Here is a 57,312-nt window from a genome sequence, read left to right on the forward strand (position 1 = left end):
TTTGCTCTTTAGGCAAAAAACAAATGCAAAATTATTTTGCGGAGGCTTCTCAAATTAGACCCATCCGCGGAATCGCGATGCTTCTGCCGATTTTCTGATGCCCGTCATGTAAGCCGCCAAACGCATATCCACTTTATGTGTTGCCGCTGTCTGATAAATTGTTTCGAACGAGCTGACCATGACGCTTCTCAATTTTTCTGCAACCTCTTCTTCCGACCAATAATATCCTTGGTTGTTTTGCACCCATTCAAAATAAGAAACCGTGACGCCGCCGGCACTCGCCAGGATATCCGGCACAAGCAGCACGCCTCTTTCATTCAGGATCTTAGTGGCATCAATGGTTGTCGGTCCGTTCGCCGCTTCAACGACGATTGACGCCTGAATGTTATGTGCGTTTTTGGCTGTGATTTGATTGGAGATCGCGGCAGGCACTAAAATATCGCAATCCTTTTCAAGCAGCTCCTCATTTGTGATGACGTCAGTAAATAAATTGGTGACCATACCGAAGCTGTCCCGTTTATCGAGCAAATAAGGGATATCAAGGCCGTCTGGGTTGTAGAGCCCGCCATTGGCATCAGAAATCCCGATCACCTTCGCGCCCGCATCGTGCATGAATTTGGCCAGGAAGCTACCCGCGTTTCCAAAGCCCTGTATGATGATGCGCGCGTTTTGCAGCTTGATCCCTTTTTTCTTCACCGCCTCTTCAATACAAATCGTGACGCCCTGTGCCGTCGCCGTTTCCCGTCCTTGCGATCCTCCCAAAACAAGCGGTTTACCTGTAATAAAGCCCGGAGAATCGAATTCCCGCAGCCGGCTATACTCATCCATCATCCACGCCATAATCTGCGAATTGGTGTATACATCTGGAGCTGGAATATCCTTTGTCGGACCGACGATCTGGCTGATGGCACGGACATACCCCCTGCTCAGCCTTTCCAGTTCTCCAAATGACATTGTCCGCGGATCACAAATAATACCGCCCTTCCCGCCGCCGTAAGGAAGATTGGCAATCCCGCATTTGAGCGTCATCCAAATGGATAATGCCTTTACTTCCTCTTCATTAACTTCTGGATGGAAGCGAACGCCCCCCTTTGTCGGACCGACAGCATCATTGTGCTGTGACCGGTAGCCTGTGAACACTTTGACGCTCCCATTGTCCATTTTGACCGGAATGCGGACAGTGAGCATTCTCTGCGGCTCTTTCATGAGTTCATACATATCTCCCGGATAACCCAGCTTCCGAAGGGCTTCCTTAATGATTGTTTGGGTAGACAGGAATAAGTTAAGAGCTTCTTTTTCTTCATCTTTCGAGACTTGCTTTGCTGACATCTTTTTCACCTCATTGTTTTTTTGGCCGGCTTTAATGTAAGCGCTTTAAAAAATCAGCCCGCCAATTCCTTTCTGCATCGGATTCACCCTTATCATCATGCAAGATCCGTACCAGCTTTTGAATCCACAAAAAAAAGAGACTGAAAACATCTCAGTCTCTGACTACAAATCTATCGATTAACGGGGATCAATCACCAGCTGCGTTTCAGCATAAAAACTGCCGATTCCCAAACCGTTTACTACATCGCCTTTAATCGTGTAAGTGCCTGCGCGAGGAAGCGTTTTGCGCACCATGACGAGGTCAAATTCGGATGCGCCTAACAAATCAAGCGTAAGCGGGAGTCTGACTGTTTTTCCATCGTTTAAAATCTGTGTTTCTTTCAGTGTTCTTCCATTCACTGAATCTCTTGTCGTAGCATGAAACCCGTCAGGAAATTGAAATTCTACCGCTCCGAGAGAAAGCACCGCATTTGGTTTATATGTCACTTCAATATCAGAAGTGGTCCACTCTTTCGTGCTGTTAATTGTTTTTGCCTCGATTGATGCAGACTGTGCATGAGCTTGGCCCGAAGGAAGTAAGATTGATAGTAAAACAGCTGAACTGATGAATAATGAAGATACGAATGAAGTTCTTTTTAGCATGACATTTCCCCCTAATTGATTGTTGAAATTTGGCCAGAGCGTCCTCTGCAGAAAAAGCGCTTTTTCATAATTCGCGAATTACCAGTTCTTTTTCTTAAAAATTAATCTATCATCATTTTCCATGGAAGTAAATGTTTTTTAAGGAATATTAACACTTGGAATTCAATGAGAATTCCTTCCTGTTTATACAAGGTTCAAATGGACGATTTCTCTCTCTTTTTCTAGTAACATCCGCCTGACATTTTCTATCTTTTATCCTATTTTAAAAAAGGGCAAAAAAAGTCGAAGATGCCTCTGCTCTTCGATTGATCACGTTCCTATTTTTATCTGAATTCAGTGTTCCAGTTAAAACCGATCGTCTCATCATTCCACGGAATTCTTTTTTCATCAGGCTGATCCGGGTTATACGACATGGTGGTAAAATAGATAATTGTCAGCGGCGTCTCTCCCAGCACTCTATATCCGTGAGCCACCCCTTTTGGGATTAATAACAGCATCGGGTTGTCTTCGCCCATATAATAGACGTCCGTTTCTCCTTTTGTCTTTGAATCCTCTCGAAGATCGTATAGGACAACCTGAGCGTGGCCGGTTGGGAAGAACCAGAGATCATCCTGCTTCTCATGATAATGAAATGCCTTAATCACACCCGGATAGCTTTTCGACCAAGAGGCCTGCCCAAAATGCTCAAGGAGATTCTCATCGTCCCGGACCAGCTCAGCAAAAAAGCCTCTGTCATCGCTATGCTTCATCAATTTTTTCACCTTGACTCCATCAATCACACGCACTGCTCCTTTCCTGCAAATACTCTCGTAACGCTTCCCGCCAGTGGCGGGGGCGGATGCCGGCTTCTTCAATAGCCCGATGGCTCAGCACAGAGTATGCCGGGCGGGGCGTTTTGTTCTCGTATTCCTCTGTCGTTACAGGCAAAATGGCTGTTTCCAGCCCGCTTTCTTCCATAATTGCCGTCGCAAACTCATACCAGCTGCATATGCCTGAATTGCTGACATGATAGATGCCCGGCGGATGGCTGAACAGCTTGATGACCGCTTCTGCTAAATCCTTCGTATAAGTCGGCGAACCAATTTGATCGCTGACAACCCGAAGCTCTTGTTTCGTTTCAGCAAGCTTCAGCATGGTTTCAACGAAATTACTGCCGCCATGTCCGTACACCCACGATGTTCTGATGATTGTGCTGTCTTTTGTCGTTAATCGTATCAGTTCTTCTCCGAGCCTTTTGCTTTTGCCATAAATGGTTTTCGGATCGAGGGGATCGTCTTCCCTATATGGCTGGGTTCCTTTCCCATTGAATACATAGTCCGTGCTGATATGAACATATTGAGCTCCGATGCGGGTTGACTCAAGCGCTGTATAATAAGCGCCGATTCCGTTAATCAAGTACGCTTTATCAAGCTCTTTCTCGCATTGATCAACCGACGTAAACGCGGCGCTATTGACCACGATATCCGGCTGATAATGGCCAAACGAATGCCGTACTGAGCGCTGGTCAGCAATGTTCATCATCTTCTTTGTTAACGCAATGACCTCATATCCGGCTTGCTTCAGCTGGCGGCATAGTTCCAAGCCAAGCTGTCCTCCCGCCCCAGTCACCAATACCTTTGTCAATCAGATCACCTTCTCATCGGTCATTGTCTGTATACCACTGAATCGTACGCGCAATGCCTTCTTCAAACGTCACTTCCTGCCGCCAGCCCAGTTCGTTTTTCAGCTTTGATGCATTGATCGCATAGCGCCGGTCATGCCCTTTTCGGTCTTCCACGTGGGCGAACAATTCCTCACAGCCCAGATGTTTCAAAATGACACTCGCCAGCTCTTTATTCGTGCGTTCATTTCCGCCGCCGATGTTATACACCTCGCCGTCGTTTCCTTTTTCTAAAATCAGTTTGATTGCGCGGCAATGATCCTCCGCAAACAGCCAGTCTCGGATCTGGAGTCCATCGCCATACAGCGGAACAGGCAGGCCCTGCTTCGCATGACGGATAATCGTCGGAATCATTTTTTCGCTGTGCTGATAAGGTCCGTAATTGTTGCTGCATCGTGTAATGATGGCCGGAAGCTTGTGGGTTTTCACATAAGACAACACGAGCAAATCTGAGCTTGCTTTACTGGCTGAGTATGGGTTATTAGGAGAAAGCGGCGTCGTTTCTGTAAACGCGGGATCATCCGCTTTTAAATCCCCGTATACCTCATCTGTTGAAATATGAATCAGCTTCTTGGCTTTTCCTTTCAAGACCGCTTCCGCCAATCGGTATGTCCCCATGACATTTGTGGTGATAAACGGCTCTGCTTGGGAAATGCTTCTGTCCACATGCGATTCTGCTGCGAAGTGAATGACGCCATCGTAGGTCTCATCAAACGCGCGGTCGATATCCTCCTGAACGCTGATGTCCCCTTTTACAAAGCGAAAACGGCTGTTTTGTTTTAATTTTTCCATTTCCTCCGGGTGGCTGGCGTACGTCAGTTTATCTAAAACGGTAATGCGCGCATCCGTTTCCCTCAGCATGAGCTTTGTAAACGTGAGCCCGATGAAGCCGGCACCGCCTGTAATTAAATATGATTTTGCCATCACTTTTCGTCCTGTCCTTTCCGTAAAGCCTGGTGTACAAGCTGGGAAGCGAGATAAAGCGATTCGTGAGTTCCGGCATCTACCCACCAGCCTGATAACACATCATACGTAAGCTGGCTGTTTTCGATGTATAGATTATTCACATCGGTGATTTCCAGCTCGCCGCGCTTTGATGGTGATATTTGTTCAATATACGAAAACACCTCTGCATCATACATATAAATGCCGGTAACACAAAGGTTGGTCGGTGGCTGTTCGGGCTTTTCGATGATGGAACGAATCCGCTTGTTTTTCTCATCAATCTCAGCAATCCCGAAACGTTCCGGGTCATCAACTTCTTTCAGAAGCACTTTTGCTCCTTTCCCCTGCTGTTCAAAGCGTTCTGTATAAGGCTTTAATGAATCTTCAAATATATTATCACCTAATAATAAAATGAAAGACTCTTTTTTCGTAAAGCGCTTTGCATAAGACAGCCCATCCGAAATGCCCGTTGCTGCCGGCTGTACTTGATAAGTGATAGTAACGCCAAGCTCTTCCCCGTTCCCAAGCAGTTTGTAAAATTGCGGCATATGCTCCTTTTGGCTGATGAGTAAAATGTCTTTTATTCCGGCTTCCTCCAGCTTCATAATCGACCAGTATATCATCGGATACGGACCTACAGGAAGCAAATGCTTGTTGACGGCTTTCGTTAAGGGCATAAGGCGTGAGCCGTTTCCTCCGGCTAAAATAACACCTTTCACATTAACACTTCCTTACATGCATTTTTATATCTCTTGTTCATATAAATCTTGAAGAATAGCTGTTACCCGCATAATGCCTTTGCCATCCACGAGCGGCCTTCCTCCCTTGTGCAAAGAAAGGCGAAGAGGATAGCTGCTCATAATGCGTGACATCTGATAGATGAGTGTTTCATCCGGTACAAGCTCACCCAAACCAAGATCAAGAGCGGCGCCTTGGCCAGCAAATGTTTTTGCTGTTGCCGTTTGATGCTCAACCTGAGAAAGAACAAGGCACGGCACGCCGATGCAAATGGCTTCATATAGAGAGATGCCGCCGGCGACAATGGCTGCGTCCGCTTGTTTCATCAAACCTGCCATATCATTTGTCTGTTCGATCATCTTGTACTGCGGCTTCTTTTCGATCCGCCTTCGGACTGCCTCTTGATGCGGTGAAGCGCTCCCCATTACAAACATCATGTTTTTGTCTTTTATGTCGGGGACTTGATCAGCGGCAGCCAGCACTTTAAAAATAAGCTGCTTCGGATCACTTCCTCCTAATGCAACAAGGATATTGCGGCAGTCTTTCTTAAGTGTGTAATCCTCTCTTGCGGCCTGAAAGGCGGGGTGAAGAATAAGATAGTCCGGACCTTCATAAATGCGTGTGTTTCCCTGAACGTACACCCTGCTTCTGATGTCACCGTAAATTCCGTTAATGACTGCGTCACTATATTGAATTGATTTACCGTTTTTCTCTTCAAAAAGAACAATTTTCGCATCTGTCTCCGTCTTTATTTTCTTTAACAGCTCTGCAGGCGCGCCTAGAATATCAAACAAAAGCAAATCAAGCTTCTTGCTTTTTATTTCCCGGAGAATAAATTCGTGCTGCTGCAGCTCCGGCTTTACGATGACACGCCAATGCTCTTCATGAAGAAACGCTTCAGACTCCTGATTCGTATAAAACGTAATCAAGCATCGCTGTTTGAGCCCCTCCGCAAGTCTCTTCATCCGGACAACATGGCCCATTCCCTTTTCATAGCCGCCGTCTGCGAAGATCCCAACACGCATGGCTAGTCAGCCTCTCGTTCGGTTGCCGCATCGGGGTTCCGGTTCAGAAGGGTGATAAGCTCTGAGGCGGATACATCGGGGCGCTCGCCTGCTTTTTGATAGAGGGCCTTTATCGATTCATAGTCTTCCTTTGTATCAATGGTCAGCCGATATTGAGGGGCGCGAAATCGTTCCGGCGCCTCTAAAAACTGAACACGATAAAGAGCTGGATGATTCCTTATATATAACGTGACATGCTCCTGATATTGATCCTCCATATTCTGAATACGGCTGATGTCAATTAACAGGTTGGCGTTGACCACTTCGCCGCAAATCCCTAATGGGGCATTCAGGATATACGTATAATCCGATCCTTGATCAAAATGCGCCTTAATCATTACATCGAGCAGCTCCGGATCGACAAACGGATTATCACCCGTTAACCGGATGATGACTGACGGTTTAACAGCTTCTATGACCTTCACAAACCTATCGAGGACACGTTCTTCGCTCCCGCGGAAAACACGAAAGCCTTGTTTGATACAGTGCGCCTCTAATATGTCGTCAGTTTCTTTGTCAGACGTGGCGATGACAAGATTATCCCGATCCTTTTGGTAAAACGCGCTTTGCCGGACACGGTGAACGAGAATATCAAGTAAACGATTCGATCCGAGCGGCCGAAGCACTTTTCCCGGAAGCCTTGTTGAACCCATTCTTGCTTGAATGATAAAGAGAATATCATTCATGAAACGGGCTGTCCTTCAGTAAAATGTCATCCCAGACAATGCCTGTGTCGGCTGGAATGTCTCTTACAGCCCGAACACCGCTGGTCAGCAGTTCAAAAAATCTCGGGTGCAGCCCCTGCGGCTTTTGTCCGGGCCGAAGCACTGCGATATTGTCTTCACTAAAGGCTTCACCTTTTTGAATCGGAGCTGTTGTAAAAATGCCTCTGTATGCAAAATTTCTGATTTCTCCTTCGATGGAGGTTGTTGTTTTGTATGAACTGCCAAGCAGTTTTTCAGAGACCGGCTTTGTGATCCCCTGTTTCAGCTCAGCTTCCGTTTTCCTGATGCCATCGACCATTTCTTTCAATTCATCCGGATTTAATGCAAACGAGTGGTCGGCACCCGGCAGATCTTTATCGATCGTAAAATGCTTTTCTATCAGTTTTGCTCCGAGCCGAACCGCGGCACATGGCGCTTCTGTCGGATGCTCGCTATGATCGGAGAAGCCGATTACTGCCTCAGGAAAAGCGGCGGCAAGCATCGGAATGACGCTGAGGTTGCTGTACTCCGGCGGTGCTGGGTATTTCGCCACACAATGCATTATGGCAATTTGATTGTTTCCCTCTGCCCTGATGGTGCGCCAAGCTTCGTGAACATCAGAGATTTCAGCTCCGGCTGTCGAGAAAATCATCGGCCTGTTCAGCCGGGCGACATATTTGAGCAGCGGGAGATGGTTAATTTCATAGGATGCGATTTTAAAAGCGCTCGGCGAGGTAGACTGAAGCAGATCAGCTGACCCCTCGTCACATACCGTACTTAAAAAGATCACCTGCTTTTCGCGGCAGTAATCCAATAGCGGTAAAATCCACTCAGCAGGCATTTCCATAGATTGAACCAAAGAAAAAATAGAGACGTCCTTGCCCGCTGCCGTCTTGTACAAACCAGGATCTTTCTGGTACATCCTATCAGCTTGGAACATTTGAAATTTCACGGCATCCGCTCCCGCTTCCGCCGCGGCGTCTATCAGCGCAAAAGCCTGATCAAGCTTCCCGTCATGATTAATCCCCGCCTCAGCAATAATAAAAACAGGAGCGTCTTTGCCTACAGTTTTATTCGCGATCTGAAACGCTGCCATTATTTCGCCTCCTTGCCCGGCCAAATATGATAATAGTAATACGATTGTTCAGCGGTGAAGCCCATTCGTTCATAAAGGCGGATCGCCCTTACATTGTGAAGCTGCGTCCCCGCTGTTACCGTTCTATGCTTCTGGGTCTCCGGTTGTTCTATGAGATTCGCCAATAAATGAAATGCAATACGTTTTCCTTCAAATCCCGGCTTTACAGCCATCAAATCGAGAATGCATTCATCATCTCTTGATAAGCCCTGAAGATAGCCGATGACCTCGCCATCGTATTTAGCGACAATATTGACCGCCGCCCTTCCATTCAGATTGTTTCGTGTCCACTCCTGAAATATTTTGTTTGCTGCATCGCGGCTGAGATGAGGATCCTGAAAATATCTGCTTTTTGTAAACGAGTCTCGGGCCAGCTCACATATCGCTTCTGTGTCTCCGGGCTCAGGCGGGCCCAGTTCAAAAAATGGCGGTGTTTTGTCATAAAAAGACGGAGGCATCGCCAGCTTCAGCAAACTCCCGACAAAGTAAGAGGATGGCTGCTGTTGTATCACATGCGCGGCTCCGATATCTTCAGCCGGAACACGGACAAAGATAAAATCCGTTTCATCCATTTGGCGTACAGTATAAAAAGCTTCAAACAGCCTCTTTAGCTGCCCGGTACTATTTGCCGCAAGAAGTTTGACGTTCATGACTTTCTTCTGAAGCACCTTGCTTTCCCACAAAGAATCTTCGTAAAGCAATACGCCTTGGAGCCTGCTGTTTTCAAAAAGGCCGAGGGAAAATTGATACGGAACATCCAGTGTAAGCTTTCTGCTTTGGAGAAATTCCTCAATCGCCTCTTTGGAGACATTTTCTTTTACCGTATACACTTAATCAGCCCCTTTTACGATATCCCGCACAGCTTCAATGACATCATCTACATCGTCGTCAGACATTGATGGATAGAGCGGGAGAGAAAGGGTTCGTTTATAGTAATTCATGGCATTCGGAAAGTCCGCTTCCTTATATCCAAATTGCTTTTGATAATACGGATGAATGTGTACTGGAATAAAATGAACGCTAGTGCCGATATTGTATTCATCCTTTAAAGCCGTAATCATTTCGCTGCGCGTAACTCCGGCCTTTTTTTCATCAACTTGCAGAACATATAGATGCCAGGCGTGCCTGCCGTCATCATGGACAAACGGCGTGATCAGCCCAGGAATCTGCTGAAAAGCGGTTTGATAGCGGCCGGCAATCTCTTCTCTCCGTTTCTGCATATCATCCAGCCGTTTCAGCTGATGAAGTCCGAGGGCCGCCTGCAAATCAAACATATTCATCTTATAGCCGGGCGATTCGACTTCATAGTACCAGCTGCCATTTGAAGAATAACGGTTCCATGCGGCTTTACTCATGCCGTGAAGGCTTAGCACCCGGATCTTATCGGCAAGCTCCTCATCATCAGTCGTCAGCATGCCGCCTTCCCCTGTCGCGAGGTTTTTGGTGGCGTAAAAGCTGAATGCCGTTGCATCCCCGATAGAACCGATCATTCTTTGCTTATAAGTCGTATATACCGCATGTGCCGCATCCTCCAGCACGAATAAACCATGATTTTGGGCAATAGCCAATATTGCATCCATATCGCAGGACTGCCCGCCAAAGTGGACGGGCACAACTGCTTTCGTTCGCGGTGTGACGGCCGCCTCAAGCTTTACCGGGTCAATATTGAGCGTGTTTTCGTCAATATCCGCAAACACAGGCGTCGCTCCCGTATGAATAATCGTATTGGCAGTCGAGCTGAACGTAAGCGGAGAGGTAATGACCTCGTCCCCGGGCCCGATCCCTTTTGCTTTCAAAGCCAAAAATAAAGCTGCGGTACATGAATTTACCGCCACGGCGTGCTTCGCCCCGACAAATGCGGCAAACTCTTTTTCAAACTGCTGAACCTTCGGGCCTTTAGAGAGCCATCCCGATTCAAGCGTTTCTGTAACCTCCTGAATTTCTTCCTTACCGATTAACGGCAATGAGTAAGGGAGAAAATGATTTCTCTTTTGCACCATTTCTTTGCGCTCCTATCATTTTATTCAGTATCTTCCCGCCTGTAATCAACCCCTGTTTTGGCTTTCAGTTCCGCAAATAAAGCATTTGTTGATTCTGCCACCGGATAATTAGCCGCTATGAATGCCAGGCGCGCCTCTTCTGCTTTTTGCTGCACGTCGGGACTTCGAAGAACCTCAACCAAGGTGTGCGCCAGTTCATCCGGCTGGTCAAACATAAAATCGCCAAGAGACTCATAATACGGATACGAGCGATTTCCGGACGATTTTCCGATCAGCACAGGCTTTTGAAACAGCATGGCTTCAAGACCGACTGTCGAGGTCTGCGTCACTGCGGCATCAGCATACGGCAGCAAATCATAAAGCTCCAGCTCCTTTTTGATGACTCTGCATGCTTTATGTTTTTTCGCCGCCTCGTGATACAGATCAAGCTTGTTTTTTCCGATTTCCCACGGGTGGGGTTTGATAATGATTTGCAGCTGCTTCTGATCAGAAAGCCCCTGCAGCACACCGGAATAAAAGTCTTCTGAAAAGGGCTGAGTGGCAATGAGCACAATTTTTTTAGTCGGCTGAAAAGCAAGTTTTCGATAGAATATGGACATATCCATAGGCGTTCTGTTAAAAATCTGATCGAAGCGGGGATGTCCCGTTACGAGAATCTGCTCGGGTTTACAGCCTTTTCGTATGAACCACTCTGCTTCATACGCACCAAAAACAGCTTGATGGCTGGTAAAAACAGGAATGAAGGCTTCATCTCCCATCAATGCGCCATGCTGAAGACAAATGCTGACGGCCCCTTTTCTTTGACACATGAGAGCGAGCACCCTGCTGTAAATGTCTTCTGCCGTTCCGACAATAACAGCTGAAATCTTTTCCTGTTCAAACAGCGCATCAACTGTATCAATGGCCTCTATAAATAAAGGAATATCTTTGAAAAGCCGGTCGCGAAACGCTTGATCACCAAATGCCGGGTGATCATCATAAGGGGCGAGAAGCGAACAGGCTGTTTCGAGATACTGCTTCGAATCGCCTTTTTGGCATGAATCCGCAATCTCCCGCTTGCTAATTACAGGCAGATCACAATAATGCGGCAAACTCCATCTGGCCAAAACAGCCGTTTTTTCAGGATCAAATTGAAAGTAATTTTCGTTTGAAAAACGCAGGTAATCAAAGTGCAAAATGACTTTCCCTTTAACAGGTTTGTCATTTGTTTTAACGATGTTTTGGATTCTTTCTTCAAAAAACGGCTGAATCTGTCCCTCATCGATATGCTGATCCACCGATCCGAATAATTCCGGTTCTTCTTCCATCATCACCCTCAGCTCAGGGCTGATGTATTGATAAAAATTACTGATAAGCCCAAGCGGAATCCCTTTGTAGCGAAGTTTGTCAAAAAGCTCCACGTACTTCCGGTACAGCACCCAATAATTGCTTAAATAGGCCGACAAGCTCTCACCCCATTCCAAGCTTTTTTAATGATTCACGCAGCTCTCGGCAATTTCGCTGCGGAGGAAGGTTCCTGACAAATTCATTTTTTTCTGATTCAAACAGCTGAAAGTGAATCGATTGGTCGGTAATATAATTCAGGTCCAGCTCCTCATCCAGTGGGTAAAACGGATAAAAATGATTGACTCTCCAAAAGAACCGGGCATCTCCAATACGGTAAAACGCCGGGCTTTCATCCCAATAGGAGCCAAACTTCTCCTTTACCTTCTCAAGCACCGAATACCTGTGCATCACCGAGCAATGATCAATTGCGCACGGTGCGTTCCATGTCACTTGAGCGGCAGGCCTGACAGTTTCTTTTACAATGTCGCGATTCTCGTTTAAATGATAGGTTTTGGAGGCTGAGTAAATCACAGCCTTTTCAGAATGGGTATCGAGCTCCTGCACCATTTTCAGGAGGCGGTCCGGCATATAGATGTTGTCATCCGTCGCATAGGTGATATATTCACCCTCCGCCATCTCAATCGCCTGATTGATCAGTGCCGCGTATCTCGTTTTTTCTGTTCTTTCCTTCACTCCAGATACATCGCTTTGATAAAAACGCACTCGGTTATCATTCAAAAAAGGACGGATTACATTCAGCGTCTCTTCATTGGAGTTGTCATCCATAATAAACAATTCAAAATCTGAAAACGTTTGTGAGAGTATGCTAGAAATGGACTTTGCCACATAATCGCTTTTGTTATAGCTCGTCATAATGACTGATACTTTAGGCAAATCCTACACCTCCTTCTTGGAACTTCACACCTGAAACTATCGTTATCTTATGTTGCTTATGCTCAAGTTGCGCTAGGGATACAAACCAATATGCGAAAAGTTTGTGTATGTCTCTGAAAAACAGCGGCTGCCCAGAGCGAAATCTGATCGGTCCGCTGTTCTTTTTCAGCATAATCCAAGCATCAGCCTCATAAGGTGAAAGAGATAAAAATCGCACCAGCGACTAAGATCGTTTTCCATCGGAGGTGAGTCATCGCGGAGCGTTCACCTATACATCCAGAACATGTTTTGAATGGTTTTCATAAAAAGGAGGAACGATATGAAACCGAAAAAAAATCAATATCAGCAAATGCAGGCATTTGATAATATGCAGGGGTATCAGCCTCAGTTTGGCGCCAACCCGTACCCGCAGCAAGGCCAAGGCTCACAAATGCAGCCAATGGGGATGCAGCCAATGATGCCAATGCAGCAGGGACAGCAAGGACAACAAGGACAGCAGGGATTTGGATTCCCGGGCCAGCAGCAGGGCGGCGGTTTTCAAATTCCATCGGGGCCTACACCGTCAGGACCGGGCCAAAGCGTTCCCGGCATGCTGCCTGTTGAGGAATCTTACATCGAGAATATTTTGCGCCTGAATCGGGGAAAAACGGCCACCATTTATATGACATTTGAAAACAGCAAGGAATGGGGCTCGAAGATTTTTCGCGGCGTCATCGAAGCTGCAGGCCGGGATCACATTATTATCAGCGACCCGAAATCAGGAACACGCTACCTGCTCCTGACAATCTACCTCGATTACATTACATTTGATGAAGAAATTGCTTATACGTATCCATATTCCATGGCGTCCTATTCGCCAAGATAAGAAAAAAGCCAATCACTCATATGATGAGGATTGGCTTTTTTGATTATAGATATTTGACGGCTGCGACAACGATCATAATCCAAGAAATAATAAACGCCACACCGCCGAGCGGGGTGATCGCTCCAAGAATGGAGATTTGCGTCACACTTAGAATATATAAGCTTCCGGAAAACAGCACAATTCCCGCAAACATCAGCCAGCCGGCTGTCGTGACACTGCCTATGCCGGATAATTTATCAGCCAGAAACGCGACAACGAATAACCCAAGGGCGTGATACATATGATACTGCACGCCTGTGTGCCAAACCTGAAGATATTTATCAGGTATTTTCCCTTCTAATCCGTGAGCGCCGAATGCTCCGAGTCCCACGGCAAGCAGGGCGTTAATAGCCCCTAATATGATAAAAACTTTCATCTATCTCTCCCGCCTTTTCGTTAAACTCATATCATTTATCTTATCGCACCTGCACCAAAATTCAATGTTTGTTCTCCGTTGACACGAGATTGTCGGATTTTCTCCTGCGCCAAAGCTGGAACTGGTCAGCAGCTATTGCAGCAAGCGTCCCTAATACGAGCCCGTTGCTTAATAGAGAAATAAATACCGGATGCAATCCCTTTAACGCAGTTTCAGGAACAAACATGATACCGACCCCTGTCAGCAGTGAGATGCCGATGATAGACCGCACCCTTTTTGATTCTTCTTTCTCATACGAATCAAATTCGGCAAAGGCCAGACCGCCCATTGCGGAGAACACAACAAAATTCACCGCAAATCCAACGGGTGACGGCAGGCTCGCAAACGTATTCATAAAAAACGGGATTACGCTGATCACGATAACCAAAATACTGCCGAGCATAAACGGTTTTTTAGAAGGCATTTTGGTCGTTTCAATAAAACCCGCGGCTCCCGAAATCGGAACAGGCGCAATAGCTCCCGTCAAACCGCTAAGCAGATGGCTGAATGAAGCGGCAAAACCGGCATGGCGTTCATGATGCTTTCCATCAGGCTGTTTGCTGAATTTTTTCACGGCGATGTCCACAACCTTCATGCTCGCCAGCATATTCACAATCAGCAAGATGGTAATAAAAATAGAAGTGATGATCAGGCCGCTGTTAAATAACGGTGTCCCAAAAGGAAACAGGGAAGGCAGCTGAAACAGCCGGTCCGGCATTTCAATCGGCTTTGCCGCTCCGGCAGCCGCAAACAGCACCCACCCGCCGAACAAGGCGAATAAAATAGAATATTGCTTAAAAAACATGATGTTCGAATTTGTCATTATAAAAGCGGCAGCGATCACAACAAGCGCCAGGCCAAATACAAGACCGTCCACCCCGTCCTGTCGATAACCGATTCCGAGAATTCCTTTTATAATGGGCTGACTCAGCTGCATGACAAGAAGCAATAAATAGACGCCCGTTACAACCGGAGTAAACAATTTTGCAAGTCTGTCAATGACCTTGAAAACACTTAACAAAAAGAAACATACAGCGCTTACAAGAAGAGCTCCCTGCAAACCCCGCAGTGTGTCTCCATATGTCGCAAACACAGTTCCCGTCAGCCCTGCGTAAATCGTATACACTCCCCACCACAAGCCGGCTGGGCTTTCATTAATCGGCAGTCTGTGGCCTTTCAAACACTGAATGACGGCGGCAATTCCCAGTACAAAAAAAGTGCTTTGAATCAATCTTGCAGAATCTGAGTGATCCAGATGAAACGACTGGGCAACCGCCACCGGAACAACAATCGCCGCAGCAATGATAAACGCTGTCCATTGCAGCGCGCCAAGAACCAATTTCACGTAAGCTCAACCTCTCTCTTTAAAAATCAAATAAAGACTCTCCGTTTCCATCCTCTTCCTGCTTCTCTTTTTCTTGCTTTCGATATTTGTTTAATCCCGCGCTCCCCATCATTTTTTCCATCATCAGCTGGTCTGTCGATGGCGGCGCGGCAGGACTTGGCGTAACGCTCGGCTGTATGCGGGGCGCGCTCACGTTCTCCGGCTGATCAAGCACGACATCACACAGAGAACGGACAACCGCTACATAACGCTTCAGCTCCTCATCCCGTTCAGCCGTTTTTGCTTTTTTTAGCTCTTCTTCCATCTTTTGAATCAAAGCAGATATATGAATGTTCATGAAGTACCCTCCAAAAAAATAAATGTTGTCTTCCTGCATTTTATCAAATTCCTGCTGTAAACGCAGATATGAGTTTGTTATTTTTTCTGACAAACCTTTCACGATTGACAAGCAGAAGAGATTTTTCACATAATAAATCACCATACCTTACAAAAAGGAGAAACGGAATGAACAGCATCCCCTCTATCATCAGCAAGCATAAAGCCTATTTTGCGGCGGGACATACGAGACCGCTTGAATCGAGACTGAACATTTTGCGGAAGCTGAAACAAGCCGTCAGAACTCATGAAGCCGATCTCATAGCCGCTCTCTACCAGGATCTCCATAAATCCGAGCAAGAAGCATACTCAACAGAAATCGGAATCGTCTTGGAGGAAATCAGCTTTGTCATGAAACGGCTGAGAAAATGGTCCAAGCCGAAACGAGTCAAAACGCCGCTGACTCATCTAGGCTCCAAAAGCATCATCATTCCTGAGCCGTATGGAACCGTTTTGGTGATTGCGCCTTGGAACTATCCCTTGCAGCTGGCGCTTTCTCCGTTGATTGGAGCCATTGCGGCGGGGAACACGGTCGTTCTCAAGCCATCAGAATATACGCCGGCTGTTTCTGCTATTCTTTCCAAACTCATCAGCAGCGTTTTTCCAACCGATTATGTCGCTATGGCAGAAGGCGGGCCCGACGTCAGCACGGCATTATTACAGCAGCCCTTTGACTACATTTTCTTTACAGGCAGTGTAGCTGTAGGAAAAATCGTCATGGAGGCCGCCGCCAAACAATTAATTCCCGTAACCTTGGAGCTCGGCGGCAAAAGTCCCTGCATCGTCCATAAAGATGCTGACATTCAGCTTGCCGCCAAACGCATCGTCTTCGGGAAATTTACAAATGCGGGACAAACCTGCATCGCACCGGATTATTTATTTGTCCACGAGGACATCAAAACGAAGCTCACAGAAGAAATGAAGCGTGCGATCAGAGAATTTTACGGCCCTCAGCCGGAACGGAATCCGCAGTACGGCAAAATCGTCAGTGAACGGCACTATCAGCGGCTGCTCAGCTTTCTGAATGACGGCATCCCACTCACAGGCGGACAATCTGATCCCAATCATCACAAAATTGCGCCGACCATTCTCGAACAAGTGAGAGATGACTCTCCAGTGATGCAGGAGGAGATTTTCGGGCCGATTCTTCCGCTCTTTACATACCGCGATATCGGGGAAGTCATTGAAAAAGTCCAATCGCGCCCTAAGCCGCTCGCCCTATATCTCTTCACCACAAACAAAGAAATTGAGCGCGCTGTTTTAGGAAATCTGTCGTTTGGCGGGGGCTGTGTCAATGATACGTTAATGCATGTTGCGACGCCGTATTTGCCATTCGGCGGCGTCGGGGAAAGCGGCATCGGCAGCTATCACGGGTTTGACAGTTTTAACACATTCACGCACAAAAAAAGCGTCGTCAAACAAACGAACCGCTTCGACTTCGCATTTCGTTATCCTTCCTCCAAAAACGGGCTGCGAATGATTCGAAAAATACTCAAATAAAAAAGCGCAGATCACCTGCGCTTTTTACAAATCCTTAATACACCAATCAATCGGCGCCTCTCCCATTTTCTCCAAATAGGCATTCGCCCGGGAAAACGGTCTGCTCCCGAAAAATCCGTTTCTCGCAGAAAACGGGCTGGGATGCGTCGATTCAATGATAAAATGCTTGGACGTGTCGATCCGTTCTTTTTTCATTTGGGCATGCCGTCCCCACAAAATAAAAATAACCGGCCGCTCCCTTTCATTCAGCACGTCGATAATCCGGTCTGTCAGTCGCTCCCAGCCTTTCCCCTTATGGGAATTCGCCTGTCCGCGCCTTACTGTCAGCACAGTATTCAGCAAAAGAACGCCTTGCTTTGCCCAGCTGACAAGCGACCCGTGATTCGGGATGCTGCACCCGATGTCCTGCTGCAGTTCAAGAAAAATATTTTTTAACGAAGGCGGCTGCTTTACACCGGGCTTGACAGAGAAGCTTAAACCTTGAGCCTGTCCCGGCCCGTGATACGGATCTTGTCCCAGAATGACGACCTTGACATCATCATATGATGTATAATGCAGCGCATTGAAAATATCCCGGCTGTCCGGATAAATCGTTTGCTCCGCGTATTCCCGCTTCAGCATTTCTCTGAGCTCTTGATAATACGGTTTCTCAAACTCTTCCTTTAGCTGATTCCACCAGCTGTCTTGTAAAAGCTGTTTCAAGATTCAGGCCCCCTTACGAACGATGAAGTCTGGAATAGACAGGCTCGCCATCCCAAACCATTTCACTTTTTGCTTCCCGCCTCTTCATCTCAGGCTCTTCAAGCAGGACGGCAAAGTTTTTCGTCGGCAGCTCCCCGAGTCCGTGCTTTTCACTTAAACGATCCAAATATTGCTTCCGCTTGGCGCCAAGGTCCGCAGACTGATTGTCTCCCGCGTCACTGAAGGCATAAATCACACTGGCGCAAGGGACACGCTTCACCCGGTAATCCTTGGCTGCGCGCAGATAAAAATCCCAATCCCAGTAATTGTGCACATCAGCATCGAAATACCCGATTTCATCATGCAGAAAACGTCTGTACATGCTGCCCGACGGCACGTATGTAGAGAACACTCTCATATCCTCATAGTCAGCGGTATAAGCAAACAATTTCCGTGACACTGGATACCTTGTTCCGTTTTTCTCTTCAAACGAAACTATTTCCGCATCAGAATGAACGAAGTCTGCCGTTTCTATTTCCTTTGCCATTTTCTCGATATGCCCTGGCGTAAAGAAATCATCGTCATCACACAGCATAATGCAATCGCCAGACGCCTCTTTTACACCGGCATTTCTCGCAGCCACATGCCCCGAGTTCTTTTCTAAATTGATGACAGCAATCGGCAGCTCCGGATACAGTGCTTTGACTGGCACGACCGATTCCCCGGCATCATTCACAATAATAATTTCATACGGCTTCAAGGTCTGGCGGGAAATCGACTCCAGAAGCTCACACAAAGCCGGAATCCGATTATAGGTCACAATTACGATAGAAATCTTCATGATGCTCTCCTTCTCATTTTCATAGTCATGTACTATTAAAACATATATTGGACGGGAGATCAGTGGGAATATCCTACTGAAACGGCATACTACAATGATAGAAACAGCAAAGTGGCTCCGATCAGAAGCACCATGATCAGCATCAGATTTCCAAAGACATGAAAGAGATCTTTCAGGCGGACGCCATTCGGAAGGATAAGACGCCACAGCTTAGATTGATAGACCGGCAGCAGCACCAGTGCATAAGAAAGACACAAAAATGTAAAAGCCGGCGGAACAAAAGCACAGCCTGTATCGTCCCAATTCATCATGATGTCTTTCATACTAGATCCATCCAATAAAATCAAAGATATCATGAGGGCCAGCACCACAAAGGACCCCAATTGAACCTCAAACAGGCGCATTTTCTGGTTATATGCAAATCGGACCGCCCAAAACCAGACATAAGCATATGAACATAACAGCGTAAGAATGGCACCTGCTGTAAAGACGACATCAGGCAGCCAATCAAGCAGAAAAACAAAAGGCAAGCTGGCTGCCATAGCCAAGAGCATGCAGCCACCAGTAAACAAAAATACTGCCCCATGAGCTACAAAACCATATAAACAAGAGCTAATCCTCACGACATACACATCCTTTACATAGAAATTCTATGTATATACCTAAAAAATCAGGCAAGCTGACGCCTGCCAATATAACAGCCCATTCGGCCAAATAACGGAAATAACAGCGTTGCAATAGCACAAGTTCCAACAAACCAAGGTGTCAACAAGGATTGAAACAGCGCAGCAGGAATTACATTGAATAGAAAAACAAGCATAAAAATGACGTTTGGCACCATTGAGATCAGAATCGTATGTAGAACAAGCTTTTCTCCGCGTTTTCCAAACTCCTTCACGCCTTGATACCCAATCAGCACCCAGTAGATCATATATGCAGCTAAGATCAGCCAAACAGAAACAGAAATGCCTTTCCATACTGCTTGAACAAACGGTGATTCAAGCCATACATGCATTATTGTAATCGCAATGCCGACAGCGAATAGGGCACTGTTACAGAAAAGATGGAACATCAAAAACGCACGGAACGTTACTGGCTGTATTTTCTTAAACGAAGAAACAATGTCAGTTGGTGTTCCAAACGCCTGCAATAAAGTCTGCATAGCTTCCTCCTCACTCTTTCCTTCCTGAAAAGAGCAAAACAGATGATGTTCAATATGGCTCTCAATCTCTTCTATCATTGCCTCGCCTTCAGGAAGCCCTTTAAGCCCGCTTTTGATTTCGGATACATATGTTTCTTTATCCATTTTGTCCGCTCCACTTCAGTATTCGGTCCATCATGGCTGAAAATACGCTCCATTCCTTCGTGCGTTCCGCCAGCACTTCTTTGCCTTCGTCTGTAATCCGGTAATATTTGCGGTCCGGTCCTTTCTCCTGCTTCTCCCAGTAGGAAGAAATATATCCTTGGCGTTCAAGCTTGTGAAGAGAAGGATACAAGGTCCCTTCTTTCATCTGCAGCTCGTTTCCGCTGCGGCTTCCCATTTCTTTTACAAGCTCATAGCCGTACATCGGCCGCTCGTTCAGAAGCGTCAATACCAATATAACCGTGCTTCCCTTAACCAGCTCACGATTTAACATCTCAAAACCCCTACCTAGTTTTCTTATGTAGCATTTTACGAAAGCCCGTTGAGATTGTCAAATGATTCCTATAGATCTTCTATATTGTGATACAGAGAAAATCTAACTATAATGAAAGACAAAACATGATGGAGGTTCAAGACATGTCTATGCACAAAGCACTCACCATTGCCGGCTCAGATTCCAGCGGCGGTGCTGGGATTCAAGCTGATTTAAAAACATTTCAAGAAAAAAACGTATACGGGATGACCGCCTTAACGGTGATCGTTGCGATGGACCCAAACAACAGCTGGGACCATCAGGTATTCCCGATCGATACTGATACAATCCGCGCCCAGCTTGCAACAATTACGGACGGCATCGGTGTGGACGCCATGAAAACAGGAATGCTGCCAACCGTTGATATTATCGAGCTTGCAGCAAAAACGATCAAAGAAAAACAATTAAAAAATGTGGTAATTGACCCGGTTATGGTTTGCAAAGGTGCTAATGAAGTCCTTTATCCGGAGCACGCCCAAGCCCTGCGTGAGCAATTGGCTCCGCTAGCCACTGTCATTACGCCAAACTTGTTTGAAGCCAGCCAGCTCAGCGGCATGGATGAACTAAAAACAGTTGACGATATGATCGAAGCCGCGAAAAAAATTCACGCACTCGGCGCTCAATATGTCGTCATTACAGGCGGAGGCAAACTCAAACATGAGAAAGCCGTTGATGTTCTCTATGACGGAGAAACAGCGGAAGTCCTTGAAAGCGAAATGATCGATACGCCTTATACACATGGCGCAGGCTGTACGTTCTCAGCAGCCGTGACAGCGGAGCTCGCCAAAGGTGCGGAAGTCAAAGAAGCCATTTACGCAGCGAAAGAATTCATCACAGCGGCCATTAAAGAATCCTTCCCGCTAAACCAGTATGTTGGTCCTACGAAGCATTCTGCACTGCGCCTGAATCAACAATCATAAACAAAAGGGGCTGCCTTACAAAGAGGCAGCCCTTTTTAAATCACCGAAGACTTTTCACAGAAAAAACTGCCGATCCCATCGGCAGCCTGTTTATTTGATTTTTAAATTGTTTGCAGATTTCCTCAAAAATGTTTCTATCGACTGAACAAAAAGTGCATATTCCTTCATTTGTTCATATGCCCGCGTGAGAATTTCCGCCGTTTCACTGTGCGGCGTTGTTCCGCCAAGCATTTTTTTCAGCTGAAGCAGCACATCCTTATATTCTTCCCGCTTATCTTCAACTTGGTTAGCAGCCTTTTCCAAACATTCCGGTGTTATCTTCTGTTCATGTATATTCAAGAAAACAACTCCTTTTACAGAAAAAAATAGTAGGTTATCGTTGAAGAATAGCACAGATGGCTCAGATTTCACATAAGAAAATAGAAGGATTTTCTACATAAGTGTCCAAATTCCGACATTCATTTCAGATTTCCCGGTCGAACTGGCTGTTACTTCATGATTTCCCGGGAAAGGAAAATATCTCGCACTAAAGACCTCTTCTCCGTTATTGATAAAGATTTCCACAGATGACGCGTCGAAAAACATGTGTACGGTATGCAAGTCCTTGATGCGGCAATGTCTCGCTTCTGTTCTTTTTCCGTCAAAGCTCGTTCGTTCCAGCGTAACAATCCCCTCGTCTTTATGGAAGGAAAACGTAGCCGTTCCGCGGATACTGATTGAAAAGCCAGACTCCGTATGAATGTCTTCCAGCAGAATCTCAGCTCTTTCAGGTTTTTCCACTGGAAGTGTACCAGATGATCCATGCATGTTGATGTGTATTTTTTTCTCATTTCTGCGCATGGCTTTTAGCTCAGGCAGCGGCTGCTGAATCAGCTTCTGGCCTGAAAGCGTCAGCTGTCTCGGCAGCGTCATGCAGTGAATCCAGTGATAGTCAATCGTCGGATGAGATCCTTCATCCTGGTCAGGCACAGCCATCCATGCAAACAAAATCCGTCTGCCCTGATCATCTTCAAGTGTTTGCGGCGCGTAAAAATCAAAACCTTGATCAAGTTCCCTAAAATCACCATGCTTCAGTTCAGGCTTGTTATAATCGAGACGCCCGACAAAATAACCTGACTGGTATACGTTCTGATAAAGGAAACCGTCAGCCTCAAGCCCTTGAGGCGAAACAATCAGCACGTCCGATCCTTGAAGGGAAAACAAATCAGGGCATTCCCACATGTATCCAAAATCGTCCAGCCCGTTGAAGCCTGCGCCGGTTATCGGGCCAAGAAATCTCCACTCTATCAGGTTATCAGAAGCAAACAATACAGCCTGCCCTTTCAAATTCTCTGTTTGCGCACCAATCACCATATACCATGTGCCTTCATGCTCCCATACCTTCGGATCGCGAAAATGCGCCGTATATCCTTCCGGAAGGCGGGCGACGACACCCTTTTTCTCAAAGGACAGCCCGTCGTCAGAAACAGCAAGGCATTGATACGTTTCCCGATTTCCATCCTGATCCCTGACATTTCCTGTGTAAAACAGATAGAGCCGATCGTCTTTCGTGACAGCGCTGCCCGAGTAGCAGCCGTTTTTATCAAACCAATCACTCGGAGCCAGCGCAATCTCTTCCCGCTTCCAATTCACAACATCCTGTGTCGTATAATGCCCCCAAAATTTTGCGCCGTGCCCCGTCTGAAACGGCTGCCACTGAAAGAATACATGATAGCTGCCCTTCCAATAAATCACGCCATTCGGGTCATTCAGCAGCCCAACCGGCGGCATGATGTGAAAATGCTGGCGGTGCGGATCGCTGTTAGCGATGGGCTCTTTTTTCTCCACTTCTTCATAAGCCCGGCGACGAAGCTCCTGGTCATGTGCTGTCATTTTTTCCTCTCCTCATCCTCATTAATCTTCATGACAAATGCTGCAATGAACGCTGACACTGCCGCAATCGCCATGCCAATCAGATAGTTGATCAAGTTGCCCATGCCAAACGGCGCAGCAATGGCGATCATCGGAATTCCCGTTAACCCGTAAGCGTTTGCAGCTACATGTGTAAAGACGACATATGCCCCACCCAATGCGCCTCCGATCATCGCGGCGATAAACGGTTTTCGGTAGCGAAGATTGACTCCGAATATGACGGGCTCAGTAATGCCGAGAAAAGCGGAAAATGCTGCCGGAAGCGCGATTTCTTTTGTCTTTGCCTTTTTCGCCATAAAGAAGACGGCAAGACCTGCCCCGCCCTGTGCGACATTCGCCATTGACCAGATCGGCAGCAAGTAGTTTTTGCCTATATCTGCAATAAGCCCCGCCTCAATCGCATGGAAGCTGTGATGAACACCTGTCAGCACGATGAGTGAATACGTGCCCCCGAAAATCAAACCTGCCACAAAACCGGCATGGTCATATACATAAGTTAAAGCAACCGTAATGCCGGAGCCAAGCGCTCTGCCCAGAGGGCCAATCGCGATAAAAGCAACAAACCCGGTGACAATTACAGTAACAAAAGGTGTAACAAGCAAGTCTACCGCATGCGGAACCACTTTTCTTGTCCATTTCTCTACCTTGCTCATTACATAAACTGCCAGCAGAACAGGGATGACAGTTCCCTGATAGCCGAGAAGCGCGATATCAAATCCGAAAAGATGCATATAATCAGGTGTCGCTTCAGCCAAACCCCATGGATTCAAAAGGTTTGGATGAATCATGATTCCCCCAATGACCGCTCCCAAGTACGGGTTGCTGCCAAATTCTTTTGAAGCGCTTACTCCGATTAGAATCGGCAAGAAAATAAATGCTGCACTTGAAAACATATCAAGCAGCTGCAACAGCGCAGAATCCTTGCTCATCCAATGAAACGCATTGATCATACCCAGCAATCCCATTAACAGGCCGCTGGCCACAATAGCCGGGATAATTGGGACAAAAATATTAGAAAGCGTTTTCGCAAATCTCGCAGCGGGATTCAGCTTTTCTTTTGCCGCATCCTGATGATTGACGTGTTCCTCACGCTCAATATCAGCTTCTTTAGAAAAAGCATCGAATACTTTATTCACAAGGCCTGTTCCGAAAATGATCTGGTACTGGCCAGAGCTGCTGAAAGCCCCTTTAACGCCATCAAGCTCTTCTACTTGTGCTTGATCTATCTTTGATTCATCTTTCATCACTAAACGCAGTCTTGTTGCACAATGAGCCGCGCTGATGATATTTTCTTTCCCTCCGAGAAGCTCAATGAGGCGTTTTGCAGTCTCTTTGTAATCCATCTATTTCTCCCCCTTTTATTTAAACAAAAAAGACCTAAAATTCGCCAACGAATAAAGGACACAGCGATCCTTTTTCATTTACGCAAATTTTAGGTCTTGCCTGCTTTACCAGTCACAATCCCGCTTATTCAGATTAAGAATACGCTTTCATCATAAATCATGACAGCGTTTTCGTCAACTATTTTTTTAGTTAAATAGTTTGATAAAACATGTAGACAAAAATTCGTAAAAATTAATTGTGAAATACTTCACAATATCGTGCTATACTATGCTCAATCATGAAAGAAAGCAGGAAAAGACAATGGAAACTCAAGCATTACAAAAGGTTGAACAGTATGCTTTGAAAAAACAAAACATATTCGCTTCAAGCAAAATCCGTTATGTGCTTCGGTCCATTTTGGCCAGTATGTTTATTGGTTTTGGCATTACAGCCGCAAGCAAAACAGGCAGCTATTTCTTTATGGCTGATTCTCCGTTTGCCTTTCCGGCAGCCGCTGTCACTTTCGGGGCCGCTATTCTGATGATTGCTTACGGAGGCGGAGATTTATTTACCGGCAACACCTTTTATTTCACCTATACCGCGCTCCGGAAAAAACTCAGCTGGCGCAACACCCTGTACTTGTGGATGTCAAGCTATGCCGGCAATTTAATCGGCGCCATTCTGTTTGCCATCCTGATCAGCGCGACGGGACTTTTTGAGGAGCCTTCTGTTCATTCCTTTTTGATTCATTTGGCAGAGCACAAAATGGAGCCGCCGGCTTCCGAATTGTTTTTCAGAGGAATGCTGTGCAATTGGCTTGTGTGCCTCGCCTTTTTCATTCCAATGTCTCTCAAAGGGGAAGGAGCAAAGCTTTTTACCATGATGCTATTCGTTTTCTGCTTCTTTATTTCCGGCTTTGAACACAGCATTGCCAATATGTGCACATTCGCCATCTCGCTTTTGATCGAGCACCCTGATACAGTGACACTGATGGGAGCAGTCAGAAACTTAATTCCCGTTACGCTCGGCAATCTGACCGCGGGAATAGTCATGATGGGCTGGATGTACTACACACTGAATCCTGATCAATAAAAAAACTTCCAGAGATCACTCCCTGCAAGTCAAATCGGTTATTCCGAGAGATCTTGAAGACGCTGGACATGCAGCGTGATATAGCCGGCCTCGGATTCCGGCAAATGTAATTGATATTCATTTTTCAAAAACTCCGCCAGCTCCAGCGCACATTGATAGGCGAATGAATACTTTTTTTGGATGAAATAAAGCATCTCCTCGTCCATACGATGGAGCGCTTCATTTGATTCCAACCGGCTGACCGCGTATCGCAAATGCGTGACAAGGCGTTGATAGGAAATGCTGTTTTCATCCACCTTTCGATTAAAGTATTGTTCTATTTTCTCTATCATTTCTTTGATCATGGTCGTATGCTTCAGCGCTGAATACATGCTCTCCGCATCCATCTTCGCCGTATGGATGTGAAGGGCAATATAACCCGCTTCATCTTCAGGCAGAGACACGCCCAATGTCTCTTTTACATGTCCGATCGCCCACAGGCCGATCTCGTATTCTTTTTTATAGAGCGCCTTTATCTCATGCAGCAATTTATTCTGCACAAGCAGCCCATTTTGAATCCTTTCGATCGCAAAGGACAAATGGTCGGAAAGCGCGATATGAATGTGATCGCTCAGCGGCGCCGCGAGCTCTCCTTCCGCATAGCTGATGATATCCTCAGCTATTTCTATATGCTCCTCCGGCAGTGTTTGCAGGATTTGTTTGAACTTTTCATTCTCGTCGCGCACGACAAAGATCTTTTCCACTTTATTCATAGGGATGAGATCATTTTTCTTTTTTTGAAAAGCGATTCCCGGCCCCATCACGATTTTTTCCTGATCATCCTCTTTTATTAAAGCCGCATTATTGTTTAATACTTTATAGATTTTCAAGAGGTTATCTCTCCCGCCAATTTGCTTTTGACTGGGATTTTACCTCCTTTTGACCGCCATGTAAAGATACGGGCCCGCTCTCTCCTGCTTTGGCGATTCCTTGAAGGCTTGCAAACATCTTCTTTTATAAAGCGCGGCGGCTTTCGCTTTCTGCTTTTCTTCCTCATTCACAGCCATCCGCCACTCATAAAACGAAACGAGTCCTGCGGCCTGCACAGCCGCCTTTCTTTGGTATGTACGCTGAGCCGAATAGACCGCGGCAGCCGCAGTTTTTCTGTCCGGCGTCACCCAGTTCATCAAAAAGACCATCCACACCCGTAAAGATACAAGCAAACGTTTCATAGAAAAACATCCCTCCGCTTCTTTTTGGCAGGCAGCCTTTTTAGCAGCCCGTTTTCTCAGCCGCAGCCCGCAAGAAAAGACGGCCGATTTCTTTTCTCGCAAACTAGCAGCTCTAGCAAAACTCATGACTCTATGATAGACCGTGGAAAGAGAATTCTTTGTCACAATATGAGTGAAAAAACCAACTAGTTTTTAGAAGTTTTGTTGAAAGCTGAAAGAATTGAAATGAAAATTGGAGAACCGCTTTGAAAACTTTATACACAAGTTATCCCAAAGATAAGAACAACTTAATCACAAGAGATATCCACATGTCCACAAACTCTATCTATATTTTGTATACGAACGTATATTCCTAACTATATATATACACAGGTTTATTCACTTATACACAGGGTTCTGTGTATAACTCCTTCGTTATACACAAACAAAATCCAATAAATGGTCCAAATGACACAAGGATTTTTTTTGAATTTTCAAGAAATATATACTAGATCTTTCACATTTTTTCTAAACACAAAGGGGGAAACACATTGAAAAAGGGGATCATTCGCTTTCTGCTTGTAAGTTTTGTCTTATTTTTTGCGTTATCCACAGGTATTACGGGCGTCCAGGCAGCTCCGGCTTCTTCAAAAACGTCGGCTGATCTGGAAAAAGCCGAGGTATTCGGTGATATCGACATGACGACAAGCAAAAAAACAACCGTTATAGTGGAATTAAAAGAAAAATCCTTGGCAGAAGCGAAGGAAGCGGGAGAAAGCCAATCGAAAAGCAAGCTGAAAACCGCTCGCACCAAAGCAAAAAATAAAGCAATCAAAGCGGTGAAAAACGGAAAAGTAAACCGGGAATATGAGCAGGTATTCTCAGGCTTCTCTATGAAGCTTCCAGCTAATGAGATTCCAAAACTTCTCGCGGTAAAAGACGTTAAGGCGGTGTACCCGAACGTCACATATAAAACAGACAATATGAAGGATAAAGACGTCACAATCTCCGAAGACGCCGTATCTCCGCAAATGGATGACAGTGCGCCTTATATCGGAGCAAACGATGCATGGGATTTAGGCTACACAGGAAAAGGCATTAAGGTGGCGATTATTGACACTGGGGTTGAATACAATCACCCAGATCTGAAGAAAAACTTTGGACAATATAAAGGATACGATTTTGTGGACAATGATTACGATCCAAAAGAAACACCAACAGGCGATCCGAGGGGCGGAGCGACTGACCACGGCACACACGTAGCCGGAACTGTGGCTGCAAACGGAACAATTAAAGGCGTAGCGCCTGATGCCACACTTCTTGCTTATCGTGTGTTAGGGCCTGGCGGAAGCGGCACATCGGAAAACGTCATCGCCGGTGTGGAACGTGCAGTGCAGGACGGGGCAGATGTGATGAACCTGTCTCTCGGAAACTCTTTAAACAACCCGGACTGGGCGACAAGCACAGCGCTTGACTGGGCCATGTCAGAAGGCGTTGTCGCTGTTACCTCAAACGGCAACAGCGGACCGAACGGCTGGACAGTCGGATCGCCGGGCACATCCAGAGAAGCGATTTCTGTCGGTGCGACTCAGCTGCCGCTCAATGAATACGCCGTCACTTTCGGCTCCTATTCTTCAGCAAAAGTGATGGGCTATAACAAAGAGGACGACGTCAAAGCGCTCAATAACAAAGAAGTTGAGCTTGTCGAAGCGGGAATCGGCGAAGCAAAGGATTTTGAAGGGAAAGACCTGACAGGCAAAGTCGCCGTTGTCAAACGAGGCAGCATTGCATTTGTGGATAAAGCGGATAACGCTAAAAAAGCCGGTGCCATCGGCATGGTTGTGTATAACAATCTCTCTGGAGAAATTGAAGCCAATGTGCCAGGCATGTCTGTCCCAACGATTAAGCTTTCATTAGAAGACGGCGAAAAACTCGTCAGCGCCCTGAAAGCTGGTGAGACAAAAACAACATTCAAGTTGACGGTCTCAAAAGCGCTCGGTGAACAAGTCGCTGATTTCTCATCACGCGGTCCTGTTATGGATACGTGGATGATTAAGCCTGATATTTCCGCGCCAGGGGTCAATATCGTGAGCACGATCCCAACACACGATCCTGACCATCCATACGGCTACGGATCAAAACAAGGAACAAGCATGGCATCGCCTCATATTGCCGGAGCGGTTGCCGTTATTAAACAAGCCAAACCAAAGTGGAGCGTTGAACAGATTAAAACCGCCATCATGAATACCGCTGTCACTTTAAAGGATAGCGATGGGGAAGTATATCCGCATAACGCTCAAGGCGCAGGCAGCGCAAGAATCATGAACGCAATCAAAGCCGATTCGCTCGTCTCACCTGGAAGCTATTCATACGGCACGTTCTTGAAGGAAAACGGAAACGAAACAAAAAATGAAACGTTTACGATTGAAAATCAATCTTCCATTAGAAAGTCATACACACTTGAATACTCATTTAATGGCAGCGGCATTTCCACATCCGGCACAAGCCGTGTTGTGATTCCGGCACATCAAACCGGGAAAGCCACTGCAAAAGTAAAGGTCAATACGAAGAAAACAAAAGCTGGCACCTATGAAGGAACGGTTATCGTCAGAGAAGGCGGAAAAACAGTCGCTAAGGTACCTACATTGCTGATTGTGAAAGAGCCCGATTATCCGAGAGTCACATCTGTCTCTGTCAGCGAAGGGACTGTACAAGGTACCTATCAAATTGAAACCTACCTTCCTGCGGGAGCGGAAGAGCTGGCGTTCCTCGTCTATGACAGCAACCTTGATTTCGCAGGCCAAGCCGGCATTTATAAAAACCAAGATAAAGGTTACCAGTACTTTGACTGGGATGGCACGATTAATGGCGGAACCAAACTTCCGGCCGGAGAGTATTACTTGCTCGCATATGCCGCGAACAAAGGCAAGTCAAGCCAGGTTTTGACCGAAGAACCTTTCACTGTTGAATAAGAAAAAGCCCTGCCGAATCGGCAGGGCTTTTTAAAGATCAGTCAGCAAACGCCTCCTGCAATAATCGATACGATCGGAGCTTATCTTCAAAATGATGTGTGATGGTCACCACCATGATTTCCTCTGTTTCATACGCTTTACTCAAAGCTAGCAGCCGCTCCTTAACCTGTTCTTTCGTACCGACAATCATTCGATTTCGATTATCAGCAATTCGTCTCTGTTCATAAGGAGAATACGTATTTTTCCGAACAGCTTCATACGAAGGAACTCCCTCTAAAGGAATACCCTGCTCTCCCGCCAAAAGTGTAAAATCAAGCACAGCCCCAAGCTCCTCTGCCTTCTCCTCCGTGTCAGCACAAAGAACAAAAACAGCAACTGCCGCTCGAGGCGTATCTCCTAACACAGATGGTTTGAATCGCCTCTTATACTGTCTGACAGTACCCTCTCCGCCCTCTCCATTGATAAAATGGGCAAACATATAGCCAGCGCCAGATTCAGCTGCGAGCAGCGCGCTTTCTCCAGATGAGCCGAGCAGCCACACATCCGGAGCCGTTGAAATATGCGGCGCAGCCGTCAGATTCGGAAAACGGTGTTTATCATCCGCCAAATCATGCAAATACATGGTCAGCTCCTTGATTTGCTGCGGATACTGATCAGCATTGCGCTTTCCGCCGTCATTCAGCGCCCATGATGCAATCGGCATTCCCCCCGGTGCTCTGCCAAGCCCCAGATCAATTCTTCCTGGTGTCAGCCCCTCCAGAACACGAAAGTTTTCAGCTACTTTATAAGCACTGTAATGCGGCAGCATGACTCCTCCTGATCCAACACGAATTCGCTTTGTTTTCGCTGCTATATGACTGATTAGCACCTCAGGACTGGACCCTGCCAGCCGTTTTGAAAAGTGATGCTCAGAAACCCAAAATCTCTTATATCCAAGGTCCTCAGCAGCTTGAGCAAGCGCAACGGTTTGCTGTAAGGCCGTTTCAGCATTGCTGCCCTCTGATACTGGAGATTGATCTAATATACTTAATGAAACCATCCCTACCACCTCATCCTCATCGTATCACTGATCTTCTATTTTTTCTCCAAAGCCGCTCACACTGCTTATCAGTGTCCCCTATCATTCGCCATTTATTTGTGAAAGCCTGTCCCTATTTGTCGGAATATGTTACACGTGAAACATAAAAACCCCTCCAGACGGAGAGGTTTGCTTTAGTTTTTATTAAAGCCCTTTTCTTTCACGTAGTCATTTAAATACGTACGCGGCTTTTGCTTCATAAAGTTCAGTATTTGATCGGACCACGTTTCTTCCCGCTGCCCGTTTGTTCTTTCTCTATAGTAATCAGAAATGGTTTTGTCATACGTATTCATAGTATGACGGAAATCGTCTGTGTTCACATTATACGTATTCTCATGATAAACGGCCTGCTTTGGCAATCTCGGTTTTTTGCCGGAAAGGTTCGCAGGATGGCCTACTGCCAGTCCGAAAAGCGGGAGCACATGGTCAGGCGTTTGCAGCACCTCTGTCACCTTGTCCAGTTCATTCCGAATGCCGCCGATATAGCAAATGCCAAGCCCCATGGATTCAGCGGCAATGCTCATATTTTGCGCTGCCAGCGCCGCATCAATCAAGCTAACCATAAACATTTCTGTATTCTCGAGCAGCTCAGAAATATGTTCACCTTTTTCCTCAGCCAGTTTTTGATGGCGGTACAAATCCGCACAAAATACAAAAAAGTGTCCGTTCTTCTCAACGTAAGGCTGATTCCCAGCAAGCACGGACAGCTCACGTTTTTTCTCAGGATCAGAAACCCCGATAATCGAATATGCCTGCACATAGCTGGATGTAGACGCAGCCTGCGCACTTTTCACTAATGTATCAATTTCTTCAGCTGTCAAAAGCTGATCAGTAAAAGACCGGATTGACCGATGATTCAAAATGGTTTCGATTGTGTTATTCATCACAAAAACCTCCTTATCACTTTTTATCATATCCGAAAAAAAGTGATCTCAAAAGCGAAATGCTCTGCACAAAAAAAGACAGCCTCTGTAAAGGCTGTCTGCATATTAAGAATTAAAAAGATAACTTCTGTATTTCGTCAGCTGCACACTTGCATTATATACAATCCCAAATCCGATTAACGTGGAAAGTGTCGAGCTTCCCCCATAGCTGACAAACAGTAGCGGAATCCCGGTAACAGGCATAATGCCGATGTTCATTCCGATATTCTGGAATGTGTGGATCACAATTAACGCCGTATAGCCAACGCAAAAGAAAGAAGCGAAACGGTTAAACGGATGTATTTTGTCTATCAGAACAACAAGCCTGTAGATTAAAAAGAAGAACATGATGACAACAATTGCACAGCCTATAAAGCCAAATGACTCACCTATTATAGAAAAGATAAAGTCAGTCGTACTCTCTGGAACATAAACCTTCAAATTAGAAATACCATTACCTAAAATACCACCAGATCCTATTGCCATGATGGCCTGGTCAACTTGCCAGCTGTCATTTGAATCTTCCTGTGTCTCATTTGAAGCAGACACCCAAGAAGTGACCCGCTTAATTTGATAATCCTGTATTCCAACTGATTTAGCAACGTCAGGAAAGTTTATCATTACTAATAAAATTAATGAAATGAGTAAGATACCTGAACCAGCTATGATCGCAATCAATTTCCAATTTATACCTGACATAAAAACCATTACAAGAACGATAAACATACATATTCCCGCAGTCCCAGCATCCTGCATCAGGATAAGACCTACAGGAATAACTGCGACACCCGCAATCTTTAATAACAAGTGGATATCATCCCTAAGCGTCCGAACTCCTTTAGGATTAGCTTTTCCAATAACTGAAGCAAGCATCATAATCAAACCAACCTTCATAAACTCTGACGGCTGTATTGTTATTCTACCGATCCTAAACCAACTTTTTGCCCCTTTAATAACAGGTGCAATAGACTCGGGACTGATTTTAAGAATAATCAAAGATAAAATACCAATGATAAAAATATATAAACTTAACTTTTCAAGCTGTTCTAAATCAAAGTACAAAAGAACTGTAATGGCAACAGCCCCCAAAAAATAAAACACAATTTGCTGAATCCAATCCGTGTTCCCATACTGCCCAAACTGACCGGCAGCATAAATTGATACTACGCTTATAATAAAAAACACACCAAATATAAAAATCAAATCCCCCTGGTAAAAGGGGCTTTGCTGTTTCTTATATCGACTCATTCTATCCCGCCTTACATTTTCATCGGAAAATCACTAATGTTTATTATACATGAACCACGTTCAAGATGACACGTGAAGCTCGCTTCCTTTTATGTTTTTTCAGCATTTGCGGTGCTTTTTCAGCTACACGAAATATGACGTATCATAAACCGAAATGTTTCGATTGACACAAAACTTTTCAAATGAAAAAAACGCCATACCAAAAGAATTTGTTAAAAAACGAATGCGATAATGTGTTATGTTCCCAAATAATGTGATACCTCATAAGAAACAGCTAAAAATTCAGAGCCCCATGCCCATACATTCTCCTAGCACATTAAACGAAAAAATAAGACGATAGATCCAGTCCATTTCTGCAAAAACACGTATCAATTTCTGGAAAACATGGTATAATAATTGTAACAGAATGTTCAAAAAACAATCACAAAACAGACACAACTCAGTTCCTCTATTTCATTTTTGTAAACGTTATCACAAAATGAAAGGAGACGGGTATGATGGACATGTTTTTTGCTTACTTATTGGTTGCCAGCGCAACGCCTCTCTTTATTTGGCTTGATAACAAAAAAGTCGCACTCTCAGCTATTCCGCCAATCATCTTAATGTGGGTATTCTTCTTCTTTTACGCAACAGAAAGCCTTTCTCCACTTGGACACACTCTCATGATTATCTTGTTTGCCGTCAACGTCATTGTCGCTCATATCGCCGCATTTATCATTTACGGCCTTCCGTATCTTCGCAGAAAGCGAAGCAGCTGAAGACAGCAAAAAACCCTCTTCCAATGAAGAGGGTTTTTGTATTATTCGTTATGGCCTGAATGCTCTGAGTGTTCAGCGCCTCCAGGAGGATTTCCGTCCATATGGTCACCATGGTGATAGTGAGCCGCGAAAATCCAGATGGATCCAAGCACGATAACGATCGCGCCAAAGAATCCGAACAGCGTGTTTCCGACTTGGATCGTGCCGTTTTCGCTCTCTGTCATATGCATGAACATGAGAAGCTGCAGCGCCGCCTGAATGAAGGCGAAGCCGAAGATAATCCAAAGTTTTGCTGATGAGCTCAGGTCAGTATACACTGCAACCCATAGAGCCAGCAGGGTCAAGACGATAGACAGGATAAAACCTACAATGTGTTTCCATGGAAAGTGACTGTGTTCAGCAGATTTGTTTGCCATTTTACAGACCCCCCAATCCCATGAGATAGACACCTGTAAAGATGAAAATCCATACAACATCTAAGAAGTGCCAATACAAGCTTGAGATAAAGATTTTAGATGAAGTTTGCGGAGTTAAGCCGCGTTTCTTCAACTGAATCAGAATTCCTGTGATCCAGAAAATCCCGATTGTTACGTGAGTTCCGTGAGTTCCAAGTAAAACAAAGAATCCAGACCAGAACGCACTTGTACTGAGAGCCGCTCCTTCATGTACATAGTGAACAAACTCGTTGATCTCGCATCCGACGAAGCCGGCACCGAGAAGAAGAGTGATAATTGTCCAAATGACTACGCCTTTTAAACTTCCACGGCGCATTTCATGAACAGCGATCCCGCAGGTAAAGCTGCTGATCAGCAGCAAGAACGTCATAATCATTACCAGATTGACTTCAAATAGTTCGTCTGGCAAGACACCTCCAGCTGTTCTGTTTTTAAGAACGAAGAAGGTTGCAAATAGTGTTGAGAACAACACAATTTCTGCCCCTAAAAAGATCCAAAACCCGAGAATATTAAGTCTGCCGGTTTCAGATTGATATTCCATAGGCGCGTTAGAATTGCCGTGTTCTGCATGTTCCATAACTCACGCCTCCTTATTCGGAAATCTTTCTTTCCGTCTCTTTTATTTCATCAACACTAATGTAGTAGCCGTTGTCGTATTCGAATGAACGCAGAACCATGCAGAGCAGGACTCCGATCAATCCGACTACGCCCATCCAGTACCATTCAAAGACAAGTCCAAAGCCTGCAAGACCGAAGGCAACAGACATAAAGAACGGTCTGCCTGAGTTGCTTGGCATATGGATTTTCTTGAATTTACTTTCAGGGTATAATTCAGTTTTTTCTTCTTTCATATGCAGGAATGCATCTTGAGATTTGACTTCAGGAAGCACCGCAAAGTTGTAATGCGGCGGAATCGCAGAAGAAGTCGCCCAATCAAGCGTACGTCCCACACCCCATGAATCTCCGCTGATTTCACGAGTAGAGTAACGGAAGCTGTAGTAGATGTTATAGCAAAGGATTAAGAATCCTACACCCATCATGAAAGCTCCGACTGTTGAGATAAAGTTCAATGTTGTCCAGCCGTCATTCGGTCCGTATGTGTAAATACGGCGAGGCATGCCTTGAAGCCCCAAGAAATATTGCGGGAAGAAACAAATATTGAACCCGATCATAAAGATCCAGAAGAACCATTTTCCGATTCTTTCGTTCAGCTTGTGGCCGAACATTTTTGGATACCAGAAAATAAATCCGGCGAAACAAGCAAATACAGTACCCGCGATCAGCACATAGTGGAAGTGAGATACAAGGAAGTACGTATTATGGTATTGATAATCCGCTGCTGCCATCGCAAGCATAACCCCTGTAACCCCGCCGATAACGAAGTTAGGAATGAACGCAAGCGCCCACAGCATAGGTGTTGTAAAGCTGATTCGGCCTTTATACATTGTAAAGAGCCAGTTAAAGATTTTAACCCCGGTTGGGATTGAGATTGCCATTGTCGTAATTGAGAAGAATGAGTTAACGGACGCACTGTTCCCCATTGTGAAGAAGTGGTGAGTCCAAACTAAGAAACTCAATACAGAGATGGCGATAATAGAACCAACCATCGCTTTGTAACCAAACAATTGTTTTCTTGCAAAGCTTGAGATGATTTCTGAGAAAATACCAAACGCCGGAAGAATAACGATATATACTTCAGGATGTCCCCAAATCCAGAACAAGTTAGCCCAAAGCATCGGCATACCGCCTGCTTCCAATGTGAAAAAGTGAGCGCCGAACAAACGATCAAATGATAAAAGTGCTAATGCTACTGTAAGTACAGGGAACGCAAACACGATAATAACCATTGTGATCAGTGTTGTCCATGTGAACATTGGCATACGCATTAATGTCATGCCTTTTGTTCTCATTTTTAAGATTGTTACCATAAAGTTGATCCCTGTCATCAGGGTACCGATACCGGCAATCTGAAGTCCGAGGAGGTAGTAGTTCTCACCCGGCCCAGGGCTCATGTCGTTACTTGCAAGCGGCATATAACTCGTCCAGCCTGCGTTCGGAGAACCTCCGATAACGAAAGAAATATTGAAAAGCATCGCCCCTACAAAGAACGTCCAGAAGCTCAGGTTGTTCAAGTAAGGGAACGCAACGTCGCGGGCACCGATTTGAAGAGGCACAACAACGTTAATAAGACCGATTAAGAACGGCATCGCCATGAAGATGATCATGATTGTACCGTGAGTTGTAAAAATTTCATTATAGTGGTTTGAGTCTAAAAAACTGTTATTCGGAAGCGCTAGCTGGGCACGCATCATCAGACCGTCGACACCGCCGCGGAATAACATAATTACAGCAGATATAATGTACATGATTCCGAGTTTTTTATGGTCAACAGTAGTTATCCATTCAGACCACAGCCATTTCCACTTTTTGAAGTAAGTCAGTACAAAAATAATGGCAATGGTTGAAAGCGCAATGGAAACTTGTGCGCCCAGAATTAATGGGTCACCAGTTACGAAAAATTCGTCCCATTTGAATTTCATGCAGGCTTCCTCCTTTCCTGATCAATATCATTCTTCTGTATCATCAGACTTCTTAAATTCGTTTTTCTTTACGTTTTCAAACGGATCTGTTTTAGAGTGCGGTGAAACGGCTTGATAGCCAAGGCGTTTGCGCGCCTCCATCGCGTACTCAGCGTCTTGTCCGTGATCAACGTATTTCAAGTGAGTAGAAGAGAACGTTAATTCGTCCACATTTTCAGGAAGCATCAATTCATCATACTTCTCTTTTGTCAGCTTAGGAGCCTCGTTCTGAGTCTTTTTCACCCAGCTGTTAAAGTCTTTTTCTGTAACTGCATTCACATCAAACTCTTGGTCTGCAAAATGTTCACCTGTGAAGTTCGCGTTGCGGCCTTCGTAAGTACCCACTTTGTCAGCCTGTAAGTATTGATCCATCAGCATTCCTGCCATCGCATATTTTTGCCCTCCAAGCTGAGGAATCCATAGCGAAGCCATTGAATCTGCAGATGAGATTTTGAACAAGATCGGGCGGTCGACAGGAATGTTTAAGTAGTTGACCGTTTCAATATCCTGTTCAGGGTAGCTGAATACCCATTTCCAGTCTACCGAAGTAGCATAAACAACAAGAGGCTCTTTATCTTTTGTTGCTTCAGGAGCTTTTTCTAACGAATATATCGTCTGTACTGTTGGCACAGAAAGTGCAATGACGATTAAAATTGGGATCACTGTCCAGACTACTTCTAAAAACGTGTTACCGTGAATTTCTGGGTTATAAGATCCATTATCTTTGCCTTTACGGTCGCGGTATTTTACTAAAATAATGGTAAATAGAACAAAGACGACCCCGACGATAAACAGCATAAATCCGATAGATAACAGGATTAAATCACTTTGCTGTTCAGCTACAGGTCCTTTCGGATCTAGTACTGAAGCATTGCTGCATCCCCCAAGGACGAAAACCACAGTTAACAGCGCTAATACAAGCAACGGTTTTAATGCTCTGAACAAGAAGATCACCATCCTTCCTATTGATGTAATAAATCTGAAGTGCATACTTCCTCAAAATCTTTTCTCTACTTTGTTATGCTATCAAAAACTTCACTTATTAGCTTTATTTTTTTATAAACTTCATCCCATTTTCGCTTAAATGTCATAAAATCGACAAAAATTGCTCCAACTTTATTCACATCTATCGCTTAAGATGAAAAGTTTCTAGTTATTTCCGCATATAAGTAAAGAAAAGATGATGAAGAACTAATTCTGACAAATAAAGGTTTACCACAATAAAAAACTTAGGTCAATCAAAAATTTCATTTTGTTAAACTTTCTAGATAGGAATTATTTTTTCCTTGTCTAGCATCTTTTAACACGGTTACCATTTTAACGCATCAAATATTGAAAGAAAAGGCGCAATGAAGAGCCAATATGCTCTGAATCGTCCGTATTTTTTAATGAGAGCATCCAGTTGTTTATCTTATACAAAAAAGAGGAATGATATAAGCAAATAAATAAAAAATAGGATGTGTTGCATGATGAGTTTTCTTATTTCACTTATCGTCGCTATTATTATCGGATGGCTTGGAAGCCTGTTTGTAAAAGGAGATATGCCCGGAGGAATTATCGGGTCTATGATCGCAGGTCTTATTGGCGCCTGGATCGGACACGGGCTGCTTGGAACATGGGGGCCGCACCTAGCCGGATTTGCCATTATTCCAGCGGTAATCGGCGCAGCCATTGTTGTCTTTCTAGTAAGCCTGTTAACCAGAAAAAGAGGATAAAAGCAGCAGCACCCAAAGCGTCAGCGCTTTGGGTGTTTGTTTTGCCATAAAAATCGAAAAAGCCTCAACCCTAGCGGTTGAGGCTTTTGACTGGTTTGGCGCCCAACTGGTCGATAAACCTTCTGAAGGCCTGTTTTCCTTCCGTTGTCTGTTTAAACACACCGGCATGTTCAAGAATGCGAGCGAATACATGTCCCAGCTCTTCTTTTATGACTAGATCTGCATTCTCTTTTGTTATGGTTCTTTTTTCCATCATCCGAATAGCCCACTCACTATGTTTTGCCGTGAGCGGATTTTGTTCTAAGGCTGTTTTTGGATCAGCAGAGCATAGCGCCGCTGCCGTTTCTTTCATTTCCTCCTGTAAGCGGCCCGGCAATATCGCCAATCCCATGACCTCAATCAGGCCGATATTTTCTTTTTTAATATGGTGAACTTCCTTATGGGGATGAAATATTCCTAATGTATGCTCCTCATCCGTCCGGTTGTTCCTCAGTACGATATCGAGTTCGTACAAGTCTCCCCTGCGCCGCGCAATCGGTGTGACCGTATTATGGGGCGTATCGCCTGTATAGGCGGCAATGCCGGCTTTTTCATCGGAATACGTCTGCCACGTGCGGAAAATATGGTCAGCAGCTTCGGCGACATGACCCGGTTCGTCTCCTTGGAGCCTGAGCACAGACATCGGCCACTTCACTAAGCCCAGCGACACACCGGGATAATCATTTAATTCATAAACGTCTTCTGCTTCTGCACGTGCCATTGGAAAATCATGCGCGCCGCCTTGGAAATGATCATGGCTTAGGATGCTGCCGCCGACAATCGGCAGATCCGCGTTTGAACCGATAAAATAATGCGGATACTGCCCGAGAAATGACAGCAGCCTTTCAAATGTTTTTTTGCTGATCTCCATCGGTTCATGTTCACCTTTTAAGACAATGCAGTGCTCCGGATAATAGACATATGGCGAGAATTGCAGGAACCATTGTTCGTCCTCAAGGGTGACCGGAATGATTCTGTGATTTTGCCGGGCTGGATGATTCACGCTTCCCTCGAACCCGACATTTTCTTTACACAGCAAACACATCGGATAATTTGTCTGTTCCTGCTCTTTTGCAGCCGCAATCGCTTTCGGGTCCTTTTCAGGCTTTGATAGGTTAATGGTCATTTCCAGTTCGCCATATTCGGTCGGCACCGTCCAATGAACATTTTTGGCGATTCTGTCAGTCCGTATATAATAGACATCCTCTGAATATTGATAGAATTCCTTTGTCGCCTGTTTTGGGCCGTATAATGCTTTTGTCTCTTCAAATTTGCGAATGACCTCTGACGGAGCAGGTACAAAACAGCCCATCAGCTTTGCGCTGAGCAGGTCACGGTACGTATCTGTATCCGCTTCCATTCGGCCGGTTTCGGCAGCCCATTTATAGATGGGAGCGAGCAAGTCCGGCAGGCTTTGTGACTGCTTGATGCAGATGCCGGAGACCGGCTCGGGATGTGTGATGCCCAGCGCTTCATAAAGGCGGTTTCTCGTATATTCCCGATCCCAGATCGAAATCAATTTTCGTTCCAGGCCATACTCAAGCAGCTGTTCCAGATGTTCAATAATACTCATATGTCACTCCCCCTTTAGTTCTCTCGCTCCCTCTCCGATATCCGCGACATAAAAATCCGCTCGGAGCCCTGTTTTTTCTTGATATCTGTCTCCAACCTTCTGAATAAAATCATCAACGAACTCATCTTTTACTATGCTGATGGTGCATCCGCCAAAGCCTGCTCCCGTCATTCTTGATCCAATTACACCTTCGTGATCCCATGCCGCAAACACAAGCTCATCAAGTTCAGGGCATGTTACTTCATAGTCATCCTTCAATGAAAGGTGGGATTCCTTCATTAACTGCCCGATTTCATCTATATTATTCTCTTTGAACATATGGGCCGTCTTAATAGCACGATGATTTTCGTATACAGCGTGCTTTGCCCGGCGTCTGTTCGTTTCATTTTGGATCAGGCTGGAATGCGCATCGAAATCAGAAGGCTTGATGTCGCCCAGTGCGGCAATATCGAGGCCTTTTTTCAAATCAAGCAATGCATCATTGCATTCTTGGCGTCTCGTATTATAGCTTGAGTCAGCCAATGTCCTTTTTTTGTTCGTGTTCGCGATGACCAGCGCGAGGCCTGAGACATTGAGTTTGCTATATTCATAGTCAAGCGTGTCGCAGTTCAGCAGCATCGCATGATGTTTTTTCCCCATTCCAATTGCAAATTGGTCCATAATTCCGCAATTGACGCCGATAAAATGGTTTTCCGCATGCTGCGCCATTTTCACAAGCTCAAGCGCATCTACTTCAGGATGAAAATAGCTTCGGAGCACGACCCCCATCAGCAGTTCAATAGAAGCGGAAGACGACAGCCCCGCCCCGTTTGGAATATTCCCTGAAAATACAATGTCAAAGCCATGGGGAACTGCATATCCCCTCTGTTGAAATTCATAAATCACGCCTTTTGGGTAGTTCGCCCAGTCGTCTTCTTTTTGATAGCGAATGTCGTCAAGGCTGCATTCCTTGATGCCTGCGTTTCTAAAGTTATCTGAATACATCCGGACAAGCCCGTCGTTTCTTTCTGCAACAGCAGCATATGTACCCATTGTCAGCGCGCACGGAAATACATGCCCGCCGTTATAGTCTGTATGTTCTCCAATCAGATTCACTCTTCCAGGTGCGAAAAAAAACCGTAACCCCTCTTTTTCTCCGAATACACTTGCAAATATCCCCTTTAGCTCTTCCCGCATGTGCAATCACCTTTCTGGTTTTTATTTTTTATTCCCCTTATTTCTTCATAGAAAACGGCAGATCATATGCTGCAGTCCTCTCATACCCCTTCTTCTTTTGTTTTTTTAAAGACGAGCCATTTGCTCGCAACATAGTTGACGACAACAATGACCGCGTTGTCGAGTATTTTGGCCAAGGTTTCATTTGTATTGAACTGGCCGACAAGAATGATCATCATGCCTAAATCTATGCCGAGAGACAGGACCCGAACGCTGAAAAAAGCAGTGAGCTCTTTCAGCAGGCTCTGCAGATCATGTGTTTTTTGCTGAAACACATATAATTTATTTGTTATGTAAGCAAACAGCACGGACAAAATCCAAGCGGCAACAGTGGCGGCTTTGTAATCCACATTCATGATCTCTACCAATATATAAAAGCTGGCGATATTCACAATGGTTGTGAAAACCCCCATAATGATATACATAATTATTTCTCTATACTTCACTGATGTTCCTCGCTTTCTGAAAAACTTTTCAAAATTCTTGGCGTCTCGTGCTCTCTGTCTAAAGTAAAAAATACCGAGAGTGCGTCTAAAAAGCTGCGGAAGGTGGCTGGCTGGCCCAATACATATGATTGTTTGATGATTCCGTCGAGGACTGCACATATTATTTTAGCCGTATATTCAGGATCAATACAGGCGTCAATCAGCTTTCTCTCCTTCAGCCACTTAATATATAACACATTTTCTTCCACCCACAATTCGTACAGCCGGACATAGGCCTTGCATTTCTTTAAGACTTTATATGTCGGCATGTTCATGGCAAACGAGGTGATGTCCCACGACGGCTTATTTATGTAATAGGAATAAAGCAGTTCTGCAGCGTGTTTTGCAGCCTCGTCCAATGTCAGCGATTTCACTGACTCCCGCTCCATTTGATCAAGATACCCTATAATGATCTTTTTTTTCATCTGACGTTTTTCGAGAAGGTACAGCAGAAAATCGTCCTTGCTGACAAAATGAACATAAAATGCTCCTTTGCTGTACCCGGCGGCTCTGCTGATATCTTCTACAGAAACCGGATCATACGCTCGGTCAATCAACAAATTCACGCCAGCGTCTATAAAACTTTCAAATGTTGCTTCTCTTTTAATTTGAAATTTGTTTTTTTTCATATTTTTCTCCTGGCGGTAATGATTACCCTTATCTTACACCGGATCAATCTTTAGCGGTATTTATTTCTTTGAACGGTTATGCTATTCGGTTTCCCAGGGGTCATTTTTAATAGGCTAAATGATTTATTTTCATTTACATACTATCCAGTCAGTATTTAATTGTTTATTATTATAAATAAGGTCCATTGGTTATATTAGTCATTTTTTTAGGGAATAGGTAGGTGGTTTTTCCTTCAGTTTGTGAACACCGAGCAACTATGTGTGAAATTTGTTGTACTCGCCTCATCATCGCGCTGGCTTGTCTTTTATTGCCCGCATGTTGCAGGAAAACATTTTATACAATTGGAGGTTACTATGAAAACTCATGTTAAAAAAGATTTGGACAAAGGTTGGCATATGTTAATTCAAGAAGCTAGATCCATTGGATTAGGCATTCATGATGTGAGGCAGTTTTTAGAATCTGAGACAGCATCGAGAAAGAAAAACCACAAAAAAACCGTCCGGCAAGACTAGTCCGAACAGGCGGATCTATTTACCTCTGGCTTTTCTATCACCTGATCTGAGTTTTCACCATATCCTCTATTCAAAAGCAAATCGCTGCGCTGAGCTTGAGGACAAACGGTGTGTCAGCTAACTACGACAGACAGCCGGTGATGCGATCACCTCTTGGCACATGCATTGTCATAAAGAGGTGATGCGAACATGATAACCGTGCTCTGGTAAACAGCAGCTTTGCTGAGAACAAGCTGCATTCGGTGAGGTTTTGAAAGCAAACTCGTTTATACACGGCCGAGCTTGAAAACCTTCGCCTGTCTTTAGACCACTGTGTTCACCTCTTCACGACTTCCTTCTTTTTTCATCCTCCAGATATTGTTCAACGCATAAATCGGACTTTCAGTACATACCTATTGGTGTACCTTTTTGCTTACGTTTAGCGAATAAAAGGAGGAAAGCCATGTACAAAGCTGATTATAAACAGATTGCTGCAACGCCGTCTTTTCAAGCTTTTTTAAAGCAGAAACGCGCTTTTATTGTTCCTTCTGCGATTTTCTTTTTTGTTTTTTATTTTTCACTCCCTGTTTTGACATCTTATTTCACCTTTTTGAATGCACCGGCCATTGGAGCTGTTTCATGGGCTTGGCTGTTCGCCATCGCCCAATTCGCTATGACCTGGATACTGAGTACTGTGTATTCCCGGAGAGCCGCCCATTTCGATAATTATGTAAGCGCTTTAAAAGAGGATCTGAAGGGTGAACAGACATGAATATGACTGCTTTTTTATTATTTTTGGCGATTGTTGGCCTGACGCTTATTATCACGTATTTTGCCGCGAAGCGGACGAAAACGACGAGTGAGTTTTATACGGCGGGCGGCGGGCTCACCGGCGTTCAGAATGGACTGGCAATTGCCGGTGACTACATGTCTGCCGCCTCGTTTCTCGGGATTGCCGGAATGATTGCGTTATATGGATTTGATGGCTTCTTTTACAGCATCGGTTTTCTGGTGGCTTATCTCGTTGTCTTGTACATCGTGGCGGAGCCGCTTCGGAATCTTGGAAAGTACACGATGGCAGACATGATTGCCGCTCGCTTTAAAGAAAAGAAAATCCGCGGTGTCGCGGCTCTCAATACCATTGCCATCTCTACTTTTTATATGATCGCCCAGCTCGTGGGGGCGGGCGCGCTGATCAAACTGCTTCTAGGGCTGGATTATACCGCGGCTGTCCTCATCGTCGGAGTGCTGATGACCATTTATGTCGTGTTTGGCGGCATGATCGCGACAAGCTGGGTTCAAATTATTAAAGCCGTTTTGCTGATGGCCGGCACACTCGTGATTTCGATTATCGTGTTTTCGAAATTCGGCTTTAGCCTTAATACCATGTTTGAACAGATGAAAACGGCTACTCCGCTTGGCGCTGATTTTATGAATCCCGGAAATAAATACAAGGTGCCGCTTGAGACCTTGTCGTTAAACTTGGCACTCGTGCTGGGAACCGCCGGGCTTCCGCATATATTGATCCGGTTTTATACCGTTAAGGATGCCAAGACGGCCCGTACATCCGTTGTGTCAGCGACATGGATTATCGGTGTGTTTTACATTATGACGGTGTTTCTCGGCTTTGGTGCCGCGGCATTTGTCGGTTTTGACGCGATTACGGCGGCTGATCAAGCGGGAAATATGGCGGCTCCGCTTTTAGCAAAAGCGCTCGGAGGAGACTTTCTGTTCGCGTTTGTATCAGCCATCGCCTTTGCCACCATTTTGGCTGTCGTGACAGGGTTGGTGCTGTCTGCCGCCTCAGCATTTGCCCATGATATTTACAGCCAGATCATCAGAAAGGGAGAAGCAACTGAAAAAGAACAGATGAAAGCGGCCAGATGGGCTTCTGTCGCCGTGTCAGTACTCTCGATTCTCCTTGCGATTTTTGCACAATCCTTAAATGTGGCGTTCCTTGTTGCACTCGCGTTTGCGGTAGCCGCCAGCGCAAACCTTCCGCTGATTGTGTTTACAGTCTTCTGGAAACGATTCAATGCCTCAGGCGCTTTATGGGGCAGCCTGACAGGCCTGATCAGCGCGCTTGTGCTGGTGTCGATGAGCCCTAGTGTGTGGGACCCGGCCGGAGGTGCTATTTTTACCGGTGATCCGCTCATTCCGCTGTCTAATCCAGGAATTATTTCCATCCCGCTCGGCTTTCTCGGCGCGTGGCTCGGAACGGTGCTGTCGTCTGATAAAACAATTGATGAAGATACGTTTGCAGAAATACAGGTGAAGGCGCATACTGGCGTCCATATGGAACAGGAATAAAAAAAGCTCTCTTTATAGAGAGCTTTTTCCTTACTTTTTCTTCTGCTCGTCAGAAATCGCTTTTTCAAATACATCCTTGCCGGCAGCACCCGGAATTACAGTGTCACCGATAATAAAGGTTGGAACGGCTGTGATGTCAGCCTCTTCATAGGCGTGCTTCAAGGCTTGGCGCTGCACGTCCTGATATGTTCTTGTTTCCAGTGCTGATTTGAATGATGCACCGTCTAATCCCACTTCCTCGGCGAGCTTCGTCAAGATGTCAATATCGCCAATATTTTGGCCCTCCTGGAAAAACGCCTGAAAGACACGGGTGTTGTATTCATGTCCTTTATTGTATTCCTTCGCAAAATGGAAGCCTTCAAACGCGAGGTCTGTATACGGATGAGGCGAGACGTTTGGAAAATTGATCTCGACTCCTAATTTCTCCGCCATTGGCTGAATTGATGTCTGCCACATGTACTGTTTGGAAGGATCATTGACCGGATCAAGCTGAGGAGATGGGCTTGGGCGCAGTTCAAACGGCATCCACTCGACTTCAACATCCTTTCCTTTTATCGCTTCTTCAAAAGCGGCTTTTCCAACAAAACAAAATGGGCAGACGTAATCTGAATAAACTTTAATGTGTACTGTCATGATAATCTCCTTTCGTATAAATTGATTTTAAACTGTAACAATTAAAGTTACAACTGTTTTTTAAATAAAGAAGCCGATTTAGGCTTCTTTTATGATTCCAGCAAACGCTGGGCAATATATTCTCCTTTTTTGCAGCCGCCTGGGCATGCATATAAAGCAGAACCGATTGTTTGTGTATATTCGTTTAACGCATCCTTTGCTGAAAGAGCCTTCAGCATCGGGATAAACTGATTGTCGGGATTTTTTTGAAAACTGATAAACAGGAGACCTGCATCCATATAGCCGGTTTTCGGATCAAGTCCTTCTGTGTAAGAGAAAGCTCTTCGCAAAATTTGTTTTCCCGTAGATTTCGCTAGACTGACGTGTGAATTAGACGGAATTTGATTCAGCTTCACGGGATCTGTTTCCTTTTTCTGTCCGAAAGGCGCCCCTGAGCTTTTTCTGCGGCCGAAGGTATCCTCTTGGTCCTTGAGGGAAGAGCGGTCCCATATCTCAAGGAACATTTTGATTTTCCGGAAAGCCATATAGGTGCCGCCCGTCATCCAGTCAGGCTCACCGGACTGAACCCACACGATCGAGTTCATCAAGCTGTCATCCTCCGTGCTCTGGTTGCCTGTTCCATCTTTAAACCCGAAGAGATTGCGCGGTGTTTCGCCATTTTTTCCTCCGCTTAAAAAGCCTTTGTTCACAAAGCGGACCTCACAAGTGCCGACCGCTTGATTTAGCAGGTTACGCAGCGCGTGAAACGCCACTTGCTCGTCGTCTGCACATACTTGAATGCAGATGTCCCCGCCTCCCTGCTTTTCATCCAGGTTGTCATTGGGCATCGCTGGAAGAGCGGCTAGGTGCTTCGGCTTTTTGCTTTTCAGCCCGAAGCGGTCCTTTCCATCTTTTTCAAAAAAGCCAGGCCCAAATCCAAATGTGACCGTTAAGTTGGAAGGGGATAAATCAGCAGACTCACCTGTATCCTGCGGCGGCAGATACTGATTTCTCTGCTCCGCTGACATTTTCTTGCCAGATGTCAGCATCTGTGTGAGACTTGTCCAGTTTCTAAATAACGTAATGATGTCGCTTTTGTCTTTTGCTGTTACATCCAGCGCAGCAAAATAGACATACGTTTGATGGGCAGTTGTGATTCCGGCCTGATGCTTTCCGTAAAACGGAACAATCTGCTCCTCCTCTTTTTCATCCTTTTTCGATGGCTTAGCCGCAGTCTGAACAAGCGGAGCGAGACCGCCGAGTCCGCTGGCACCGATCGCAACGGCTGCCCCCGCCATTGCCCCCCATTTTAAAATGTCCCGTCTGTGAATTTGTTCTGACTTTTTTTGTTCATCGCTCATGCTGTTACAAAACTCCTTTTATAGCACATTCGCAATCTTCGACATGGTTTCAGAAAGAGTCGTCAGCTTTGTGCTCAGCTCTCTGATTTGCTTTTCACTTAATTTATCATAAGACGTATAGGACTGATCATTTGTTTTGTATTTTGCCATTAAAACTTCAAATTCGCTGAACTCCGTATCCAGTTTTTCCGTCAAGTCGGAGTGATCTTTTACAAGCGCGCTTTTCACTGTTTGATAAACGGCTTCGGAGCCTTCCACATTTGCCATAAGGTCGACTAAATCGATTCGTGAGTAGCGCTCTTCTTCTCCCGTGATTTTCGAAATCCCGGCTTCGTTCAGAAGCTCCATCGCGCCTGCTACAATTTGTTCAGGTGTTAATTTCAGTGATTGAATTGAACCGTCAAGCTCTTTTACATCCTTGAGAAGCTGGTCAGCTGTTGCCTTTTCCCCGGAAATATCTTGATCCTTCCAAATGGCCTTCTCAAGCTTATGGAAGCCTGTCCATTTGTCTCCTTCTTCAACATCGTTTTCTCGAGCATCAATTTTCGGATCAAGATCTCCGAGGCTTTCAGCGATCGGTTCGATTCGCTCGTAATAAACACGCGCTTTCGCATATAACGTTTTGGACTTTTTGATATCGCCGGATTTCACAGCACCCGTAAATGCTTCAGTCGCTTTGACAAGCTGGTCACTCTGCTCTTTGACATAGCCTTTATACTCATCCGCTGCTTTTGCCAGCTGATCGCTAGCCTTTTTGCCGCTCTTCTTCGCTTCTGTCAGGTCTTCTAAGGACGCTTTCAGTGACTCGGATTCTGTCTTGATTTTTGCTGTATCCGGTTTGTCTTTTTGCGCTTCTGTGTAGATTGGCTGAAGATGCTTTTCGATTTCTGTATATTCGAATGGATAGTCGCTGCGAATATCGTTTTCAAAGGAAAGCCAGTAGCTGTTTAACTCTTTCCCCTTCTTTTCAATCTCTTTTTGGTCTCCTTTTTCCGCTGAGTCATTCAGCTTAGAAATGATGGTTTCCATTTTATTTACGGATGCGGTGATTTCTTTAGTGATCCCGCTTTTTTCAGATGAAGCTTTTTCTTTAGTTGAAGATGTGTCGTTGGCTCCGCAGCATGCGCACAGCGCAAGGATGCATCCGGCTGATACAGCGATTTTTGTGAAATTCATTTTGTCAGTTCCTTTCCGTTTGTAAAATGTTTTGCCGCTTCTGAAACAAGCGCAATCAGTAAAAAGAGGAAAATCAACATTTGCGGAATCGTGCTGTACACAGACGGATAAATTCCTAGCACCGATACAGACGGCAGCCAGCTTTCTGCATCAGACGGAAGAATGCCCGCCAGTTGAAGGCTGTGAACGCCGGTTCCGAGAAATTTCACGCACATATACAGGACAACCGCCATTGATAGAAGAAAAAACGGCTTCAATGGAATGCGCATTCCGAGCTTGATCATCAGAACACCGACGATGACGAGAACGATAAGCCCTGCGGCAGTTCCGCCGATCAGTTCAGTGAGCGGGAGCTTCCCGACAAGCCCGATGAAAAAGATGACCGTTTCGAGACCTTCTCTTACAACTGCCAGAAATGCAATGAGCGCAAAGGAAAGCAGGCTTCGTTTTTTTAGTGCCTGTGACTTCTGGATATTGATTTTTTCTCTCCATTTATCCATTGAGGCGTTTCTGTGCAACCACACCCCGACATACAAAAGCATGACAGCGGACAGTACGCCGGTGACGCCGCCAAGCAAGAAATTGTTTTCTCCGAATACACTGGAGGAGAACAGAACCGTGACACCGATGCCGGATGCTAAGGAAACAGCCATGCCGGCAGACGCTCCGCCCCAGATCCATGCCGAGGAGCGCGTGACCCGCGCTTTTTTTGTCATGGTTAATAGTGCTCCGATGACAAGGAGGGCCTCCATCCCTTCACGAATCGGGATCAGCGCCGCATCCCACCAGCTGTAGCTGCTTGAAGCGATCGGCTCGAGCAATTGAATCATTTCGTCAATTTGCTTTGATACCTTTTCGGGATGGCTGCCGATCTCCGCCTTCATCAGTGCCAGATTTTCCTCCGATGTCGTATAGGCTTCTTTCGATTGGGACACGACGTCTCCCTCTACGGCGAGCCAGGATGTAACTAAATTGTCGATTGCGGATGACGCTTCATCCAATTGCTTTTTTTCTATGAACTGTTTTGTGTCTTTCAAGCTTTGTATATAGGCTGTTAAGGACGCCCTTGATTGACCTGAGGATGTCTTTTTCAGCACGACAGCCTGCTGATAGGTTTCTAAATGAGACGCAAGCTCTTCAAGCTGTGTTTTGAGCTTGCCTGCGTCTTGATTGATAAAAGAAAGAGAAATCATCGCGATATTCGCGTCCATTTCACTGTGAGAAGAAAGGTTTTCTTTCTTAATAGAAGGTTCTTCTTTTTTCCACTTCGCTTTGAAGGTTTCAAACGTTTGTTGTGCCGAATCCATATCCCCGTCTTTTACGGATTTGATCATTTGCTTGTTTAATTGAATTAATGCGGCGATCGGATCATCTTCCGCATGTGCCGCAGAACCGAAAACCATCAACAAGCTGAATAGAATAAGTGCCAGCCCCCGAGCCATCATGTTCCTCCTATAATTGAAAATGATTATCATTGTATAACATAATCATAGCCAGTTCTTGTCCTTTGTCAATTAAAATTTGAAGGTCTGAAAACCTTGATGGACAGCAAAAAAGCTGTCCTTTTACAGAACAGCCTTTTGAAGGAAGATGAACGATTATCTTTCTGTTTTATATGTTTGAATTTCCTCACGAAACTTGCGTGCAGCACTCTCAGGATCTTCCGCCTGACTGATGGCGCTGATCATACTGACGCCATCGGCCCCCGCTTGGATAACAGGTGCGGCATTATCTATTGTGATGCCACCGATGCCGACAATTGGAATGCTGATGCCTTGGCGGCGCACTGCTTCAATAAGAGATACCCCTTGTACCGCTCTCGTATCTTTTTTCGTTTCAGTCGGATAGATCGGCCCAAGCCCGACATAATCGGCTCCGTCTTCTTCAGCTTGCTTCACCTCAGACATCGTATGGGCAGAAACGCCGAGAATCATATCACCTATGGCAGCTCTTACCTCTTTCGCATTTGCGTCTTCCTGGCCGATGTGGATACCGTCAGCTTTCAGCTTCAGAGCCAATTCCACATCATCATTGACAATGAACGGAATACCAGCTTCACGGCAAGCTGCCTGCGCTTTTTCAGCAAATTCAATCCGAGCCTCTCCTGTCAGCGCATCCCCGCCTTTTTCACGGAACTGGTACAGGGTGGCACCGCCTTTTAACGCTTTTTGTACAACTGTAACAGGATCGGCTTTCGTATTGTTTGACCCCATAATGAAGTAAACAGATAATAACTCTTTCATCATTTCCCGAGAAATACGAGTCATGAGACAGTCACCCTTTCTATAGCCGCCCATTCTTGGACGTCTTGTTCAGTAACAGTTGAAAGCTTGTTCAGCAATTCAATCTGAAAGCTTCCAGGGCCTTTGTCAGCCGTCTGCTGTGCGGCAAGCTGAGCGGCGACCCCATACGAAGAAATGGCCGCAATAGCAGCAAACAATGGATTTTCTTCCACAGCGCAAAACGCACCGACGACGGAAGTCAGCAGGCAACCGGCGCCTGTCACTTTTGTCAGCAGCTTGTGGCCGTTATGAAGGGTGTATACATGTGACGTGTCGGCTATGACATCAACTTCACCAGTTATCGCAATGACCGTGTTTAGCTTTTGTGCCGCCTGCTGAGCCAGCCGGATGATGTCGCCTCCGCCTTCACCCGCATCAACACCTTTGATCAGCCAATCGGTCACGCCGACGGTATGGGCAATTTCCGCCGCATTTCCTCTGATTGCAGCAAGGCGCACCTCACGAATGATGTCACGTGCCGATTCAGTGCGGAACGGTGTTGCTCCGGCACCGACAGGATCAAGAATGACGGGAACCCCATGTTCATTGGCTGATTTTCCCGCGATGATCATCGCTTCGACTGACTCCTTGCTCAGCGTCCCGATATTTAAAACGAGTGCACCCGCAATCTTCGCCATATCGGCGACCTCTTCTTTTGCGTACGCCATAACGGGCGATGCGCCGAGGGCGAGCAGGCCGTTTGCTGTGAAATTCGTTACGACATTGTTGGTTATGCTATGCACCAGTGGGCTATGCCGGCGGACAGCCGTAAGACATTTCGCTGCTGATTGTGCATCCATGTTTGCATCATCCTTTACTTTCTTTTTTCGGGTCCCATAAATACGATTTCGTATGTTCGAGCCAAGCTCTGGCGGCAAACGACAAGTACCTGTCCTTTCTCCAAATAATGGCGAGGTGCCAAGGGATGACCGGATCGACAAGCGGAATGACTTTCACTTTTTCCGGGTCAAGGCCGCGGCAGATCCGTTCCGGCAAAAGCCCGATCCCAAGGTTGGCTGATACCATCTCACTAATAAAATCCCATTGTGATGTTTCATAAATGATATGGGGCCGGAACCCAGCCTTGATACATTCCGTCATAATTCGGTTGTGCAGGACAAAATCCTCCCTGAAGAAAATAAAAGGCTCGTCCTTCAACTCACGCAGCTGACATTCTTTCTCATCAGCCAGCCGGTGGGACGGGTGAACGACAAGCATTAAGGTTTCTTTTACGATTGTAAACGAATGAAAGATATCTTCGTTTGCGGGAAGGACCACAACGCCTATATCAAGAGAGCCGTCCCCGACACCTTCTTGGACTTTTATAGAACCGTCTTCGACTAGCTGAAAGGTGACATTCGGATAGTTTTCACGGAAATCGCCGAGCACTCTCGGGAAAAACCCCGATCCGATCATCGGCGGCAGTCCAATCCGTACGTGCCCTTTCTTGACTTCCATAATATCATTTAATTCTGACGTCAGGTTTTGAAATGATTTAATGATTTCCTGCGCCTGCACATACATGCTATGGCCGGCATCAGTCAGTTCTACCTGCCTGCCGTTTCGGTAAAACAGTTCAATTCCGAGCTCTTCTTCTAAATTTTTGATCATTTTTGATATCGTCGGCTGAGAAACATAAAGGGATTGGGAAGCCTTCGTAAAACTTTTTAAACGGGCGACTTCCAAGAAATATGTTAAATGGCGGATATCCATGTGCTTCACCCTTTCTATAGACAAAAGGAATACTTCTTATTCTTAATATATATTTTACCTATAGCGAGACCTTATGTACAATAAGTATATAAGGGAGGCATCAATATGAAAAAACTGTTGCTAACCGTTATTCAAATCGCTCTGTTATTTATATTTGCTCGGCTGATTAATTGGGTGACAGCCCTTCTTCATATAAATATTCCCGGCAGTATAATAGGGATTGTGATTCTTTTCACATTATTGCACTTTAACATTATCAAGCTTGAATGGATAGAGCTTGGTGCAGCGTGGCTTCTCGGGGAGCTGCTTTTATTTTTTATCCCGTCTGCCGTCGGAGTGATTGAATACGGAGACATTATGTCGAAATTTGGTGTCAGCATTCTGCTTGTTGTCATCATCAGCACGTTTGTCGTGATGGTGTCTACAGGAACGCTTACACAACTCATTGCAAAGAGAAAGGAGAAAAAGCATACGTGTTCATCGGAATTGTAAGTTTGTTTTTAACGGTTTTGGTGTATTTAGGAGCAAAAAAGGTATATCAACGCTTTCCGCGTGTTTATACGTCGCCGCTATTGGTGACGCCCGCTGTGTTAGTCGGTCTGCTGCTGCTGGTGAATGTCCCGTACGAGTCCTATAATCTCGGCGGCGGATTGCTGACCGATATGCTACAGCCGGCCACCGTGGCATTCGCGATCCCGCTATATAAATATTTCCCTGTTTTAAAGAAATACGCAGTGGAAATTATTTTGAATGTGGCCGTCGGTTCATGCATCGCGATTATTTCTACCGCTCTTATTGCGAAATGGCTTCACCTCGGCACCGGCTTAATTGACAGCCTCGTCCCGAGATCAGTGACAACGCCGATCGCGATGAACGTATCTGAAATGATCGGCGGAATGCCTGCCGTCACAGCCGTGTTTGTGATTTTAACCGCTTTGCTCGGCACAGTGATCGGCCCGATGGTCATCCGCTATTTCCGTATTGATAACGAAATCGCTCGGGGCGTGCTGCTCGGCACAAGCGCACACGGAGCGGGAACGTCAAAGGCATTTGAGCTCAGCTCTGTGTCCGGCACGATTTCAAGCGTATCGATGATCTTAGCTGCGATTATGACGCTTTGCGCGGCGCCGTTTTTACTTTCATTTATGTAAAAAACTGTCCTCTCGAGGGCAGTTTTTTTATGTGCTTCCCCTTATTGAAAAGCTCGCAAATTACAATATAATGTAATTTGTGGATACCAAAGGAGGCACCTTGATGCACAACTTGCAGGTGAGACGGCATTATGCCGCGTTAAAAGGATTTTATTTGTTTGCTTTTCTCGGTACGGGCAGCATGATTCCCTTACTCAGTATGTATTTAACGAAGGAACAGCATTTAAGCGGATCACAGGTCGGCTTGATCATGTCGCTGGGCCCGATTGTGATGATTTTCTTTCAGCCGTTTTGGGGCATGCTCAGCGACTATACGCAAAAAACGAAAGGCCTGCTGGCGGTTTGCACATCAATCACAGGCATCATTGGATTAGCCTATATTGCATTTGACAGTTTCCCTCTGTTTATTTTGATTGCGGCCTGTTTTGCAGCCTTTCAAAGCACGATTATTCCACTTTCGGACAGCATTTCACTAAGGTACACACAAGAAACAAACGGCAATTATGGCGGAATCCGCCTGTTTGGTTCTCTCGGCTTCGGTGTCGCGGTGTTTGCCATGGGACAGGTGACGAACCAGCTGTACCCCATTCACGTGATCTTTATCTTTGGCTGTGCCTTTCTATGCATTGCTGCCATATTGGCTTCACAAATGCCCGGCCAGCAGAAAACAAAAACAAAGGTCAATATCCGCAAAGGATTCCGGGAGCTTATCAGCAACAAAACCTTCCTCATCTTTATGATCATCACTTTTACGACATTTGCTCCAAACTTAGCGAACAATACGTATTTCAGTCTTTTTCTGGACAAAAGCGGCGCATCTCTCTCCGCTATCGGCATTTTATTTTTCATCGGCGTGATTTCAGAAATACCATTTATGCGGTTTGCCCAAACATTTATAGATAAAATGGGGCTGCTCAACGTCATTATGCTGTCAGGCGGAGTCTCATTATTCAGGTGGGCGCTCTATTTCACGGCGCCTTCACTATGGATCATATATGCGACGGTCTTTCTTCAGGGAGTGGCCATCGGTTTATTTATCCCGGCGGCGCTTCAATATGTGAAAAAGATTACCCCAAGACACGTTGAAGCGACGGCGCTGACCATGTACGCCGCCATTGGCAACGGGTTCGGCAACTGGTTCTGCACATTTGCAGGCGGGTACATTTTTGACTACGTGTCGATTTTCGCGGTCTACTTGCTTTTTGGCATTCTGAGCATAGCAGGCTTTGGCCTGACATTATATTTAATGAAGGCTGAAAAAAACAAACATACACTTCATCAGCCGGCTGTTACTTTTAAACCATAATGACTATAATGAACAAAAGAAAGGATGTGCGTTATGAACGGGCAAGAGCGAAACAGCATTTCGAAAGGGTTGCAGGTTGATATTGTATTGAAAGCAGATCAAAAAACAGGAAAACTGACGAGAGGGACAGTGAAGGATATTTTGACGAAATCAAACTTTCATCCGCATGGCATTAAAGTCCGTCTTGAAGATGGCCGCATTGGCCGCGTCCAGCAGATCATTTCTACATAAAAAAAGCTGCCCCTGAACAGGGCAGCTTTTTCATTATTTTTTCTTCAGAAGGACCACTTTCAGGTAGTTGCCTTCCGGAAATGCCGAAATCGTTTTGAAATCCTCCGGCAGCGTAAATTCCTCAATGATGGTGTAGCGTTCGTTTGTTTCTTTAAATGCGGCATCGATAAAGCCTTTGAATTTCTTCATGCCAAAGGCGCTGCTGTTTGTAGAGGCAACAATGACACCCTTGTCAGCAGTGATGGCGATCGTTTCCTTCAGCAGGTTTTTATAATCCTTGGCCGCGCTGAAGGTGCGTTTTTTTGTGCGCGCAAAGGAAGGCGGATCGAGAATAATCAGATCAAAGCGCAAATCCTTTTTTGCAGCATATGAAAAATAGTTAAACACGTCCATCACTTTAATGTCGTGCGCTTCGTAATCCAGCTTGTTCACGCTGAATTGCTCGATCGTTTTGGCCAGACTTCGGTTTGCCACGTCGACGCTTGTTGTTTTCTCCGCTCCGCCAAGCGCCGCTGCCACGGAGAATGCACCCGTATAAGAAAATGTATTTAAAACGTTTTTCCCTTTTGCATAGCGGTCTCTGATCGCCTTGCGCACATGTCTCTGATCCAAAAAGATGCCCGTCATGGCGCCTTCATTCAGATCCACCGCGTATTGAATGCCATTCTCCTGGATGATGATCGGGAACTCGCCCCTTCTCCCTTTCACGAAGTCATCATCTTCAACGTATTGTCCAGCCGTGTCGAAGCGTTTCTTCTCGTAAATCGCTTTATAATCAAGATCCATCTCATCCAATGCGGAAATCAGCATGTCTTTAAAGGTGTAAACCCCCTTGCTGTACCATTGAATCAGCAGGTAGCCGTCATAATAGTCGATGGTGACGCCGCCGACACCGTCGCCCTCACCGTTGAACAGGCGGAAAGCTGTTGTATCTTGAGCCTCAAATAGTTTGGCGCGCGCTTGGGCCGCTTTTGTTAATTTGGTGAGAAAAAATGCCTGGTCAACCTGTTCATGTTTATTGCGGGTAAGCGTCCAGCCGACCCCTTTGTTTTGCAGGCCATAATAGCCCCGCGCGAGAAACTCGCCGCTCTCAGACACGATATCAACGAGGTCTCCTTCTTTCATGTGCCCCGCACTCCCTGCGAGAGCTTCTTTTTCGATAAGGGGATAGCCTTTTTTGATTTTGGCAGCGTGTGCTTTCTTTAGGGTGAGTAGCTTCATATATGTCGTCCTCTTTCTGTTTGCTTTCTCTTATCGTACCACAAAACGCCAAGATGTCTGCATTGACAGAAAGGAAAGGTTTTTCTACGATAGACAAAAAGAGTTTCGAGGAGGAGCAGCATGCCAAAACGAATTGACCATACAGGCATCATGGTAAGAGATATTAACGCGTCCATCACATTTTATGAAGAGGTACTCGGCATGAAATTGAAGGATCGCATCACACACACGAACGGTGTAATCGAGCTTGCATTTCTTGGCTTTGAAGACGGCCCGGAAACAGAAATTGAACTGATTCAAGGCTACAGCAGCGAGCTTCCCGCTGAAGGAAAAGTGCACCACATTGCCCTGCTGACTGATGACATCGCGGCTGAATATACAAAAGCGGAAAAAATGAACGCAAAATTTATCGACGAGGAGATCACAACACTTCCAAACGGATACCGTTATTTCTATATCGAAGGCCCTGACGGTGAGTGGATTGAGTTCTTTCAGCGGTAATAAAAAAGCAGCATAACGCTGCTTTTTTATTATTTAAACACTTACATCACTACACATTTTTATCCGCCAGATTCAACCGCACTCTCTTCCCGCCATTTTTGATGATCCCATATTCTGAAAAACGGATAGTAGATAGCACAGGTGATCAGCAGATTTACCAGCTGCATAACGGCGCCCGACACCTTTCCGCCTGTCGCCAGGTAGCCTGATATGAGCGGCGGCATCGTCCACGGCACCGCGATTCCGGCCGGTCTTGCCACCAGCCCGGTGCTCATGCCGATATAAGTCGCCGTAATCGTGAGGAGCGGTGCGATGATAAATGGGACAATAAGGAGCGGATTCATGACAATCGGCATGCCGAAAATGATCGGCTCGTTGATATTAAAAAGCGCGGGCCCAATCCCTAATCGGCCAAGCTGCTTCATTTGTTTGCTGCGAGATCGGACAAGCATCGTCAGGACAAGCGCCAGTGTCGCTCCGCTCCCGCCGACATTGATCCAAATTTGAAAAAACTGAGTCGTAAAAATACTCGGCAGCGCCTCGCCCGCTTGGAAGGCAAGACGGTTGGCATCCATCGCGCCGTACCAAATCGGCGACATGATTCCGCCAATGATGGAAGCCCCGTGAATCCCGCACGACCAAAGCAGCATCTGTACAAATTCAGCAATCAGGCTTCC

The 57,312-nt window shown here is 45.6% G+C and carries 61 protein-coding genes (1 of these 61 running past the window's edge); 15 read left to right on the forward strand and 46 right to left on the reverse strand.

The window, feature by feature from the left end; genetic code table 11:
* Positions 1-54 precede the first annotated feature (54 nt).
* The 13 genes from rocG to spsA form a co-directional block, all read right to left on the reverse strand.
* Positions 55-1,329 carry a glutamate dehydrogenase gene (gene rocG / locus MKY10_RS20260; protein ID WP_003227482.1) on the reverse strand — a complete coding sequence of 425 codons (1,275 nt, stop codon included), beginning with the start codon at positions 1,327-1,329 and terminating at the stop codon, positions 55-57.
* Positions 1,330-1,506: 177 nt separating this feature from the next.
* Positions 1,507-1,971, reverse strand: coding sequence for a biofilm surface layer hydrophobin BslB (bslB, locus tag MKY10_RS20265; RefSeq protein WP_003227472.1), 465 nt, complete (start codon positions 1,969-1,971; stop codon positions 1,507-1,509).
* Between the two features lie 323 nt (positions 1,972-2,294).
* Positions 2,295-2,750, reverse strand: coding sequence for a dTDP-4-dehydrorhamnose 3,5-epimerase family protein (locus MKY10_RS20270; protein WP_014481242.1), 456 nt, complete (start codon positions 2,748-2,750; stop codon positions 2,295-2,297).
* On the reverse strand, positions 2,743-3,594 hold the full coding sequence (gene rfbD / locus MKY10_RS20275; RefSeq protein WP_048654794.1) for a dTDP-4-dehydrorhamnose reductase: 852 nt from the start codon (positions 3,592-3,594) through the stop codon (positions 2,743-2,745). The genes MKY10_RS20270 and rfbD overlap by 8 nt, the downstream gene beginning before the upstream one ends.
* 13 nt (positions 3,595-3,607) lie before the next feature.
* A complete protein-coding gene (rfbB, locus tag MKY10_RS20280) occupies positions 3,608-4,555 on the reverse strand; it encodes a dTDP-glucose 4,6-dehydratase (protein WP_029318676.1) in 948 nt (315 codons plus the stop codon).
* Positions 4,555-5,295 (reverse strand): sugar phosphate nucleotidyltransferase, encoded by a 741-nt coding sequence (locus MKY10_RS20285; RefSeq protein ID WP_029318675.1) that lies wholly within the window; start codon positions 5,293-5,295, stop codon positions 4,555-4,557. Before MKY10_RS20285 ends, rfbB begins: the two co-directional genes overlap by 1 nt.
* A 24-nt stretch (positions 5,296-5,319) precedes the next feature.
* A complete protein-coding gene (locus tag MKY10_RS20290) occupies positions 5,320-6,339 on the reverse strand; it encodes a PseG/SpsG family protein (protein WP_339225986.1) in 1,020 nt (339 codons plus the stop codon).
* Between the two features lie 2 nt (positions 6,340-6,341).
* Positions 6,342-7,064, reverse strand: coding sequence for a spore coat polysaccharide biosynthesis protein SpsF (locus MKY10_RS20295; RefSeq protein ID WP_014481245.1), 723 nt, complete (start codon positions 7,062-7,064; stop codon positions 6,342-6,344).
* Positions 7,057-8,178 (reverse strand): N-acetylneuraminate synthase family protein, encoded by a 1,122-nt coding sequence (locus MKY10_RS20300; RefSeq protein ID WP_031601100.1) that lies wholly within the window; start codon positions 8,176-8,178, stop codon positions 7,057-7,059. Before MKY10_RS20300 ends, MKY10_RS20295 begins: the two co-directional genes overlap by 8 nt.
* A complete protein-coding gene (locus tag MKY10_RS20305) occupies positions 8,178-9,047 on the reverse strand; it encodes a GNAT family N-acetyltransferase (RefSeq protein WP_048654796.1) in 870 nt (289 codons plus the stop codon). The genes MKY10_RS20300 and MKY10_RS20305 overlap by 1 nt, the downstream gene beginning before the upstream one ends.
* On the reverse strand, positions 9,048-10,217 hold the full coding sequence (locus MKY10_RS20310) for a DegT/DnrJ/EryC1/StrS family aminotransferase (protein WP_048654797.1): 1,170 nt from the start codon (positions 10,215-10,217) through the stop codon (positions 9,048-9,050). It abuts the gene before it with no gap.
* Between the two features lie 20 nt (positions 10,218-10,237).
* Positions 10,238-11,662, reverse strand: a complete 1,425-nt coding sequence (locus MKY10_RS20315) for a CDP-glycerol glycerophosphotransferase family protein (RefSeq protein ID WP_046160971.1) — start codon at positions 11,660-11,662, stop codon at positions 10,238-10,240.
* A gap of 4 nt (positions 11,663-11,666) precedes the next feature.
* Positions 11,667-12,437, reverse strand: a complete 771-nt coding sequence (gene spsA / locus MKY10_RS20320) for a spore coat dTDP-glycosyltransferase SpsA (protein WP_014481251.1) — start codon at positions 12,435-12,437, stop codon at positions 11,667-11,669.
* A gap of 319 nt (positions 12,438-12,756) precedes the next feature.
* Here spsA and gerQ point away from each other — a divergent pair, with 319 nt between their 5' ends.
* Complete coding sequence (gene gerQ / locus MKY10_RS20325; RefSeq protein WP_014481253.1) at positions 12,757-13,302, forward strand: spore coat protein GerQ; 546 nt, start codon at positions 12,757-12,759, stop codon at positions 13,300-13,302.
* Between the two features lie 43 nt (positions 13,303-13,345).
* Here the strand turns inward: gerQ and MKY10_RS20330 are convergent, their stop codons facing one another.
* The 3 genes from MKY10_RS20330 to MKY10_RS20340 all read right to left on the reverse strand — a co-directional run bounded on the left by MKY10_RS20330 (position 13,346) and on the right by MKY10_RS20340 (position 15,438).
* A complete protein-coding gene (locus MKY10_RS20330; RefSeq protein WP_003227446.1) occupies positions 13,346-13,717 on the reverse strand; it encodes a DUF423 domain-containing protein in 372 nt (123 codons plus the stop codon).
* 61 nt (positions 13,718-13,778) lie between these two features.
* Entirely contained in the window at positions 13,779-15,101 is a 1,323-nt protein-coding gene (locus MKY10_RS20335; protein ID WP_014481254.1) for a purine/pyrimidine permease, read from the reverse strand.
* A gap of 19 nt (positions 15,102-15,120) precedes the next feature.
* Positions 15,121-15,438: a YwdI family protein gene (locus tag MKY10_RS20340; RefSeq protein WP_041351304.1), complete on the reverse strand. Its 318-nt coding sequence runs from the start codon at positions 15,436-15,438 to the stop codon at positions 15,121-15,123.
* Between the two features lie 167 nt (positions 15,439-15,605).
* Between MKY10_RS20340 and MKY10_RS20345 the strand changes: the two genes are divergently transcribed.
* Positions 15,606-16,976 carry an aldehyde dehydrogenase gene (locus MKY10_RS20345; RefSeq protein ID WP_048654798.1) on the forward strand — a complete coding sequence of 457 codons (1,371 nt, stop codon included), beginning with the start codon at positions 15,606-15,608 and terminating at the stop codon, positions 16,974-16,976.
* A gap of 24 nt (positions 16,977-17,000) precedes the next feature.
* Here MKY10_RS20345 and MKY10_RS20350 read toward each other — a convergent pair whose 3' ends face one another.
* From MKY10_RS20350 to MKY10_RS20370, 5 genes are all read right to left on the reverse strand, one after another.
* Positions 17,001-17,678 (reverse strand): uracil-DNA glycosylase, encoded by a 678-nt coding sequence (locus MKY10_RS20350; protein ID WP_014478341.1) that lies wholly within the window; start codon positions 17,676-17,678, stop codon positions 17,001-17,003.
* Positions 17,679-17,691: 13 nt separating this feature from the next.
* Positions 17,692-18,498, reverse strand: a complete 807-nt coding sequence (locus MKY10_RS20355; RefSeq protein ID WP_015250953.1) for a glycosyltransferase family 2 protein — start codon at positions 18,496-18,498, stop codon at positions 17,692-17,694.
* Positions 18,499-18,587: 89 nt separating this feature from the next.
* Positions 18,588-19,121 (reverse strand): hypothetical protein, encoded by a 534-nt coding sequence (locus MKY10_RS20360; protein WP_048654799.1) that lies wholly within the window; start codon positions 19,119-19,121, stop codon positions 18,588-18,590.
* Between the two features lie 47 nt (positions 19,122-19,168).
* Positions 19,169-19,804, reverse strand: coding sequence for a permease prefix domain 1-containing protein (locus tag MKY10_RS20365; protein WP_048654800.1), 636 nt, complete (start codon positions 19,802-19,804; stop codon positions 19,169-19,171).
* Positions 19,797-20,135 carry a PadR family transcriptional regulator gene (locus MKY10_RS20370; RefSeq protein ID WP_003227432.1) on the reverse strand — a complete coding sequence of 113 codons (339 nt, stop codon included), beginning with the start codon at positions 20,133-20,135 and terminating at the stop codon, positions 19,797-19,799. Before MKY10_RS20370 ends, MKY10_RS20365 begins: the two co-directional genes overlap by 8 nt.
* Positions 20,136-20,278: 143 nt before the next feature.
* Here MKY10_RS20370 and MKY10_RS20375 point away from each other — a divergent pair, with 143 nt between their 5' ends.
* Positions 20,279-21,094 carry a bifunctional hydroxymethylpyrimidine kinase/phosphomethylpyrimidine kinase gene (locus tag MKY10_RS20375; RefSeq protein ID WP_014665830.1) on the forward strand — a complete coding sequence of 272 codons (816 nt, stop codon included), beginning with the start codon at positions 20,279-20,281 and terminating at the stop codon, positions 21,092-21,094.
* A 90-nt stretch (positions 21,095-21,184) separates the two neighbouring features.
* On the opposite strand, the gene MKY10_RS20380 is transcribed toward MKY10_RS20375, so the two are convergent.
* The 3 genes from MKY10_RS20380 to scrA form a co-directional block, all read right to left on the reverse strand.
* Positions 21,185-21,433, reverse strand: a complete 249-nt coding sequence (locus MKY10_RS20380) for a hypothetical protein (protein ID WP_003243437.1) — start codon at positions 21,431-21,433, stop codon at positions 21,185-21,187.
* Positions 21,434-21,526: 93 nt separating this feature from the next.
* A complete protein-coding gene (gene sacA, locus MKY10_RS20385) occupies positions 21,527-22,966 on the reverse strand; it encodes a sucrose-6-phosphate hydrolase (RefSeq protein ID WP_015250950.1) in 1,440 nt (479 codons plus the stop codon).
* Positions 22,963-24,348, reverse strand: a complete 1,386-nt coding sequence (gene scrA / locus MKY10_RS20390; protein WP_015250949.1) for a PTS system sucrose transporter subunit IIBC — start codon at positions 24,346-24,348, stop codon at positions 22,963-22,965. Before scrA ends, sacA begins: the two co-directional genes overlap by 4 nt.
* A gap of 301 nt (positions 24,349-24,649) precedes the next feature.
* On the opposite strand from scrA, the gene MKY10_RS20395 reads away from it, so the two are divergent.
* Positions 24,650-25,420, forward strand: coding sequence for a formate/nitrite transporter family protein (locus tag MKY10_RS20395; protein WP_015250948.1), 771 nt, complete (start codon positions 24,650-24,652; stop codon positions 25,418-25,420).
* A gap of 38 nt (positions 25,421-25,458) precedes the next feature.
* Here the strand turns inward: MKY10_RS20395 and sacT are convergent, their stop codons facing one another.
* Positions 25,459-26,289 (reverse strand): sac operon transcriptional antiterminator SacT, encoded by an 831-nt coding sequence (gene sacT, locus MKY10_RS20400; RefSeq protein WP_003227423.1) that lies wholly within the window; start codon positions 26,287-26,289, stop codon positions 25,459-25,461.
* 39 nt (positions 26,290-26,328) lie between these two features.
* Complete coding sequence (locus tag MKY10_RS20405; RefSeq protein ID WP_015250947.1) at positions 26,329-26,631, reverse strand: hypothetical protein; 303 nt, start codon at positions 26,629-26,631, stop codon at positions 26,329-26,331.
* Between the two features lie 530 nt (positions 26,632-27,161).
* Here MKY10_RS20405 and vpr point away from each other — a divergent pair.
* A complete protein-coding gene (gene vpr, locus MKY10_RS20410) occupies positions 27,162-29,582 on the forward strand; it encodes a serine protease Vpr (RefSeq protein ID WP_048654801.1) in 2,421 nt (806 codons plus the stop codon).
* 37 nt (positions 29,583-29,619) lie between these two features.
* On the opposite strand, the gene MKY10_RS20415 is transcribed toward vpr, so the two are convergent.
* From MKY10_RS20415 to rodA, 3 genes are all read right to left on the reverse strand, one after another.
* Positions 29,620-30,621 carry an LLM class flavin-dependent oxidoreductase gene (locus tag MKY10_RS20415; protein WP_032722719.1) on the reverse strand — a complete coding sequence of 334 codons (1,002 nt, stop codon included), beginning with the start codon at positions 30,619-30,621 and terminating at the stop codon, positions 29,620-29,622.
* Between the two features lie 173 nt (positions 30,622-30,794).
* Positions 30,795-31,544 carry an oxygen-insensitive NADPH nitroreductase gene (nfsA, locus tag MKY10_RS20420; RefSeq protein WP_017696211.1) on the reverse strand — a complete coding sequence of 250 codons (750 nt, stop codon included), beginning with the start codon at positions 31,542-31,544 and terminating at the stop codon, positions 30,795-30,797.
* A 105-nt stretch (positions 31,545-31,649) separates the two neighbouring features.
* The gene (rodA, locus tag MKY10_RS20425; RefSeq protein WP_015250943.1) at positions 31,650-32,831 is read right to left on the reverse strand and encodes a cell shape-determining peptidoglycan glycosyltransferase RodA; all 1,182 of its coding nucleotides are present in this window, start codon (positions 32,829-32,831) and stop codon (positions 31,650-31,652) included.
* Positions 32,832-33,325: 494 nt separating this feature from the next.
* Between rodA and ywcE the strand changes: the two genes are divergently transcribed.
* On the forward strand, positions 33,326-33,589 hold the full coding sequence (gene ywcE / locus MKY10_RS20430; RefSeq protein WP_003227411.1) for a spore morphogenesis/germination protein YwcE: 264 nt from the start codon (positions 33,326-33,328) through the stop codon (positions 33,587-33,589).
* Positions 33,590-33,630: 41 nt separating this feature from the next.
* Here the strand turns inward: ywcE and qoxD are convergent, their stop codons facing one another.
* From qoxD to qoxA, 4 genes are read right to left on the reverse strand one after another with little or no spacing between them, the layout of a single operon-like run.
* The gene (qoxD, locus tag MKY10_RS20435; RefSeq protein ID WP_003227410.1) at positions 33,631-34,005 is read right to left on the reverse strand and encodes a cytochrome aa3 quinol oxidase subunit IV; all 375 of its coding nucleotides are present in this window, start codon (positions 34,003-34,005) and stop codon (positions 33,631-33,633) included.
* A 1-nt stretch (position 34,006) separates the two neighbouring features.
* Positions 34,007-34,621: a cytochrome aa3 quinol oxidase subunit III gene (gene qoxC, locus MKY10_RS20440; RefSeq protein ID WP_003227409.1), complete on the reverse strand. Its 615-nt coding sequence runs from the start codon at positions 34,619-34,621 to the stop codon at positions 34,007-34,009.
* A 13-nt stretch (positions 34,622-34,634) separates the two neighbouring features.
* A complete protein-coding gene (qoxB, locus tag MKY10_RS20445) occupies positions 34,635-36,584 on the reverse strand; it encodes a cytochrome aa3 quinol oxidase subunit I (RefSeq protein ID WP_003227407.1) in 1,950 nt (649 codons plus the stop codon).
* Positions 36,585-36,611: 27 nt separating this feature from the next.
* Complete coding sequence (gene qoxA, locus MKY10_RS20450) at positions 36,612-37,577, reverse strand: cytochrome aa3 quinol oxidase subunit II (protein ID WP_010886637.1); 966 nt, start codon at positions 37,575-37,577, stop codon at positions 36,612-36,614.
* Between the two features lie 515 nt (positions 37,578-38,092).
* On the opposite strand from qoxA, the gene MKY10_RS20455 reads away from it, so the two are divergent.
* Positions 38,093-38,338: a GlsB/YeaQ/YmgE family stress response membrane protein gene (locus MKY10_RS20455; RefSeq protein ID WP_009968363.1), complete on the forward strand. Its 246-nt coding sequence runs from the start codon at positions 38,093-38,095 to the stop codon at positions 38,336-38,338.
* A 70-nt stretch (positions 38,339-38,408) separates the two neighbouring features.
* Here the strand turns inward: MKY10_RS20455 and galT are convergent, their stop codons facing one another.
* The 4 genes from galT to slrC all read right to left on the reverse strand — a co-directional run bounded on the left by galT (position 38,409) and on the right by slrC (position 42,279).
* Positions 38,409-39,950: a UDP-glucose--hexose-1-phosphate uridylyltransferase gene (galT, locus tag MKY10_RS20460; protein ID WP_015250941.1), complete on the reverse strand. Its 1,542-nt coding sequence runs from the start codon at positions 39,948-39,950 to the stop codon at positions 38,409-38,411.
* Positions 39,951-39,953: 3 nt separating this feature from the next.
* On the reverse strand, positions 39,954-41,126 hold the full coding sequence (locus tag MKY10_RS20465) for a galactokinase (protein ID WP_015250940.1): 1,173 nt from the start codon (positions 41,124-41,126) through the stop codon (positions 39,954-39,956).
* Positions 41,127-41,206: 80 nt separating this feature from the next.
* The gene (locus MKY10_RS20470) at positions 41,207-41,590 is read right to left on the reverse strand and encodes a GtrA family protein (RefSeq protein WP_003227398.1); all 384 of its coding nucleotides are present in this window, start codon (positions 41,588-41,590) and stop codon (positions 41,207-41,209) included.
* Between the two features lie 17 nt (positions 41,591-41,607).
* Complete coding sequence (gene slrC, locus MKY10_RS20475) at positions 41,608-42,279, reverse strand: transcriptional regulator SlrC (RefSeq protein ID WP_014478350.1); 672 nt, start codon at positions 42,277-42,279, stop codon at positions 41,608-41,610.
* A gap of 354 nt (positions 42,280-42,633) precedes the next feature.
* Here slrC and slrA point away from each other — a divergent pair, with 354 nt between their 5' ends.
* From slrA to MKY10_RS20490, 3 genes are all read left to right on the forward strand, one after another.
* Complete coding sequence (gene slrA / locus MKY10_RS20480; protein WP_003243648.1) at positions 42,634-42,792, forward strand: transcriptional regulator SlrA; 159 nt, start codon at positions 42,634-42,636, stop codon at positions 42,790-42,792.
* A 442-nt stretch (positions 42,793-43,234) separates the two neighbouring features.
* Entirely contained in the window at positions 43,235-43,543 is a 309-nt protein-coding gene (locus tag MKY10_RS20485) for a DUF485 domain-containing protein (protein ID WP_061890987.1), read from the forward strand.
* On the forward strand, positions 43,540-45,081 hold the full coding sequence (locus MKY10_RS20490; RefSeq protein WP_015250937.1) for a cation acetate symporter: 1,542 nt from the start codon (positions 43,540-43,542) through the stop codon (positions 45,079-45,081). Before MKY10_RS20485 ends, MKY10_RS20490 begins: the two co-directional genes overlap by 4 nt.
* 30 nt (positions 45,082-45,111) lie before the next feature.
* Here the strand turns inward: MKY10_RS20490 and MKY10_RS20495 are convergent, their stop codons facing one another.
* The 7 genes from MKY10_RS20495 to MKY10_RS20525 form a co-directional block, all read right to left on the reverse strand.
* Positions 45,112-45,714, reverse strand: a complete 603-nt coding sequence (locus tag MKY10_RS20495; protein ID WP_014481274.1) for a DsbA family protein — start codon at positions 45,712-45,714, stop codon at positions 45,112-45,114.
* Positions 45,715-45,803: 89 nt separating this feature from the next.
* Entirely contained in the window at positions 45,804-47,054 is a 1,251-nt protein-coding gene (efeB, locus tag MKY10_RS20500) for an iron uptake transporter deferrochelatase/peroxidase subunit (protein WP_048654803.1), read from the reverse strand.
* Positions 47,055-47,072: 18 nt separating this feature from the next.
* Positions 47,073-48,230, reverse strand: a complete 1,158-nt coding sequence (efeM, locus tag MKY10_RS20505; protein WP_339225987.1) for an iron uptake system lipoprotein EfeM — start codon at positions 48,228-48,230, stop codon at positions 47,073-47,075.
* A complete protein-coding gene (efeU, locus tag MKY10_RS20510) occupies positions 48,227-49,672 on the reverse strand; it encodes a ferrous ion permease EfeU (RefSeq protein WP_015250934.1) in 1,446 nt (481 codons plus the stop codon). The genes efeM and efeU overlap by 4 nt, the downstream gene beginning before the upstream one ends.
* Before the next feature lie 156 nt (positions 49,673-49,828).
* Positions 49,829-50,497, reverse strand: a complete 669-nt coding sequence (gene thiE / locus MKY10_RS20515; protein ID WP_015250933.1) for a thiamine phosphate synthase — start codon at positions 50,495-50,497, stop codon at positions 49,829-49,831.
* The gene (gene thiM / locus MKY10_RS20520; protein WP_015250932.1) at positions 50,494-51,312 is read right to left on the reverse strand and encodes a hydroxyethylthiazole kinase; all 819 of its coding nucleotides are present in this window, start codon (positions 51,310-51,312) and stop codon (positions 50,494-50,496) included. The genes thiE and thiM overlap by 4 nt, the downstream gene beginning before the upstream one ends.
* Before the next feature lie 7 nt (positions 51,313-51,319).
* Positions 51,320-52,225 carry a LysR family transcriptional regulator gene (locus MKY10_RS20525; protein ID WP_015250931.1) on the reverse strand — a complete coding sequence of 302 codons (906 nt, stop codon included), beginning with the start codon at positions 52,223-52,225 and terminating at the stop codon, positions 51,320-51,322.
* Between the two features lie 105 nt (positions 52,226-52,330).
* On the opposite strand from MKY10_RS20525, the gene MKY10_RS20530 reads away from it, so the two are divergent.
* The 4 genes from MKY10_RS20530 (at position 52,331) to MKY10_RS20545 (ending at position 54,913) form a co-directional block, all read left to right on the forward strand.
* Complete coding sequence (locus MKY10_RS20530) at positions 52,331-52,717, forward strand: CidA/LrgA family holin-like protein (RefSeq protein ID WP_003227375.1); 387 nt, start codon at positions 52,331-52,333, stop codon at positions 52,715-52,717.
* Entirely contained in the window at positions 52,699-53,376 is a 678-nt protein-coding gene (locus tag MKY10_RS20535) for a CidB/LrgB family autolysis modulator (RefSeq protein WP_003227371.1), read from the forward strand. Before MKY10_RS20530 ends, MKY10_RS20535 begins: the two co-directional genes overlap by 19 nt.
* 103 nt (positions 53,377-53,479) lie before the next feature.
* Positions 53,480-54,682: a major facilitator superfamily domain-containing protein 6 gene (locus MKY10_RS20540; RefSeq protein ID WP_015250930.1), complete on the forward strand. Its 1,203-nt coding sequence runs from the start codon at positions 53,480-53,482 to the stop codon at positions 54,680-54,682.
* Between the two features lie 33 nt (positions 54,683-54,715).
* The gene (locus MKY10_RS20545; RefSeq protein ID WP_003227367.1) at positions 54,716-54,913 is read left to right on the forward strand and encodes a YwbE family protein; all 198 of its coding nucleotides are present in this window, start codon (positions 54,716-54,718) and stop codon (positions 54,911-54,913) included.
* Between the two features lie 33 nt (positions 54,914-54,946).
* Here MKY10_RS20545 and MKY10_RS20550 read toward each other — a convergent pair whose 3' ends face one another.
* The gene (locus tag MKY10_RS20550) at positions 54,947-56,134 is read right to left on the reverse strand and encodes a class I SAM-dependent rRNA methyltransferase (RefSeq protein ID WP_015250929.1); all 1,188 of its coding nucleotides are present in this window, start codon (positions 56,132-56,134) and stop codon (positions 54,947-54,949) included.
* Positions 56,135-56,254: 120 nt separating this feature from the next.
* On the opposite strand from MKY10_RS20550, the gene glxA reads away from it, so the two are divergent.
* On the forward strand, positions 56,255-56,635 hold the full coding sequence (glxA, locus tag MKY10_RS20555) for a glyoxalase GlxA (RefSeq protein ID WP_003227362.1): 381 nt from the start codon (positions 56,255-56,257) through the stop codon (positions 56,633-56,635).
* Between the two features lie 59 nt (positions 56,636-56,694).
* On the opposite strand, the gene celB is transcribed toward glxA, so the two are convergent.
* On the reverse strand, positions 56,695-57,312 hold the final stretch of the coding sequence (celB, locus tag MKY10_RS20560) for a PTS cellobiose transporter subunit IIC (protein WP_044052427.1). Its footprint extends 705 nt past the window's final position; the window shows 618 of its 1,323 coding nt (coding positions 706-1,323); its start codon lies beyond the right edge, outside the window; its stop codon occupies positions 56,695-56,697.

This window comes from Bacillus sp. FSL P4-0290 (genome assembly GCF_037975435.1).
GTDB lineage: Bacteria > Bacillota > Bacilli > Bacillales > Bacillaceae > Bacillus > Bacillus subtilis.

Excerpts from the sequence above, each read along its gene's own strand:
- qoxD (WP_003227410.1), bottom strand. The coding sequence starts at position 34,005 with ATGGCAAACAAATCTGCTGAACACAGTCACTTTCCATGGAAACACATT.
- MKY10_RS20455 (WP_009968363.1), top strand. The coding sequence starts at position 38,093 with ATGAGTTTTCTTATTTCACTTATCGTCGCTATTATTATCGGATGGCTT.
- gerQ (WP_014481253.1), top strand. The coding sequence starts at position 12,757 with ATGAAACCGAAAAAAAATCAATATCAGCAAATGCAGGCATTTGATAAT.
- MKY10_RS20345 (WP_048654798.1), top strand. The coding sequence starts at position 15,606 with ATGAACAGCATCCCCTCTATCATCAGCAAGCATAAAGCCTATTTTGCG.
- galT (WP_015250941.1), bottom strand. The coding sequence starts at position 39,950 with ATGAGTATTATTGAACATCTGGAACAGCTGCTTGAGTATGGCCTGGAA.
- MKY10_RS20415 (WP_032722719.1), bottom strand. The coding sequence starts at position 30,621 with ATGGTTTCATTAAGTATATTAGATCAATCTCCAGTATCAGAGGGCAGC.
- MKY10_RS20485 (WP_061890987.1), top strand. The coding sequence starts at position 43,235 with ATGTACAAAGCTGATTATAAACAGATTGCTGCAACGCCGTCTTTTCAA.
- scrA (WP_015250949.1), bottom strand. The coding sequence starts at position 24,348 with ATGGATTACAAAGAGACTGCAAAACGCCTCATTGAGCTTCTCGGAGGG.
- MKY10_RS20355 (WP_015250953.1), bottom strand. The coding sequence starts at position 18,498 with ATGAAGATTTCTATCGTAATTGTGACCTATAATCGGATTCCGGCTTTG.
- rodA (WP_015250943.1), bottom strand. The coding sequence starts at position 32,831 with ATGAGTCGATATAAGAAACAGCAAAGCCCCTTTTACCAGGGGGATTTG.
- MKY10_RS20395 (WP_015250948.1), top strand. The coding sequence starts at position 24,650 with ATGGAAACTCAAGCATTACAAAAGGTTGAACAGTATGCTTTGAAAAAA.
- MKY10_RS20530 (WP_003227375.1), top strand. The coding sequence starts at position 52,331 with ATGAAAAAACTGTTGCTAACCGTTATTCAAATCGCTCTGTTATTTATA.
- MKY10_RS20495 (WP_014481274.1), bottom strand. The coding sequence starts at position 45,714 with ATGACAGTACACATTAAAGTTTATTCAGATTACGTCTGCCCATTTTGT.
- MKY10_RS20330 (WP_003227446.1), bottom strand. The coding sequence starts at position 13,717 with ATGAAAGTTTTTATCATATTAGGGGCTATTAACGCCCTGCTTGCCGTG.
- MKY10_RS20370 (WP_003227432.1), bottom strand. The coding sequence starts at position 20,135 with ATGTTAAATCGTGAGCTGGTTAAGGGAAGCACGGTTATATTGGTATTG.
- MKY10_RS20300 (WP_031601100.1), bottom strand. The coding sequence starts at position 8,178 with ATGGCAGCGTTTCAGATCGCGAATAAAACTGTAGGCAAAGACGCTCCT.
- MKY10_RS20365 (WP_048654800.1), bottom strand. The coding sequence starts at position 19,804 with ATGGATAAAGAAACATATGTATCCGAAATCAAAAGCGGGCTTAAAGGG.
- qoxC (WP_003227409.1), bottom strand. The coding sequence starts at position 34,621 with ATGGAACATGCAGAACACGGCAATTCTAACGCGCCTATGGAATATCAA.
- MKY10_RS20295 (WP_014481245.1), bottom strand. The coding sequence starts at position 7,064 with ATGAATGATATTCTCTTTATCATTCAAGCAAGAATGGGTTCAACAAGG.
- MKY10_RS20290 (WP_339225986.1), bottom strand. The coding sequence starts at position 6,339 with ATGCGTGTTGGGATCTTCGCAGACGGCGGCTATGAAAAGGGAATGGGC.
- efeM (WP_339225987.1), bottom strand. The coding sequence starts at position 48,230 with ATGAATTTCACAAAAATCGCTGTATCAGCCGGATGCATCCTTGCGCTG.
- MKY10_RS20340 (WP_041351304.1), bottom strand. The coding sequence starts at position 15,438 with ATGAACATTCATATATCTGCTTTGATTCAAAAGATGGAAGAAGAGCTA.
- ywcE (WP_003227411.1), top strand. The coding sequence starts at position 33,326 with ATGATGGACATGTTTTTTGCTTACTTATTGGTTGCCAGCGCAACGCCT.
- thiE (WP_015250933.1), bottom strand. The coding sequence starts at position 50,497 with ATGACTCGTATTTCTCGGGAAATGATGAAAGAGTTATTATCTGTTTAC.
- qoxB (WP_003227407.1), bottom strand. The coding sequence starts at position 36,584 with ATGAAATTCAAATGGGACGAATTTTTCGTAACTGGTGACCCATTAATT.
- efeB (WP_048654803.1), bottom strand. The coding sequence starts at position 47,054 with ATGAGCGATGAACAAAAAAAGTCAGAACAAATTCACAGACGGGACATT.
- MKY10_RS20545 (WP_003227367.1), top strand. The coding sequence starts at position 54,716 with ATGAACGGGCAAGAGCGAAACAGCATTTCGAAAGGGTTGCAGGTTGAT.
- efeU (WP_015250934.1), bottom strand. The coding sequence starts at position 49,672 with ATGGCTCGGGGGCTGGCACTTATTCTATTCAGCTTGTTGATGGTTTTC.
- MKY10_RS20490 (WP_015250937.1), top strand. The coding sequence starts at position 43,540 with ATGAATATGACTGCTTTTTTATTATTTTTGGCGATTGTTGGCCTGACG.
- sacA (WP_015250950.1), bottom strand. The coding sequence starts at position 22,966 with ATGACAGCACATGACCAGGAGCTTCGTCGCCGGGCTTATGAAGAAGTG.
- bslB (WP_003227472.1), bottom strand. The coding sequence starts at position 1,971 with ATGCTAAAAAGAACTTCATTCGTATCTTCATTATTCATCAGTTCAGCT.
- thiM (WP_015250932.1), bottom strand. The coding sequence starts at position 51,312 with ATGGATGCACAATCAGCAGCGAAATGTCTTACGGCTGTCCGCCGGCAT.
- MKY10_RS20550 (WP_015250929.1), bottom strand. The coding sequence starts at position 56,134 with ATGAAGCTACTCACCCTAAAGAAAGCACACGCTGCCAAAATCAAAAAA.
- MKY10_RS20540 (WP_015250930.1), top strand. The coding sequence starts at position 53,480 with ATGCACAACTTGCAGGTGAGACGGCATTATGCCGCGTTAAAAGGATTT.
- slrA (WP_003243648.1), top strand. The coding sequence starts at position 42,634 with ATGAAAACTCATGTTAAAAAAGATTTGGACAAAGGTTGGCATATGTTA.
- MKY10_RS20465 (WP_015250940.1), bottom strand. The coding sequence starts at position 41,126 with ATGCGGGAAGAGCTAAAGGGGATATTTGCAAGTGTATTCGGAGAAAAA.
- MKY10_RS20310 (WP_048654797.1), bottom strand. The coding sequence starts at position 10,217 with ATGGTGCAAAAGAGAAATCATTTTCTCCCTTACTCATTGCCGTTAATC.
- MKY10_RS20375 (WP_014665830.1), top strand. The coding sequence starts at position 20,279 with ATGTCTATGCACAAAGCACTCACCATTGCCGGCTCAGATTCCAGCGGC.
- rocG (WP_003227482.1), bottom strand. The coding sequence starts at position 1,329 with ATGTCAGCAAAGCAAGTCTCGAAAGATGAAGAAAAAGAAGCTCTTAAC.
- MKY10_RS20470 (WP_003227398.1), bottom strand. The coding sequence starts at position 41,590 with ATGTATATCATTATGGGGGTTTTCACAACCATTGTGAATATCGCCAGC.
- rfbB (WP_029318676.1), bottom strand. The coding sequence starts at position 4,555 with ATGGCAAAATCATATTTAATTACAGGCGGTGCCGGCTTCATCGGGCTC.
- MKY10_RS20405 (WP_015250947.1), bottom strand. The coding sequence starts at position 26,631 with ATGAAACGTTTGCTTGTATCTTTACGGGTGTGGATGGTCTTTTTGATG.
- nfsA (WP_017696211.1), bottom strand. The coding sequence starts at position 31,544 with ATGAATAACACAATCGAAACCATTTTGAATCATCGGTCAATCCGGTCT.
- slrC (WP_014478350.1), bottom strand. The coding sequence starts at position 42,279 with ATGAAAAAAAACAAATTTCAAATTAAAAGAGAAGCAACATTTGAAAGT.
- MKY10_RS20525 (WP_015250931.1), bottom strand. The coding sequence starts at position 52,225 with ATGGATATCCGCCATTTAACATATTTCTTGGAAGTCGCCCGTTTAAAA.
- glxA (WP_003227362.1), top strand. The coding sequence starts at position 56,255 with ATGCCAAAACGAATTGACCATACAGGCATCATGGTAAGAGATATTAAC.